The following is a 47,493-nucleotide window of genomic DNA, read 5'->3' as shown; positions in this document are numbered from 1 at the left end:
GTGGCCGCAGGCCATCGCGCAGCGACGCGACCGCAGGGAGCGCTCTTGACAGGACGCCCCGGCACGGGAAGACAGTTGAACTGACGGGCAGCCCCCGGAGCATCACCGACCCCGGACGCACGAAGCGAAACCCATGAGCGGCGCAGCCGCTCCCCGGCGCAGCCGCTCCCCGGCGCAGCCGCTCCCCGGCGCAGCCGGGCCCCCCTACCTCACCAGGACCCCGCCGCCCCCACCCCCGCCAGCAGGCTCGATACCTCGTCCGCGTCCAGGCGCAGGGTGGCGCCGATCGTGGTCAGGACCTCGCGTTCGGCCGGGATGTACGGGCCGTCCGCGAGGGCTACGCGCGCGGCCTGGAGCAGCAGCGAGGCGCGGCCCGGGCCGGCCAGGTGCGGGGCCAGGGGGTCCAGTACCTCGTGGAGCTCGATGGACAGGGCGGCCCCGCAGCACTCCGGGCCGTCGTAGAGGCCCAGGCGGCCCTCGTCGGTGGCCAGGGCCTCCACGAGGGACTCCAGCTGCTCCTCCGTGCAGTCCTGGAAGCCCGCGGCCCGTACGGCCGACACGGCGGCCTCCAGGGCGCTGCGCGAGGACGTGCCGCCCGCCGCCAGGACCGCGAGGGTGACCGTGTGGACGGCGTCCCGCAGCATCGCCGTGAAGCGGGTGGTGGTGGGGTGGTCGAGCACGTCGGTGTCGTAGCGGTCGCGGCAGGCGGCGCACTCGACCACCGGGCCGACGCTTCCGCGCGGCAGCAGCGGTACGCCGAGCACGGTGAGCCGCCGACGGCCCGTCCGCCGACGGTAGTTGCGGTCACCACCGCAGCCCGGGCAGAAGAAGTCCCCGTCGCCCACGGTGTTCCAGGTGGTACGGATGCCCCACGCCGACAGCTTCCGGCCGGTCCCGCCCCGAACTGGCAGCACGTTCGCACCTCCGTAACGGTCCGGCAACATCGCCGGGTTGGCGTGATGTTAGCCACATCGGTGAGCATGCGTCAGTCGTGTGACAAGACAACATCGGTCGAGTCCGCGAGTTGGCCGAAGTGCGCCCCCGCCACCGCGCCCGGAATACCCGTCGTTTTCCGCCCGAACCATCCCTCGTACGAGGGACGCGGCCACCCTGACGCAGCCGCGCCGGACCGCGCCGGGACGCGCGTGTCGGCGTACGCCGCGGCCCCGCCCTCGCGAACGAGGAGCGGGGCCGTGGCGCCGGATCTACGGCGGTGTTGCCGGACCGTGTACGGAAGCCGGAGCCGGCGCCGTCAGCGTCCCGCCCTGTTGACGGCCGAGATGACGGCCTTCAGGGAGGCGCGGGTGGTGTTCGCGTCGATGCCGATGCCCCACAGGACGCGGCCGTCGATGGCGCACTCGATGTACGAGGCGGCCTGGGCGGAGGCGCCCTCGCTCATCGTGTGCTCGGTGTAGTCCAGCAGGCGGGCGTCGATGCCGACGTCGGCCAGTGCGGCGAAGAAGGCCGAGATCGGACCGTTGCCGGTGCCTTCCAGTACGGTCTCGACTCCGTCGACGATCGCCTCGACGGTCAGCTTGTCGACGCCGTCCTTGTCGGTGGTCGTCTGGCCGGAGCGCAGCTGGATGCGGCCCCAGCGGGCGTCCGCGTTCTCCCGGTTGGGCAGGTACTCGTCCTCGAAGATGGACCAGATCGCCTTCGGCGTGACCTCGCCGCCCTCGGCGTCGGTCTTGGCCTGGATGATCCGCGAGAACTCGATCTGCATCCGGCGCGGCAGGTCCAGCTTGTGCTCGTTCTTCAGGACGTACGCGATTCCGCCCTTGCCGGACTGCGAGTTGACCCGGATGACCGCCTCGTAGGAGCGGCCGACGTCCTTCGGGTCGATCGGCAGGTAGGGCACCGCCCACTCGATGTCGTCGACGGTCTTGCCCCGGGCGGCCGCGTCGGCCTCCATGGCGTCGAAGCCCTTCTTGATGGCGTCCTGGTGGGAGCCGGAGAAGGAGGTGTAGACCAGGTCGCCCGCGTAGGGGTGGCGCGGGTGGACCTCCATCTGGTTGCAGTACTCGGAGGTGCGGCGGATCTCGTCGATCTGGGAGAAATCCAGTTCCGGGTCCACGCCCTGGGAGAACAGGTTCATGCCCAGCGTGACCAGGTCGACGTTGCCGGTGCGCTCGCCCTGCCCGAACAGGCAGCCCTCGACGCGGTCGGCGCCGGCCATGACGGCCAGTTCGGCGGCGGCGACGGCGGTGCCGCGGTCGTTGTGGGGGTGGACGGAGATGCAGACGAAGGGGCGGCGGGTCAGGTTGCGGGCCATCCACTCGAAGCGGTCCGCGTGGGTCGAGGGCGTGGAGCGCTCGATCGTCGCGGGCAGGTTCAGGATGATCTCGCGGCCCTCGCCCGGCTGCCACACGTCGCAGACGGCCTCGCAGACCTCCAGGGCGAAGTCCAGCTCCGTGTCCGTGAAGATCTCAGGGCTGTACTGGTAGCCGAAGACGGTCTCGTCGCCCAGGATCTTGTCGGCGTAGTCCATGACCAGGCGGGTGCCGTCGACGGCGATCTGCTTGATCTGCTCCTTGGAGCCGCGGAAGACGACCCGGCGGAAGGTCGGCGCGGTGGCGTTGTACAGGTGCACGGTGGCGCGCTTGGCGCCGACCAGCGATTCGACGGTCCGCTCGATCAGGTCCTCGCGGGCCTGGGTCAGTACGGAGATGGTCACGTCGTCCGGGATCGCGCCCTCTTCGATGATGGAGCGCACGAAGTTGAAGTCGGTGTCGCCGGAGGAGGGGAAGCCGACCTCGATCTCCTTGAAGCCCATGCGCACCAGCAGGTCGAACATCTCGCGCTTGCGGGCGGGGCTCATCGGGTCGATCAGGGCCTGGTTGCCGTCGCGCAGGTCGGTGGACAGCCAGCGGGGCGCCTTGGTGATGCGGGCGTCCGGCCACGTGCGGTCGGGGATGTCCACCTGCTCGTACGCGCCGTACTTGTGGATCGGCATGCCGGAGGGGCGCTGCGTGTGCGTGGCGTTGGTGAGGGGGGTGGGTCGTCCCGCAAAAGTGTGCTGAGTCATGGCGTAGGGCTCCTCGCGTGTCCACGTGATGTTCGCTGGGACGGCCGACAGGCAGTAAAACCGCAACACCGGACTCCGCGGGGAGGGGGTCGGCCTACGACTACAGGCCCTCGCCGCGGCAGCTAAGGAGAAGCAGCCCAAAACGCATGATGGCCGCACCTTAGCCCAGCCGCGCGGCTGCGCGGGGACCTGTTTCAGTATGCAAGACCATGCAGTCCGTTTTGTACCTCTTGTGAGTTAAGACTCCCTTGTCCGCGCGAGGTCCGGGCGATCCGTCAACCTCGCTCCCGCGGGTTTCAGACAGTCGAATGAATCATGGTTGCAGCTAGTGACACTGGCATGACCCAGTGCCACATTGCCGCCATGGATGCCACGCGTCACCACCCCGCTCACCACCCCGTCTTCTGCACGATCGTGCCGCCCCACGTTCTCGACCGGATCGCCCGCTCCGAGGACACCCGCCGCGCCGACCTCGCGCAGCGCACCCTCGAACACGACGCGCTCCAGCGCACCCGGCGCCGCCTCAACACCGTCCGCGGCATCGCCCCGGCCCTCGACGCCCCGGTCTCCGACACCCCGGCGCGCACGATCTACGACGCCGAGCACCACACCCGGCTGCCCGGCAGGAAGGTCCGCGCCGAAGGCGGGCCGCTGCACAAGGACGCCTCCGTCAACCGCGCCTACGCCGGGCTCGGCTCCACCTTCGAGCTGTACCTGAAGGCGTTCGGACGCCACTCGATCGACGGCTCGGGCCTGCCCCTGCACGCGAGCGTCCACTACGGCGAGGCCTACAACAACGCCTTCTGGGACGGCACCCAGATGGTCTTCGGGGACGGCGACGGCGACCTGTTCCTCGACTTCACCGTGTCGGTGGACGTCATCGGGCACGAGCTGACCCACGGCGTCACCCAGTACACGGCCAACCTGGAGTACTACGGCCAGTCCGGCGCCCTCAACGAGTCGATGTCGGACGTCTTCGGCTCGCTCATCAAGCAGTACTCCCTGGACCAGACGGCGCAGGACGCCGACTGGCTGATCGGCGCGGGGCTGCTCGGGCCGAACGTCAGCGGGGTCGCCCTGCGCTCCATGAAGGCTCCCGGCACCGCCTACGACGACGACGAGCTGGGCCGGGACCCGCAGCCCGCGACGATGGACGGCTACGTGAAGACGAGCGGGGACAACGGCGGCGTCCACATCAACTCCGGCATCCCGAACCACGCCTTCTACCTGGCCGCCACCGAACTCGGCGGCAAGGCCTGGGAGCGGGCCGGGCAGGTCTGGTACGACACCCTGACCGGCGGCGAACTGGCCAAGGACGCGAGTTTCGCGGACTTCGCGCGGCTGTCGGTGGCCGCGGCGGCCACCCGCTTCGGGTCCGGCGGCGCCGAGCACGAGGCGCTCGTGAAGGCGTGGTCCCAGGTGGGTGTGCCGACCTCCTAGAGCCGGTAGACAGGTCCCATGCGGATTCTTGTGGTGCGGACCGGCGGCTTCGCGGGCATCGAGCGCCGGGTGGAGATCGACACGTCGGGCCTGCCCGACGAGGCGGAATGGCAGGCCCTGGCCCAGCTCGCGCTGCGGCCGGGACCGCCGCGGCCGTCGAGCGACGGGGTGCGGGACGGATTCTCGTACCGGATCACGGTCGACGGGCGGACGGTGCAGTGCCGGGACCCGCACCTGTCCGACGCGCAGCGCCAGTTGATCATGCGGGTCCTCAAGGAAGGCGCCTGACGGTGGCCGAAAACAGCTCCTCGCCGCGGGCCGCCGAGAAAGCCCGCGGACTGCACGCCCATGCGGCGGAAGGAGCCGCGTAACCGGGCGGCTCTGGGGCGCTTTTGCCGAAGCGGCAACAAACGTTGGCCCGGGCGCGGGGGCGGGCGCAGCATCGGGAGGGCAGGCAGTCATCCCCCGGGCGCCCGGCGCCCGTACGGCAGGAAGAGGTCCCCATGCCCGAGCAGACGCACGCGCACGCCCCGGCACGGCCGCAGGACGGCCCGGCTCCCGGGACCGCCACGGGCGCGGAGTTCTGGGACGCCCGCTACCGGGAGAGCGAGCGGATCTGGTCCGGGAACGCGAACGCGGTCCTGGTCCGGGAGATCGAGGGCGTCACGCCGGGCCGCGCCCTGGACCTCGGCAGCGGCGAGGGCGGCGACGCCGTCTGGCTGGCCCGCCGGGGCTGGCGGGTCACCGCCACGGACATCTCCGCCGTCGCCCTGGAGCGGGCCGCCGCGCACGCCGCCGAGGCGGGCGTCGGCGACCGGATCGACTGGCAGCGCCACGACCTGGCGGAGTCGTTCCCGGCCGGGGAGTTCGACCTCGTCACGGCGAGCTTCCTGCACTCCTACGGCGACTTCCCGCGCGAGCGGATCCTGCGCACGGCCGCCGCTTCGGTCGCCCCCGGCGGCATCCTGCTGATCGTGGGCCACGCGGGCTGGGCCGACTGGCAGGAGAACACGCACCCCGAGGTCCGCTTCCCGACGCCGGAGCAGGTCGTGGCGGAACTGGAGCTGCCCGAGGGCGCCTGGGAGGTGCTCCTGGCCGAGGAGCACGAACGGGCCCAGGACCGGCCTGACGGCCGGCCCGGGACCCGGACGGACAACGCGGTGAAGGTGCGGCGGCTGCGGTAGCCCCCGGCGGACCGGAGCGCGGCGGCCGCGCCCGGCTCAGAAGCCGAGCTTGCGCAGCTGCTTCGGGTCGCGCTGCCAGTCCTTCGCGACCTTCACGTGCAGGTCGAGGAAGACCGGGGTGCCGAGCAGCGCCTCGATGTGCTTGCGCGACTTCATCCCGACCTCCTTCAGGCGGGAGCCCTTCGGGCCGATGATGATGCCCTTCTGGCTCGGCCGCTCGATGTAGACGTTCGCGTGGATGTCCAGCAGCGGGCGGTCGGCCGGACGGTTCTCGCGCGGGATCATCTCCTCGACGACCACGGCGATGGAGTGCGGCAGCTCGTCGCGCACGCCCTCCAGCGCGGCCTCGCGGATCAGCTCGGCCACCATGACCATCTCGGGCTCGTCGGTGAGGTCGCCCTCCGGGTACAGCGGCGGGCTCTCCGGGAGCAGCGGGGCGATCAGGTCGGCCAGCAGCTGGACCTGGCTGTCGCCCACCGCGGAGACGGGGACGATCTCGGCCCACTCGAAGCCCAGCTCGGCGCCGAGCTGGTGGAGGGCGAGCAGCTGCTCGGCGAGCGCCTTGGACTCGACCAGGTCGGTCTTCGTCACGATGGCGATCTTGGGGGTCTTCTTGATCCCCGCGAGTTCCTTGGCGATGAACTTGTCGCCGGGGCCGAGCTTCTGGTCGGCCGGGACGCAGAAGCCGATGACGTCTACCTCGGACCAGGTGGCCCGTACGACGTCGTTCAGCCGCTCACCCAGCAGGGTGCGCGGCTTGTGCAGACCGGGGGTGTCGACCAGGACGAGCTGCGCGTCCGGGCGGTGCACGATGCCCCGGACCGTGTGGCGGGTGGTCTGCGGCCGGTTGGAGGTGATCGCGACCTTGGTACCCACGAGTGCGTTGGTCAGGGTCGACTTGCCCGCGTTGGGACGGCCGACGAAGCATGCGAAGCCCGCGCGGTGCGGGGCGGTGGGCTCGGGGGAACGATCGCTCATACGGGCCATTCTCCCCGATGCGGCTCCCAGCGCCGACCAGGCCACGGCGAGCAGGGCGAGCGCACCCGCCGAGGGGGCCCCGAGCCGGGGGTGCGCGGCGTACCCGGGGCGCGCCCGCCTCTCACGACAGGGTCAGGGTCAGGACGGCCGTGTAGCCGCCCGGCCGGGTGTACGGCGGCACCCGGAGGGTGACGGTCGCGTCCACGGTGAACGTCCCGCCCCCCGCCGCGGCCGGGGCCCGGGCGAGGACCGCCCCCTCCGGCCCCACCACCCCGGCACTCCCCGCGACGCACGTGCCCCGGCTCCCGGGCGTCGTCACGCACACCGGCGTCCAGCTCAGCTCGGCCCCGGGGATCCGGACCCCGCCCGGTCCGGTGAAGTCGGTGACCGTGCCGGTCAGAGTCCAGCCCGCCGGGCCACCCCGCAGGTCCGTGACGGTGACCGTGCCGATCCGGCCGGGGGCCGCGCCCCCGCCGAACGGGATCGCGCCGAGCGCGATCGACGCGCCCGCCTGCGTCATCGACAGCGCCCCGGACTGCACCGTCGCCGTCACCTTCCGCACCCCGGCCGCCGGCGGGGCGGGCTCGATGGCCGTGTACGCGCCCGGGGCTCCGGACGCGCCGCCGGGGGCGCCGGCGCGCGGGTGCGCGGCTGGGAGCGGGCTCGCCGTGAGCCGTCCGGCGACCGTCGGGGGCTCCCCCGCGGCGGGCGCGCAGCGGGTGTCGAGGTCGAGCAGGTGCCGGGTGTGCAGGGTGTAGGCGCCGGGGGCGAAGGAGGTCTCGCCCGGAGCGGTGACGGTGAAGGTGCCGGTCATGGTGACGTCCGGGAGGGCGGCGCCCGCCGGGACGGGGTCGTTGCGCGCGGTTCCGGCCACGGTGACCGCGCCCTGCTGCGCCCCGGCCAGCAGGATCACGGCGGTGGGGGTGAGTACGTCGGCGGGCAGCTCGGTGGTCAGCGGGTTCGGGGCCGGGGTCGCGGCCACCCGGTAGGTGACGGTGACGGTGTCGCCGACCCGGGGCGCCGGGTCGTCCACGGTGAGCTCGGCGGTGGTGGGGCCGTCGGCGGGCGGCAGCCCGCTCTGTGGCGGCGGCACGCAGCGGGTGGGGAAGGCGACCCGGCCCGCCGGGGCCGGTTCCCCGTCCTCGGCGGCGGCGGGTGCGCCGGACGTGCCGCCCGCCGCGGCGGCGAGGACGGCCAGGCCGACGGCCGCCGACCGGCCCCGGTACCTGCTCCGCGTCCCTCTGCGCACCGCGACACCCCCGCTGTCCACCTCGGCAGGGGGCCATTCACGAGCGGTCGGCGGCAGATGTCAAGGTCGCGGCCGGACCTCATCTGATGGCCCATCAGGTACCGGCAGCGTCGCGCGGAAGGTCCGCCGGTACGCCGTCGGGCTCACCCCGAGCGCCGCCCGTACGTGCTTGCGCAGCGACTGGGCATGGCCGAACCCCGCCTCCCGGGCCACCTGTTCCATCGGCATCTCCGTGCGCTCCAGCAGCTGGCGGGCCCGTTCCACCCGCTGCATGAGGATCCACTGCCCGGGGCTGACCCCGGATTCCTCGCGGAAGCGGCGGGTGAAGGTCCGTACCGACATCGCCTCTTGGCGGGCCAGTTCGGTCAGCCGCACCGGCTCGTGCAGCCGGTCCATGACCCAGGCGCGGGCCGCCGCCGTGCTGGCGAGGTGCGGTCGCGGCACCGGCCGCTCGATGAACTGCGCCTGGCCGCCCTCCCGGTGGGGCGGCACGACCGTGCGCCGGGCCACGTCGTTGGCCACGGCCGCGCCGTGGTCGCAGCGCACGATGTGCAGGCACAGGTCGATCCCGGCGGCCACCCCGGCGGAGGTCAGCACGTCCCCGTCGTCCGTGTACAGCACCTCGGGGTCGACCAGGACGGCGGGGAAGAGCCGCTGGAAGTGCTCGGCGGAGGCCCAGTGCGTGGTGGCGCGGCGGCCGTCGAGGAATCCGGCCGCCGCCAGGACGTACCCGCCCGTGCAGATGGCGACGAGGCGGGTGCCGGGCCGCAGATGGGCGAGTGCCGCGCGGAGTTCGGGGGTGAGGCGCCCCTCGTCGTAGACCGGGCCCAGCTCGTAGGAGGCGGGCACGACCACCGTGTCGGCGGTGGCCAGCAGCTCCGGCCCGTGCGCGACGTCGATCGCGAAGTCGGCGTCGGTCTGGACCGGGCCGGGCGCGAGGGCGCAGGTGAGGATCTCGTACAGCGGCCGGCCCGCCGGGTCCTTGGCGCGGCCGAAGATCCGGTGCGGAATGCCCAGCTCGAAGGGCAGCAGCCCGGTCAGGGCGAGGACGACCACACGGTGGGGCCGCGCCGGCGGCGGGGCGGAGGTACGGGCCCGATCGGTCATGGCCCGATCGTAGCGACACGTGTCGTTCAGGCCACTGGATCACCGGTCCCCGGCGCCGGAGGCTGTCCCTGTGACCCAGACAGCACCGCTCCCCGGCGCCACCCCCGACGCCCCCTCTCCCGCTCCGGCCCCGCGCCCCGTCGGGCGCGTCCACCGCGCCTGGTCCGTCGCCGCCGTCACGTTCGTGACGATCATCGGCGCGGCCGCCTTCGCCTCCCTGCCCGGCCTGCTCCTCGACCCGCTGCACAAGGAGTTCGACTGGTCGCGCGGCACGATCGGCTTCGCCGTCTCCGTCAACCTCGCCCTGTACGGACTGACCGCGCCCTTCGCCGCCGCGCTGATGGACCGCTACGGCATCCGCCGGGTCGTCGTCGCCGCGCTCCTGGTGATCTCCGGCGGCACGGCGGCCACGGTGTGGATGACCGCGTCCTGGCAGCTGGTGCTCTTCTGGGGCGTGCTGGTGGGGCTGGGCAGCGGCTCGATGGCGCTGGCCTTCGCGGCGACCGTGACCAACCGCTGGTTCGCCGCCCGGCGCGGCCTGGTCACCGGCATCCTCACCGCGGCGGGCGCCTCGGGTCAGCTGGTCTTCCTGCCGCTGCTCGCCTGGCTGGTGGAGCACCACGGCTGGCGCCCGGCGGCGGTCACCGTCGCGCTGGCCGCGCTGGCCGTCGTACCGTTCGTCTGGCTGCTGCTGCGCGACCACCCGGCGGACGTGGGCCTCGCCCCGTACGGCGGCGAGTACGCCCCCAAGCCGGCCCCCGTGCCGGGCGCCGCCCGCCGGACGCTCACCGTGCTCTTCAAGGCTGCCCGCACCGGCCCCTTCTGGCTGCTCGCCGGGACCTTCGCGATCTGCGGCGCCTCCACCAACGGCCTGGTCAAGACGCACTTCGTGCCCGCGGCGCACGATCACGGGATGCCGGTGACGGCGGCGGCAGGGCTGCTGGCGGTGATCGGCGTGTTCGACGTGATCGGCACGGTGGCCTCCGGCTGGTTCACCGACCGCTTCGAGCCCCGCCGCCTGCTCGCGGTGTACTACGCGCTGCGCGGGGTCTCGCTGCTCTTCCTGCCGATGCTACTGGCGCCCTCGGTGCACCCGCCGATGGTCTTCTTCATCGTCTTCTACGGCCTGGACTGGGTCGCGACCGTCCCGCCGACGATCGCGTTGTGCCGGGAGCGGTACGGCGAGGACAGCGCGATCGTCTTCGGCTGGGTGCTGGCCTCGCACCAGGTGGGCGCGGCGCTGGTGGCGTTCCTGGCCGGCCTCTCCCGGGACGCCTTCGGCTCGTACGACCCCGTCTGGTACGCGTCGGGCGCGCTGTGCGCGGTGGCCGCGCTGATGGCGATGGTCATCCGGCGCCGCCGCGAACCGGTCGGCCCGGTCACGGCCGCGGCCGCCGCCTGACCGGTCCGGCGCGCGCCGGGCGGGCGGCCCCGGCTCAGCCCGCCGTGGTGGTGGAGCGCAGGGTGCCGTCGGGGGCGGCGAGCAGGACCGGCGTGGCGGGCCCGCCGAGGTCGCGGACGGCGGCGCGGTCGGCCTCGCTCACGCTGTCGGCCGCGCTGACCACGGCGGCGGCCTCCAGCGAGCCGGCCCCGCTGGCCACGGCCATCGCGACGGCGGTCCGCAGCGCGCTGAGCTTCAGCGACTCCAGCTCGACGGTCCCGGCGACGTAGGTGCGGCCCGTCTCGTCCCGCACCGCCGCGCCCTCGGACACCCCGTTGCGGGCCCGGGCGCTGCGCGCCAGCGTGATGATCTTGGTGTCCTCGGGGCCGAGCGCGGCGCCGGCGGTGTCGTGATCGCTGTCCGTCATGCCGGAAAGCATAGGAGCGCCTCGGCGGGGCCGTACAACGGCCCCGCCGAGGCGCTCTCCCCTCCATGCCCACCCCCGGCCCCCGGCACGGGGTCCCGGCCAGCAGGAACGGATCTTGCTTGGCGGATGCAAACCTAAACGTAAAGCGGGGAATCGCACCCGCCCGGAGACCGGGAAAATATGTGACCTTGATCCCAGGCCGCCCCGGCCTCAGGGCCGGTCGAGCCGCAGCCGCTCCGCCCGCGGCAGCCCCGCCACCACCAGGTCGTACGAGTCCTCGATCAGCTCCTTGACCATCGCGTCCGGGAGCCCGCCCACGGTCACCGTGTTCCAGTGCCGCTTGTTCATGTGCCAGCCCGGCTCGATCGCCCCGTACTCGGCACGCAACCGGACCGCGGCCTCCGGTTCGCACTTGAGATTCACCTTCAGCGGGTCCCCGTCGAGCGCCGAGAGCGCGAAGACCTTGCCCAGCACCTTGAAGACCGAGGTCTCCGGGTTGAAGGGGAACTCCTCCGCCACCGCGTTGAATTGAAGGCAGAAGGCGCGCAGCTCGGCGGGCGTCATACGGTCTCCCCCTCGGCGGCCGGCGCCGGCCGGACCGGCTCGACCAGTACGGTGACGATCTTGTTCCGGCGGCCCGCCGGGGATTCGGCGGTCAGCCGCAGCGAGCGGCCGTCGGGCAGGTCCTGGAGCGCGGACGCGCCCGCGATGGGCACCCGGCCCAGCGCCTTGGCGAGCAGTCCGCCGACCGTTTCCACGTCCTCGTCGTCGAAGTCCTCCACCCCGAACAGCTCGCCGAGGTCGGTGATGTCGAGACGGGCCGTCACCCGGTAGCGGTCGTCGCCGAGTTCCTCGACGGGCGGCAGCTCGCGGTCGTACTCGTCGGTGATCTCGCCGACGATCTCCTCCAGGATGTCCTCGATGGTGACGATCCCGGCCGTGCCGCCGTACTCGTCGATGACGACGGCGACGTGGTTGCGCACCTGCTGCATCTCGCGCAGCAGGTCGCCCGCGTTCTTCGTGTCGGGCACGAAGACCGCCGGACGCATGGCGGTGGTGACGAGTCCGGACTCGGCCTCGCGGCTGACGTGCGTCTTGCGGACCAGGTCCTTGAGGTAGACGATGCCGACGATGTCGTCCTCGTTCTCCCCCGTCACCGGGATCCGCGAGAACCCCGACCGCAGCGCGAGCGTGGTCGCCTGACGGATCGTCTTGTACCGCTCGATGCAGATCAGGTCGGTGCGCGGCACCATCACCTCGCGCACCAGGGTGTCGCCGAGTTCGAAGACCTGGTGCACCATCCGGCGCTCGTCGTCCTCGATCAGCGACTCCTTCTCCGCCAGGTCCACCATCGCGCGCAGCTCGGCCTCGGAGGCGAACGGCCCCTTGCGGAAGCCCTTCCCGGGGGTCAGCGCGTTGCCGATGAGGATGAGCAGCTGCGGAATGGGGCCCATCACCCGGGCCAGCGGCACCAGGACGTACGCCGCCGCGGTCGCGGTGTTCAGCGGGTGCTGGCGGCCGATCGTGCGGGGGGAGACGCCCACCGCGACGAAGGAGACCAGCACCATGACGGCGATGGCGGTGCCCAGCGCCCGCCAGTTGTCGCCGAGGGAGTCGAGGCACACGTAAGTGACCATGACGCCCGCCGCCATCTCGCAGGTGACCCGCACCAGCAGCGCCACGTTGAGGTAGCGGGTCGGGTCGCCGGCGACCTGGGCGAGCTTGGCGCTGCCGCGCCGTCCCGCCCGTACGGCCTGTTCGGCGCGGAAACTGGACATGCGGGCGATCCCGGACTCGGCGCAGGCCGCGAACCAGGCCACCACGACCAGCAGGACCGCCCCGGTGATCAGCTGGGGGGCGGTCACGAGACGGTGGGGGCGGGAGAGGCGCCGGTCATCCCGCGCTCGCCCCGCCAGCCGTCCACGATGGCCGCCTGGAGGCCGAACATCTCGGCCTTCTCGTCGGGCTCCTCGTGGTCGTAGCCGAGCAGGTGCAGCACCCCGTGGACGGTGAGGAGCTGGAGCTCCTCGTCCATGGAGTGCTGCGTCGGGGCTTCCTCGCCCTGCTTCTTGGCGACCTCGGGGCACAGCACGATGTCACCGAGGAGCCCCTGCGGGGGCTCCTCGTCGTCCTTCGACGGCGGACGCAGCTCGTCCATCGGGAAGGACATGACGTCGGTGGGTCCGGGCAGGTCCATCCACTGGATGTGCAACTGCTCCATCGCGGCCTCGTCGACCACGATGACGGACAGCTCGGACAGCGGGTGGATCCTCATCCGGGCGAGCGCGTAGCGGGCGATGTCGAGGATCGCCTGCTCGTCGACATCGGTTCCGGACTCGTTGTTGACGTCGATCGACATGGTGCTTCTGGGCTACTTCCCGTTGTGGCTGTCGTACTGCTCGTACGCGTCGACGATACGGCCGACGAGCTTGTGCCGGACGACATCCTCGGAGGTGAGCCGCGAGAAGTGGATGTCCGGGACCCCTTCGAGGATGTCCTGGACCTGACGCAGCCCGCTCTTGCTCCCGCCCGGGAGGTCGACCTGGGTCACGTCACCGGTGACGACGATCTTCGAATCGAACCCGAGCCGGGTCAGGAACATCTTCATCTGCTCGGGGGTGGTGTTCTGCGCCTCGTCGAGCACGACGAAAGCCTCATTGAGCGTCCTACCGCGCATGTAGGCCAGCGGTGCGACCTCGATCGTGCCCGCCGCCATCAGGCGCGGGATCGAGTCGGGGTCGATCATGTCGTGCAGCGCGTCGTAGAGCGGGCGCAGGTAGGGGTCGATCTTGTCGAAGAGGGTGCCCGGCAGGAAACCGAGGCGTTCGCCCGCCTCGACGGCGGGGCGGGTCAGGATGATCCGGCTGACCTGCTTGGACTGCAGGGCCTGGACCGCCTTGGCCATCGCCAGGTAGGTCTTGCCGGTACCGGCGGGGCCGATGCCGAAGACGATCGTGTTCTTGTCGATCGCGTCGACGTACCGCTTCTGGTTGAGGGTCTTGGGACGGATGGTGCGGCCACGGCTGGAGAGGATGTTCTGGGTCAGCACCTCGGCCGGGGTCTCCTCGCCGCCCTGGCCCTCGGGGCCCGCGCCATTGGCGCGGAGCATCGCGATCGACCGTTCCACTGCGTCCTCCGTCATCGGCAGTCCGGTGCGGAGCACCAGCATCATCTCGTCGAAAAGGCGCTGGACGAGGGCGACCTCCGCCGCGTCGCCGACCGCGCTTACCTGGTTGCCGCGGACGTGGATGTCCGTGGCGGGGAACGCCCGCTCGATCACGCGCAAGAGGGCGTCTCCCGATCCGAGCACCGTCACCATCGGGTGCGTGGCCGGAACGGTGAAGTGGGCTCGTGCCTGCCCCGGCAGTGCGGGGGTGCGGGCTGTCGGTGTCTGAGTCATGGGCCGGCTCTGAGGCCTGCACATACCTCCCGTCGAGGGGTCTCGCCGATCGACGACCCTCTGGATTACCAAGCGTACGACTTGCCGCCCGGTTGCCCGAAGGGATTTCCCCGCTCCGCCGCCCGCCGTGGCAGGTCACGGCCCGGCCGCTACGCGGAGTGGCGGAAGCCGATCGTGGGCACCGCGCGCCGCCGGACCCCGGCCCGCCGCGCTTCCGCGGCGGCCTCGGCGGCGTCCGCGGGCAGCAGGTCGTCCAGGAACCCGTAGTGCCGCAGCCCCTCGGGGACCCCGCCCGGGCGCGCCCGCAGCCCGTGCCACCAGTGGGCCACCTCCGTCCAGCCGGGCGCGGACAGGGAGCCGCCGAACTCCTGCACCGACAGGGCCGCGGTCAGGCCCGCGAAGGCCAGCCGGTCCGCGAGCGGCCAGCCGGCGAGGGTGCCGGTGACGAACCCCGCCACGTACACGTCTCCGGCGCCCGTGGGATCCAGGGCCTCCACCTCGATCGCCGGGACCTCGGCGCTCTCCCCGGTCCGCCCGTCCACCGCGTACGAGCCCTGCGCGCCCATGGTCACCACTGCGATCGGCACCCGCTCGGCCAGCGCCCGGGCCGCCACCCGGGGGCAGTCCGTACCGGTGTAGCGCACCGCCTCGGCAGCGTTCGGCAGGAAGGCCTCGCAGTGCTCCAGGTCGGCCAGGGCGGCCAGGTCCCAGCGCCCGCTCTCGTCCCAGCCGACGTCCGCGAAGACCCGGGCCCCGCGGCGGGCAGCCGCCGCGATCCACTCCTCGCGGCGCCCCGGGGCCAGCGAGGCGACCGCGGCCCTGGCCCGGGGCGGGCAGTCCGGGATGGGGTCGGAACCGGCTCCGGGGGGCGCCTCGTGGCCGTGCGAGACCATGGTGCGCTCGCCCTCGTAGGCCATCGAGACGGTGACCGGCGAATGCCAGCCGGGAATCCGGCGCGACATCGCCAGGTCGATGCCCTCGCCCTGCTCCAGCGCGTCCCAGCAGTACTCGCCGTAGTGGTCGTCGCCGAAGGCCGCGGCCAGCGAGGTGTGCAGCCCCAGCCGGGCCAGCGCGGTCGCCATGTTGGCGACTCCCCCGGGGCTCGAACCCATGCCGCGCGCCCAGGACTCCGTACCGCGCACGGGGGCCGAGTCGAGGCCGGTGAAGATGATGTCGAGGAAGACCGTGCCGGTCAGGAAGACGTCGCAGTCCGGGTCGCGGGGCGAGCGGAGCCCGCCGAGCGGGTCGATCTGTTCGCCGTCGGCTCTGTTCCGGCTCGGACGGCTGTTCCGACTGGTCACGGCGTGTTCCCCGTTTCGTGCGCGGCGTGGAGGATCCGGAAAGCCGCCGGCCCTGCCCGGGCCGGACCGGCGCACCACACAGTGTGTCCCAGATCACCGGAGGAACGCTCTTCTCCTCCCCGCGGTGCGGTTGCCGACGGTCGGCGGGGGCGGGTGCCGGTCTCCGGCGGCCTCCTATCCGCGCTTGGGCAGCGGGACCCGGACGAGGTCGGCGGCGATGGTCAGCTCGCCGTCGAAACCGGCGGCGCGGGCCTCGCGTTCGAAGTCGGCCGGGTCGGTGTAGCGCTGCGAGAAGTGCGTCAGGACGAGGTGGCGGACCCCGGCCGCGCGGGCGACGCGGGCGGCCTGGGCGGCCGTCAGGTGTCCGTGGTCCGTGGCGAGGCGTTCGTCGGCGTCCAGGAAGGTGGACTCGATGACCAGCATGTCGCAGCCCTCGGCGAGGGCCTCGACGCCGGGGCAGAGCCGGGTGTCCATGACGAAGGCGAAGCGCTGGCCCGGCTTGTGCTCGCTGACCTCGTCGAGGGTGACGCCGTTCAGCTCGCCGTCGCGGCGGAGCCGGCCGACGTCGGGGCCCTTGATGCCGTGGCGGGCCAGCAGCTCGGGGACCATGCGGCGTCCGTCGGGCTCGGCGATCCGGTACCCGAAGGATTCCACCGGGTGCGAGAGCAGCCGGGCCTCCAGGGTGTACGCCGGCCCGTTCGCCAGCACCCCGTCCGCGGCCACCGGGGCCTCGGTCAGCGCGACCGTCTCGCGGTAGGCGGTGGCGTACCGCAGGCGGTCGAAGAACTTCTGCCCGGAGGCCGGGTAGTGGGCGGTGACGGGGTGCGGGACCTGGTCGAGGTTGATCCGCTGGATCACGCCCGCGAGGCCGAGGCTGTGGTCGCCGTGGAAGTGGGTGACGCAGATCCGGTTGATGTCGTGGGCGGCGACCCCGGCCCGCAGCATCTGGCGCTGGGTGCCCTCGCCCGGGTCGAAGAGGATGCCCTCGCCGTCCCAGCGCAGGAGGTAGCCGTTGTGGTTGCGGTGGCGCGTGGGCACCTGACTGGCGGTGCCCAGCACCACGAACTCCCGTACGGACACGGCTATCCCGGGGGCCATTCGAGACCGCGGCCACCGAGCACGTGCGCGTGCGCGTGGAAGACGGTCTGGCCGGCGCCCGCGCCGGTGTTGAAGATGAGCCGGTAGCCGGAGTCGGCGACCTTCTCCTGCGCGGCGACCTCACCGGCGGCGCGCAGCACGTCCGCGGCGACGGCGGGCTCGGCGGCGGCGAGGGAGGCGGCGTCGGGGTGGTGGACCTTGGGGATGACGAGGACGTGCGTCGGGGCCTGGGGGTTTATGTCCCGGAAGGCGAGGGTCGTGTCGGTCTCGTAAACGACGGTCGCGGGGATCTCCCCCTTGACGATCTTGCAGAACAGGCAGTCAGCCTGCGGTTCCCCGCCCATAGCGGCGCCTCCATACCGTTGATCGACTCCCCGCATCGTAACGTTCCCCCGGCGGGGCGGACGCGCCCCGGCCAACTCCAGGCTGCCCGGCAGACGCAGCCCAGCCGACTCCAGCCCGCCCGGCGATTGAGGGCCCGCCGGAGGCACCGCGAGACGCGCGCCCGGCACCTGCCTCCGGCAGCGCCTCAAACGCCGGCGAGGCTGAGATTGCCCAGCGGGGCTGGAGGCGGCCTACGACCAGCGGCCCGTGCGGGACAGGAGGACGGCGGTGGCGGCGGTGCCGGCGGTGGAGGTGCGCAGCACGGACCGCCCCAGGCGGTACGGCTTCGCCCCCGCCTCCGCGAAGACGGCCAGCTCCTCCGGCGAGACCCCGCCCTCCGGCCCGACCACGAGCACGATCTCCCCCGCCCCCGGCAGCTCCGCCGTGGCCAGCGCCGCGGACCCGGCGTCCCGGTCCTCGTGCAGCACCATCGCCAGGTCCGCCCCGGCCAGCAGCGCGGCGACCTGCTTCGTCGACATGGCCTCGGCCACCTCCGGGAACCGCACCCGGCGGGACTGCTTCCCGGCCTCCCGCGCGGTGGCCCGCCACTTCCCCAGCGCCTTGGCCCCCCGCTCCCCGCGCCACTGCGTGATGCACCGGGACGCCTGCCACGGCACCACCGCGTCGACCCCGGTCTCGGTCATCGTCTCGACGGCCAGCTCGCCCCGGTCGCCCTTCGGCAGCGCCTGGACCACGGTGATCCGTACCGCCGGCTCCGGCTCCTCGTGGACCGCGTCCACCGCCACGACCAGCCGGTCCTTGCCCTCCGCCGCCTTGACCACGGCGTCGGCCCAGCGGCCCCGGCCGTCCGCGAGGACCACCGCCTCGCCGGGGTTCAGCCGCTTCACGGACACCGCGTGGCGGCCTTCGGGCCCGTCCAGGACGAACTCCGGCCCCGCGGGGACCTCTTCCACCACGAACACGGGGGCGGTCATGACGCACTCCTCAGTTTCAGCATCCGCAACGCGCGCTGCGCTTCGGCCAGTTCGGCCGCCAGTACTTCCACCAGCTGCCCGGCGGGCAGGGGTCTCGCCAGCCGGTGGCCCTGGCCCGCCCACAGCGCCATGCCCTGCGGGTCCCCGGCCGCCGCCGCGGCCTTGCGCAGGCCGGCGGTCAGGTGGTGGACCTGGGGGTAGGCGGCGGGCGCGTACGGCCCGTGCTCCCGCATGAACCGGTTGACCAGCCCCCGCGCGGGCCGCCCGGAGAAGGCCCGGGTGAGTTCGGTGTGCGGGAAGAGCGGGTCGGTCAGCGCCCTCTTGTGCAGCGGGTCGGCGCCCGACTCGGGGCAGGCCAGGAAGGCCGTGCCGAGCTGCGCCGCCTCCGCGCCGGCGGCGATCACGGCGGCGATCTGCGAGCCCCGCATGAGGCCGCCCGCGGCGGTGATCGGGAGCGCGACCGCTTCCCGTACCTGCCCGACCAGCGCCAGCAGGCCGACGCCCGCGGTGCCGTCGGTGTGCGGATCGTCGCGGTGCGTGCCCTGGTGGCCGCCCGCCTCGATGCCCTGGACGCAGATGCCGTCGGCGCCCGCGGCCTGCGCGGTACGGGCCTCCTCGACGGAGGTCACGGTGACCACGCTGCGGGTACCGGCCCGGCGCAGGGCGGTCAGCACCTCGGCCGGAGGGCAGCCGAAGGTGAAGGAGACCACGGGGACGGGGTCTTCGAGGAGGATCGCGAGTTTGGCTTCGTAGCCGTCGTCGTAGGTGCCGACGGTGTCCTCGGGGGCGATCGAGACGTCGTACCAGCTCGCCTCTCCGGCGAGCTGCCCCCGGTAGGCCTCGATGGCGGCGGGGTCGGCCGAGGCGGCCGAAGCCGTCTGCGGCACGAAGAGGTTGACGCCGAAGGGGCGGCGGGTCAGCCCGCGCGTCCGTTTGATCTCCTGGTACATGCCGTCGGCCGTTTTGTAGCCGCCGGCCAGGAAGCCCAGCCCGCCCGCCTCGCTCACGACGGCGGCCAGCGGCGGACAGGATCCGCCGCCCGCCATCGGGGCCTGCACGATCGGGTACTGGTGAAGACCGTTCGGTGCGGAGGACATGCCCAGCATCGTGCCATGTCCCCCGCACCAGACCGAATCACGCGAGACGCCCGGCGCAGTCCGGTTGCCCGGCCCGCAGGGCGCCCGCGCGGGGCGCCCTCAGGCGGGGTGGTCAGCGCCCGTTGAACGCGTCCTTCAGGCGGCTGAAGAGGCCCTGCTGCCCGGGCTGGAACTGGCCGGTGGGCCGTTCCTCGCCGCGCAGCTTGGCCAGCTGGCGCAGCAGGTCCTCCTGCTGCGCGTCCAGCTTGTTCGGGGTCATGACCTCGACGTGGACGATCAGGTCGCCCCGGCCGCCGCCGCGCAGGTGCGTGACGCCGCGGCCGTGGAGCGGGATGGACTGGCCCGACTGGGTGCCGGGGCGGACGTCCACCTCTTCCATGCCGTCCAGGGTCTCCAGCGGGCACTTCGTGCCCAGGGAGGCCGCCGTCATCGGGATGGTGACCGTGCAGTGCAGGTCGTCGCCGCGTCGCTGGAAGGTGCTGTGCGGCAGCTCGTGGATCTCGACGTAGAGGTCGCCGGCGGGGCCGCCGCCGGGGCCGACCTCGCCCTCGCCCGCGAGCTGGATGCGGGTGCCGTTCTCGACGCCGGCCGGGATCTTGACCGTGAGGGTGCGGCGGGAGCGGACCCGGCCGTCGCCCGCGCACTCGGGGCACGGGGTGGGGACCACGGTGCCGAAGCCCTGGCACTGCGGGCAGGGGCGCGAGGTCATGACCTGGCCCAGGAAGGACCGGGTGACCTGCGAGACCTCGCCGCGGCCGCGGCACATGTCGCACGTCTGCGCCGAGGTGCCGGGAGCGGCGCCCTCACCGGAGCAGGTGGTGCAGACGATGGCCGTGTCGACCTGGATGTCCTTGGTCGTCCCGAAGGCCGCCTCGTCGAGTTCCAGGTCGAGGCGGATCATGGCGTCCTGGCCGCGGCGGGTCCGCGAGCGCGGTCCGCGCTGCGAGGCCTGGCCGAAGAAGGCGTCCATGATGTCCGAGAAGTTGCCGAAGCCCCCGGCTCCGAACCCGCCCGCGCCGCCGCCGCCCGAGTTGGACAGCGGGTCGCCGCCGAGGTCGTAGACCTGCTTCTTCTGCGGGTCCGAGAGCACCTCGTAGGCCGCGTTGATCTCCTTGAAGCGCTCCTGCGTCTTCGGGTCCGGATTCACGTCCGGGTGGAGTTCACGCGCGAGGCGCCGGAAGGCCTTCTTGATCTCGTCCTGGGAAGCGTCGCGGCGCACGCCGAGTACGGCGTAGTAGTCCGTGGCCACTTACGACTCCGCCAGGATCTGTCCGACGTAACGTGCCACTGCGCGTACCGCTCCCATCGTTCCGGGGTAGTCCATGCGGGTCGGTCCGACCACGCCGAGTTTGGCGACTGCTTCGCCGCCCGAACCGTAACCGACCGAGACGACCGACGTGGAGTTCAGCCCCTCGTAGGCGTTCTCGTGCCCGATCCGTACGGCCATTCCCGACTCGTTGGCCTCGCCCAGCAGCTTGAGGAGCACGACCTGCTCCTCCAGCGCTTCGAGCACCGGCCTGATCGTCAGGGGGAAATCGTGGCCGAAGCGGGTGAGATTGGCGGTTCCGCCGATCATCAGCCGTTCTTCGGCGTCCTCCACGAGGCATTCGAGGAGGGTCGCGAGGACGGTGGAGACCGTCGCCCGGTCCTCGGTCTCGAAGGACTCGGGGAGGTCCTGCACCAGCGGCGGCACGTCGGTGAACCGGCGGCCGACGATCCGGCTGTTGAGCCGCGCCCGCAGGTCCGCGAGCGAGGTCTCCCCGAAGGGCGTCAGGCAGTCGACGAGCCGCTGCTCGACCCGGCCGGTGTCCGTGATCAGGACGAGCATCAGGCGGGCCGGGGCCAGCGAGAGGAGCTCGACGTGCCGGACGGTGGAGCGGGTCAGGCTCGGGTACTGGACGACGGCGACCTGCCGGGTGAGCTGCGCGAGCAGCCGCACCGTGCGGCCGACCACGTCGTCGAGGTCGACGGCGCCGTCGAGGAAGTTCTGGATGGCCCGCCGCTCGGGGCTGGACAGGGGTTTGACGCCCGCCAGCTTGTCGACGAAGAGGCGGTAGCCCTTGTCCGTGGGGATGCGCCCCGCGCTGGTGTGGGGCTGGGCGATGTAGCCCTCTTCCTCCAGCACGGCCATGTCGTTGCGCACGGTGGCGGGCGAGACGCCGAGCCGGTGCCGCTCGGTGAGCGCCTTGGAGCCGACCGGCTCCTCCGTCCCGACGTAGTCCTGGACGATGGCGCGCAGCACTTCGAGTCTGCGTTCGCTGAGCATCGCGCACACCTCCGTCTGTGATGCCTGTTGCCGTACTGCCCCTGCCCGGACGGGCTGGTCACCGGGTTCTCGTGGTGAGTGCCGCTGGCACTCGCGGACGGCGAGTGCCAGAGATCCCCCGGTCAGTGTACGGCGGGTACGTACGGCGATAGCAAGGGCCGCCCCTCGCGGCCCGCAAAGGTACCGCGCGGGGAGCGGCCGCTCGACTAGCGTCGCGGCATGGACATCGGTTGGGAAGACGCGGGGTGGGAACGGCTGACGGCGAGGTCCGGGCGGCTGCGGCTGCCGGTGTGGGACTGCACCGCGGGGCTGGTGGTGGGCGATGACGCGGTCCTGCTGATCGACCCGGGATCCTCGCTGCCGGAGGGGGCCGGGCTGCGGGCGGCGGCGGAGCGGATGACGGGCCGCCGGGTGACGCATCTCGCATTCACGCACGCCCATTTCGATCACGTGCTGGGCTCGGCGGCGTTCCCGGAGGCCGAGGTGTTCGGCGCGGTGGGGCTGGACGCGCTGCTGGACACGGGGCGCGAGGAGCTGTGCGAGGACGCGGTGCGCCAGGGGCTGGCGCGGGCCGAGGCCGTCGAGGCGGCGCGGGCGCTGCTGCTCCCGCGGCACCTGGTGTCGGGCGAGTGGACCCTGGAGCTGGGTGGGCTGCAGGTGCTGCTGGCCAACGTCGGGCCCGGGCACAGCGGGCACGATCTGGCGGTGTGCGTGCCGGGCGAGCGGGAGGTGGTCTTCTGCGGGGACCTGGTCGAGGAGTCCGGTGAACCCCAGGCCGGGCCCGACGCGGTGCCGGGGCAGTGGCCCGCGGCCCTGGACCGGCTGCTCTCGCTGGGTGGGGACGACGCGCTGTACGTACCCGGTCACGGCGCGGTGGTCGACGCGGGCTTCGTGCGTGCGCAACGCGACACACTGGCCCGGCGGTTCGGCGTGTCGCGTGCGTGAGGGCGCCGGGCCTCCTAGCGTCGGCCGGATGCGTGAGTACTCGCCCGACCTGACCCCCGCGTGGAAGCGCCCCCGCCCCGTCCCGGAGGTCCCCGCGGACCCGAACCTGGTGGTCGAAGAGGCCGGTACGGGCTTCTGCGGCGCCGTGGTCGGCTGCGAGGCGGGCACGGTGACCCTGGAGGACCGTTTCGGCAAGCGGCGGGTGTTCCCCATGGAACCGCGCGGCTTCCTGCTGGAGGGGGCCGTGGTGACCCTGGTGCGCCCTTCCCGGGCCCCGGCGGCCCCCGCGCGCACGGCGTCGGGGTCGATCGCGGTCCCGGGGGCGCGGGCGCGGGTGGCGCGGGCGGGCCGGATCTACGTCGAGGGGCGCCACGACGCCGAACTGGTCGAGCGGGTGTGGGGCGACGACCTGCGCATCGAGGGCGTGGTGGTGGAGTACCTGGAGGGCATCGACGACCTCCCGGCGATCGTGGCGGAGTTCGCCCCGGGGCCGGACGCCCGCCTCGGCGTCCTGGTCGACCACCTGGTGCCCGGCTCGAAGGAGTCGCGCATCGCGGCCGTGGTGACCTCGCCGGACGTCCTGGTCGCGGGCCACCCGTACGTCGACGTCTGGCAAGCGGTCAAACCGTCCGCCCTGTCCATCCCGGCCTGGCCGGTGGTCCCCCGGGGCCAGGACTGGAAGACGGGCATCTGCCGCGCCCTGGGCTGGCCCGAGAACACGGGCGCCGCCTGGCAGCACATCCTCTCCCGCGTCCACACCTACCAGGACCTGGAACCGGCCCTCCTGGGCCGCGTGGAAGAACTGATCGACTTCGTCACGGCCCCCTGACCCCGCGCGGCCCAGGTCACGGCCCGGCCCCGCCCGCCCATCCAGCTCGCTGACCTACCCCGCCCGCACGTCCAGCTCGCCGACGTGCCACGCCGCCCACTCCAGCCTCGCCGGCGTTTGAGGCGCCCCCGGAGGGCAGACGGAGCGGCACCTGCCCCGCGACGTGCGTTGGACGCCGGGTGCGGCTGAGCGGACCCTCCGGGGGCGCCTCAAACGCCGGCGGGGCTGGATTTGGCGGGCTAAGCGCCCCCAGGGATACGGGCGCCAGCCGGGCGAAGCCCGGAGGGACGCGGAGGGGCAGCAGGCCCGGCCCGCGACCCAGGCTGGACGCCGGGTACGGCTCGGGGACCCTCCGGGGGCGCCTCAAACACCGGCGAGGCTGGATTTGGCCGGGCTCAGCGCCACAGATGCGGGCGCGGATGGGGCGAAGCCCGGAGGGACGCCGAGAGGCCAACGGGCTGGCGGGCCAGGCCCGTGAGCCCGGGCCCGGGAGGCCGAGCCGGCCCGTCAGTCGACCAGGTCGCGGACCACCGCGTCGGCCAGGAGCCGCCCGCGGAGGGTGAGGACGGCCCGGCCCTCGCCGAAGGGCACGGGCTCCAGGAGCCCGTCCGCCAGCGCCCGCCCCGCCGCGGCGCGCCCGGCCGCGGCCAGCAGGGACAGCGGCACGCCCCCCACCAGCCGCAGCTCCAGCAGGATCCGCTCGACCCGCCGGTCCTCGTCGGAGAGCCGCTCCCGCCCCGCCCCGGGCGACCGCCCCGCGGCCAGCGCGGCCGCGTACGCCCCCGGATGCTTCACGTTCCACCACCGCACCCCGCCCACGTGCGAGTGCGCCCCCGGCCCCGCGCCCCACCAGTCGGCCCCGCGCCAGTACAGCTCGTTGTGCAGGCAGCGCCCGGCCTCGGTGGTGGCCCAGTTCGACACCTCGTACCAGTGGTAGCCGGCCTCCGCCATGACCGCGTCCGCGATCAGGTAGCGGTCGGCGTGCACGTCGTCGTCGGTCATCGGGACCTCGCCCCGGCGGATCCGGCGGGCCAGCTGCGTGCCCTCCTCGACGATCAGGGCGTAGGCGCTGATGTGGTCGGGACCGGCGCCGAGCGCGGCGGCGAGCGTGGCCCGCCAGTCGTCGTCGGACTCCCCGGGGGTGCCGTAGATCAGGTCGAGGTTGACGTGCTCGAAGCCCGCCGCCCGCGCCTCCGCGACGCACGCCTCGGGGCGCCCGGGGGTGTGCGTGCGGTCCAGCACCTTCAGGACGTGCTGCTTGGCGCTCTGCATGCCGAAGGAGACCCGGTTGAAGCCGCCGGCCCGCAGTTCGGCCAGGTACGCCGGATCGACCGAATCCGGATTGGCCTCGGTGGTGATCTCGGCGTCCTCGGCCAGGCCGAACTCGTCCCGGATCGCCGCGAGCATCCGGACCAGGTCGGCGGCCGGCAGGAGCGTGGGCGTACCGCCGCCGACGAAGACCGTGCGGACGGCCCGCGGGTCGTCGCCGAGCACCTTGCGGGCGAGGCGCACCTCGTCGATGAGGGTGTCGGCGTAGTTCTCGCGGGAGGCGAGGACCCCGCCGGTGCCGCGCAGCTCGGTGGCGGTGTAGGTGTTGAAGTCGCAGTAGCCGCAGCGCGTGGCGCAGTACGGGACGTGCAGGTAGAACCCGAGCGGCCGGTCCGCCGCACCCACCAGGGCGTGCGACGGCAGCGAGCCGTCTTCGGGCAGGGGTTCCCCGTCGGGGAGGGCGGAAGGCATGCCCCCATTGTCCCGCACGCCGCCCCGCACGCCCGCCGCGGTCGGCGCTGCGTGCGGGACGGCCCGGTCCGGGGCCCGTCAGGCCTCGTTCGCGCCCGCGTACATCTCGTCGATGAGAGCCTTGAACTCGCGCTCGACGACCGGCCGCTTCAGCTTGAGGCTGGGCGTGAGGTCGCCGTGCTCGACGTCGAGGTCGCGCGGCAGGAGCCGGAAGGTCTTGACCGTCTGCCAGCGCTGGAGGCCCTCGTTGAGGGTCTGTACGTACGTCTCCACCAGCCGGTTGGTCTCGGGCGCGGCGACGACTTCGGCGTACGTCTTGCCCTCCAGCCCGTTCTCGGCGGCCCAGCCGAGGATGGCGGGGCCGTCGAGGGCGATGAGCGCGGAGCAGAAGTTCCGGTCGGCGCCGTGGACGACGATGTTGGAGACGTAGGGGCAGATCGCCTTGAAGCGGCCCTCGACCTCGGCGGGAGCGACGTACTTGCCGCCCGAGGTCTTGATCAGGTCCTTCTTGCGGTCGGTGATGCGCAGATAGCCGTCCGCGGACAGCTCGCCGATGTCGCCGGTGTGCAGCCAGCCGTCCGCTTCGAGGACCTCGGCGGTCTTCTCGGGCTGGTTGTGGTAGCCCTCCATGATCCCGGGGCCGCGCAGTAGGATCTCGCCGTCGTCGGCGATGCGGACCTCGGTGCCGGGGAGCGGCTTGCCGACGGTGCCGGTGCGGTAGGCCTCGCCGGGGTTGACGAAGCTGGCCGCGCTGGACTCCGTCAGGCCGTAGCCCTCCAGGATGTTGATGCCGGCGCCGGAGAAGAAGTAGGCGATCTCGGGGGCGAGGGCCGCGGAGCCGGAGACGGCGGCGCGCAGGTGGCCGCCGAAGGCGTCGCGGAGCTTGGCGTAGACGAGCGCGTCGGCGACCCGGTGCTTGGCGGTGAGGGCGAGGGGGGCCTTGGCGTGGCCGGTGCGGCGGAAGTTGTCCTGGGTGACCTTGGCGTACTCGCGGGCCACGGCGACCGACCACTTGAAGATCTTGTACTTGGCACCGCCGCCTGCCCTGGCCTTGGCCGCGACCCCGTTGTACACCTTCTCGAAGATGCGGGGGACGGCCGCCATGTAGGTGGGCTGGACGATCGGCAGGTTCTCGATGATCTTGTCGATCCGGCCGTCGACGGCGGTGACGTGCCCGACCTCGATCTGGCCCGAGGTCAGCACCTTGCCGAAGACGTGCGCGAGCGGCAGCCACAGGTACTGGACGTCGTCCGCGGAGATCATGCCGGTGGCCACGGTGGCCTTGGCCATGTACGACCAGTTGTCGTGCGGCAGCCGCACGCCCTTGGGGCGGCCCGTGGTGCCCGAGGTGTAGATGAGGGTGGCGAGCTGGTCGGCGGTGATCGCCGCGATCCGCTCGCGGACGGCCTCGGGGTACTTGGCCAGGTGCTCGGCGCCGCGCGCTTCGAGGTCGGCGAGGGAGAGCACCCAGCCGTCCGGGTCCCCGTCGGCCGCGATCGCGTCGGCGGCGTTCAGCACGATGACGTGCGCCAGGCTCGGCAGGTCGGCACGGTGCGCGCGGGCCTTGGCGAGCTGGGCGGCGTCCTCGGCGATCAGCACCCGGCTGTCGGAGTCGGCCAGGATGAACGCCGACTCCTCGCCGTTGGTGCTGGGGTAGATGGTGGTGGTCGCGGCTCCGGCGCACATGACGCCGAGGTCGGCGAGGATCCACTCGACGCGGGTGCTGGAGGCGAGGGCGACGCGCTCCTCGGGCCGCACCCCGAGGGTGACGAGGCCCGCGGCGATGGCGAAGACCCGTTCGGCCGCCTGGCCCCAGCTGAGCGACTTCCACTCGTCCGGGCCCTGGCCGGGGGCGGCGATGACCGGGTAGCGGTAGGCCTCGCCGTTCGGAGTCGCGGCGACGCGCTCAAGGAAGAGGGCCGCCACGGTGGGCGGGCGGTTCTCGATCATGGTCTGTGTGTCGCTCACGACATCCTCCGGACCGGTCCACGCGGCTAGGGCGTGAAGACGTGGGGACTGGCGGGTTTCTTGTGACTGGCGAGTAACCAACGAGCAGTGATCAGAGTAGATGGCCGCCCCACCCACGCGTAAGGGTCGGCAGGCGGCCGGTTCATAACGAAACGGGCCCCCGCGCGTGTGCGCGGGGACCCGTTCCGGTGACGCGGGGCGGCGGGGGGCGGGGCCGCGTCCCGGCCCTCCCCCGGCGCGCCGCGGGGCACGCTCCGGCCTGCGGCTACTTCTTCTTGCCGCCGGACTCGTCGCTGGACAGCACGGCGATGAAGGCCTCCTGGGGGACCTCCACGGAGCCGACCATCTTCATCCGCTTCTTGCCTTCCTTCTGCTTCTCCAGCAGCTTCCGCTTACGGGAGATGTCACCGCCGTAGCACTTGGCGAGGACGTCCTTGCGGATGGCGCGAATCGTCTCGCGGGCGATGACCCGGGAACCGATGGCGGCCTGGATCGGGATCTCGAAGGCCTGCCGCGGGATGAGCTCGCGCAGCTTCGCCACCAGGCGCACGCCGTAGGCGTAGGCGGCGTCCTTGTGCGTGACGGCGGAGAAGGCGTCGACCTTGTCGCCGTGCAGCAGGATGTCGACCTTGACCAGGCCCGAGGCCTGCTCGCCGGTGGGCTCGTAGTCGAGGGAGGCGTAACCGCGCGTCTTGGACTTCAACTGGTCGAAGAAGTCGAAGACGATCTCCGCGAGGGGCAGCGTGTAGCGGATCTCGACGCGGTCCTCGGACAGGTAGTCCATCCCCAGGAGGGTGCCGCGGCGCTGCTGGCACAGCTCCATGATCGCGCCGATGAACTCGGAGGGCGCGAGCAGGGTGGCGCGGACGACCGGCTCGTACACGTCCGAGATCTTGCCCTCGGGGAACTCGCTCGGGTTGGTGACGGTGACTTCCTTGCCGTCCTCCATGACGACCCGGTAGACCACGTTCGGCGCGGTGGCGATCAGGTCCAGGCCGAACTCGCGCTCCAGGCGCTCGCGCACCACGTCGAGGTGGAGCAGGCCGAGGAAGCCGACGCGGAAGCCGAAGCCGAGGGCCGCCGAGGTCTCCGGCTCGTAGACCAGCGCGGCGTCGTTGAGCTGCAGCTTGTCGAGGGCCTCGCGCAGGTCCGGGTAGTCCGAACCGTCGAGCGGGTAGAGGCCGGAGAAGACCATCGGGCGCGGGTCCTTGTAGCCGCCCAGGGCCTCGGTCGCACCGTTGTGCAGGCTGGTGATGGTGTCACCGACCTTGGACTGACGGACGTCCTTCACGCCGGTGATGATGTAGCCCACCTCGCCGACGCCGATGCCGTCGGCCGGGGTCATCTCCGGGGACGAGACACCGATCTCCAGCAGCTCGTGGGTGGCGCCGGTGGACATCATCCGGATGCGCTCGCGCTTGTTGAGCTGTCCGTCGACCACACGGACGTACGTGACCACGCCGCGGTACGAGTCGTAGACCGAGTCGAAGATCATCGCGCGGGCCGGGGCGTCCTTGGGGCCGACGGGGGCCGGAACGGTGGCGACGATCTTGTCGAGCAGCACGTCCACGCCGAGACCGGTCTTCGCCGAGACGCGCAGGACGTCCTCGGGCTGGCAGCCGACCAGGTTCGCGAGCTCCTCGGCGAACTTCTCCGGCTGGGCGGCCGGCAGGTCGATCTTGTTCAGGACCGGGACGATCGCGAGGTCCTTCTCCATCGCCAGGTACAGGTTGGCGAGGGTCTGCGCCTCGATGCCCTGGGCGGCGTCCACGAGGAGGATCGTCCCCTCGCAGGCGGCCAGCGAGCGGGAGACCTCGTAGGTGAAGTCGACGTGGCCGGGGGTGTCGATCATGTTCAGGATGTGCGTGCTGCCCTGGTCGTCCCCCGTGGTGGGGGCCCAGGGCAGACGGACCGCCTGCGACTTGATCGTGATGCCGCGCTCACGCTCGATGTCCATGCGGTCGAGGTACTGGGCACGCATCTGCCGCGAGTCGACGACGCCGGTGAGCTGGAGCATCCTGTCGGCGAGGGTCGACTTGCCATGGTCGATGTGCGCGATGATGCAGAAATTGCGGATCAGCGCCGGGTCGGTACGGCTCGGCTCGGGCACGTGGCTGGGGATCGCGGGCACGCAGTGTCCTGATTCTCGGGTCGCAGTCGGAAGCGTGGTCGGGAGCGGAAGTCGGTTCTCGTCGCCTTCGTCGGCGCGATGTCGGATCCATACGCAGACTCCCATGGTCCCATGGCCGGGGCAGTGCGGCCGGTTTGGGCCGGTCGGAGCGCGGCTGGTAGCCTGGGCAGCTGTGTGTCGCATGCCCTCTCAGCAGACGGCACACAATCCGAAGATCAAACTCTGAACCTGAAAAGGCTCTTTCGTGGCGAACATCAAGTCCCAGATCAAGCGGAACAAGACCAACGAGAAGGCGCGCCTGCGTAACAAGGCCGTCAAGTCGTCGCTCAAGACCGCGATCCGCAAGGCCCGCGAGGCCGCCGCCGCCGGTGACGTCGAGAAGGCCACCGTGGCTTCTCGCGCCGCTTCGCGTGCGCTCGACAAGGCTGTCTCGAAGGGTGTCATCCACAAGAACGCCGCCGCCAACAAGAAGTCGGCGCTGGCTCTCAAGGTTGCCGCCCTGCAGGGCTGAGCTTTCTGATGTGAACGCCGGAACGGAACCAGCGGGCCCTCTCTCCCGCTCCTGACCGGCACCCCGCGCCGCACACGGCCTGCGTTCGCCACGCGGGTGCGGCGCACACCAGCAGTACGCAGTACCAGCACCACCCGAAGGCCCCGACCGCCCCCCTTCCCCAGGGGAGCGACCGGGGCCTTCGCACGTGCGGGCGGGCCTCCGACCCCAGCAGGGCGAACCCAGCCCGGCCGGGGCGGGCGAACTCAGCCCCACCGGACGAACCCAGCCCCGCCGGCGTTTGAGGCGCCGCCGGAGGCAGGGAGGGGCGAGGGCCACCCGCAGGGCACAGCGGCGGGGCCGAAGTGCGGGCCGGAGCCGGGCCAGGGGCAGCCCGGACCGATGGCAGCCCGGGACTAGGGCCACGGGCCGCAGGCGGGCCGCGCCCGGGGTCAGCGGGACAGGGGCGGCGCGCCCAGGGTCAGCGGGCCGGCTGGTGGGGGCGGGCGGCGCGGGCCACCGCTACGACCGCCTTCTCCAGCGCGTACGCCGCGTCATCGCCCCCGCCCTTCACACCCGCATCGGCCTGCGCCACAGCCCGCAGCGCCTCCGAGACGCCGTCCGCGGACCAGCCCCGCATCTGCTGCCGGACCCGGTCGATCTTCCACGGCGGCATGCCGAGGTCACGGGCCAGGTCGCCGGGCCGGGCCCCGCGGGGGGCCGACGCCAGTTTGCCGATGGCCCGCACCGCCTGGGCCAGGGCACTGGTGATCAGCACCGGCGCCACCCCCGTGGACAGGGACCAGCGGAGGGCTTCGAGCGCCTCGGCCGCACGGCCCTCGACCGCCCGGTCCGCGACGGTGAAGCTGGAGGCCTCCGCCCGGCCGGTGTAGTAGCGGCCGACCACGGCCTCGTCGATGGTGCCCTCGACATCCGCGCACAACTGGGCCGCCGCGCTCGCCAGCTCCCGCAGGTCGCTGCCGATGGCGTCGACCAGGGTCTGGCACGCCTCCGGCGTGGCCGACCGGCCCAGCGTCCGGAACTCGCCCCGCACGAAGGACAGCCGGTCCGCGGCCTTCGTCATCTTCGGGCAGGCGATCTCCCGGGCACCCGCCTTGCGGGCCGCGTCCAGCAGGCCCTTGCCCTTGGCGCCCCCCGCGTGGAGGAGGACGAGGGCGATGTCCTCGTAGGGCGCGTCGAGGTACGCCTTGACTTCCTTGATCGTGTCCGCGGACAGGTCCTGCGCGTTGCGCACGACCAGGACCTTGCGCTCGGAGAAGAGCGAGGGGCTGGTCAGCTCGGCCAGCGTGCCGGGCTGGAGCTGCTCGGACGCGAGGTCGCGCACGTCGGTGTCGGCGTCGGCGGCCCGGGCGGCCGCCACCACCTCCCGCACCACGCGGTCGAGGAGCAGGTCCTCCTGGCCCACCGCGAGGGTGAGCGGGGCGAGCGGATCGTCGGTTGAGTTCTTCCTGGTGGCCATCGCCTCCAGCATCCCACGCCGTACTGACAGCGCCCGGCCCCGCATACCGGAGAATGATCCGGTGAACGTGCGACATGTACTGGTCCTGCCCGACCGCGACGCCGCCGACGAGGTGGCCCGGGAGCTGGTCGACCGCTTCGGCCTGCCCGAGGAACCGCAGCTGGTCCGCGACGCCCTGGCCGGCGAGGACGACGCCGAGGACGCCCAGTGGCTCGTGGTCGTGGAGGACCCGAAGGAGCTCCTGGACACCGCCGCCCTGGACGACCTCGCCGCCGATCACGACGGCTGGCTGGAAGCCCCTTAGCCGCGCCCCCAGCCCGCGCCGCGGGGCTCCCGTGCTCCTGCGGTCCGTCAGGCCTTGTGGATGATCTGGACGTCCAGCGCGACCTCCACGCTCATGCCGACCGCCGCGATGCCGTGCGCCAGTATCGACTGCCAGTTCAGGGTGAAGTCCTCGCGGTGCAGCTCGGCCGTCGCCCGGCAGGCCGCCCGGGTCTCGCCCTCCATGCCCGTGCCCACGCCCAGGTACTGGGCGTCCAGGGTGACCGAGCGGCTGACGCCGTGCAGGGTCAGGGCTCCCGCGACGGCCCAGCGGCTGCCGCTGCGGTGGATGAACCGCTCGCTGTAGAACTCCACCGTCGGGTGGCGCTGCGCGTCCAGGAAGTCCGCGGAGCGCAGGTGGTCGTCGCGCAGCCGGACCCCGGTGTCGATGCTCGCCGCGTCCATGATCACGTGCATGGAGGAGTCCTCCATGCGGTCGGCTATCCGCACCGCCCCGGCGAAGGTGTTGAACCGGCCGTGGATCCTGGCCATCCCGATGTGCCGGGCCGTGAAGCCGATGGAGGAGTGGGAGGGGTCCAGCTCCCAGTGCCCGGGCTTCGGCAGCAGCGGCGGCTCGACCGCCGCGAGCACGATCTCCGCCCCGCCGTGCTGCGTGCCGTCCCCGATGGTCGTCGCCCCCAGGTAGGGCGCGTACCCCTCGGCCGTGACGGCCAGCCGGTACTCCCCCTCCGGCACCGCGGCGACGAATCCGCCGTAGGGGTCGGTCTCCCCGCTGACGATCCGTCGGCCGATCGGATCGGTGACCTCGAACCGGGCCTGGCGGACCGGCTGGTGGACGGCGTCGAGCACCCGGCAACTGAGCAGACCCGCCATCGGCGGCAGCATCAGCGTCGCGGATCCGGGCGGGCTGGAACCCGCACCCGTCTCCATACCCCGTCGGCGACTGAACATGGTTGATGCACCCCCGTGCGCTGTGTGAACTTGAGTGGTCGTGAATCGGTCTGGCGGAAACGCATTCGATCACGCTGTCGAGTTGGGAGCAAACAGAACGGTCACACCCCCTGCCGGCCCCGGGACGCCTCCGCCTCCCGCGCCGGCGACCGGCCGGAAATGCACGTAGCCCGGAGCCCGATCCCGCGACCGCCACCGCCCCGTCGGCATCGGTGCGCAGGACGGCCGCCCCCGCCGCCCGCAGCCGCGCGAGCGTCACCGGCGCCGGGTGACCGTAGCGGTTGTGCGCCCCGACCGGAACGATCGCGATGCGGGCGGCGATCCCCGCCTGCAGCGCGAAGTCCTGGTGCGCGGAGCCGTGGTGGGCCACTTTCAGGACGTCCACGGGCCCCCACCGGGGACGGTCCCTCAGCAACCGGCCCTGCGAGGCCGGTTCGAGGTCGCCGAGCAGGAGCAGCCGCAGCCCGCCGCTGTCGACCAGCAGGGCCACGCTCGCGTCGTTGGGGCCCTCGGGCGCCGGTCCCGCTCCCGGCCCGGCGGGCGGCGGCCAGAGCACCTCCCAGGCCAGCGGCCCGATCCGGCGCCGCTCCCCCGCGCGGGCCACCTCCACCGCGATGCCCGCGGCGGCCGCGGCCCGCCGGACGAACTCGGCCTGGCCCGGCGGCTGCGCCAGCGTGGTGGTCTGGATCAGGCCGACGGCCCGCCCGCGCAGTACTCCGGCCAGCCCGCCCACGTGGTCCGCGTGAAAGTGCGTCAGGAGCAGCAGCGGTACCCGCCGCACCCCCAGGGCCCGCAGGCACGCGTCCACCGGCCCCGGATCCGGACCGGTGTCCACGACCACCGCGGTGCCCGGCCCGGCGGCCAGCACGCCCGCGTCCCCCTGGCCCACCGCGCACTGCACGTACCGCCACCCCGGCGGCGGCCAGCCGGTGAGGGTCCGGGTGAGCTGCGGGGGCCGCAGCAGGGCGAGGAGCAGGAGCAGGGCCGTCGCCGCGCAGGCCCAGCGGTACCGGCCCAGGCGCGCCGCCAGCCCTACGGCGCCCAGGGTGACCAAGGCCAGCAACAGGCCCCCGCCGATCCCGCCGGGCCAGGACAGCTCCGCCCCGGGCAACCCCGCCCCCGTCCGGGCGACGGCGGCGATCCACCCGGCGGGCACCCCGGCGCACCAGGCCAGCACCCGCGCCCCGGCCGGCCACACCGGGGCCACGGCGAGCGCGCCGAAGCCCAGCACCGTCGCGGGACCGGCGGCCAGCTCGGCCAGCAGATTGCACGGGACCGCCACCAGGCTCACCCGGGCCGCGAGCACCGCCACCACCGGCGAACACACCGCCTGCGCGGCCGCGGCGGCGCCCAGCGCCTCGGCGAGCCGGAAGGGCACCCCGCGCCCGCGCAGGGCCTCGCTCCACCGGGGCGCCAGCGTCAGCAGGGCGCCCGTGGCCAGTACCGAGAGCAGGAAGCCGTAGCTCCGCGCCAGCCAGGGGTCGTACAGCACGAGCAGCACCACGGCCGCGGCCAGGGCGGGGATCAGGGATCTGCGCCGCCCGGTGGCCAGGGCCAGCAGGGTGACCGCCCCGCACGCCGCGGCCCGCAGCACGCTGGGCTCGGGTCGGCACACGACCACGAAGGCCAGGGTGAGCGCCGCCCCGCCCAGCGCCGTGCCGCGCAGCGAGAGCCCGAGCCGGGGAGCCAGCCCGCGCCGCTCGGCCTGTTGCGCGGTGCTCGCGGGGCCGATCAGCAGGAACAGGACGACGGTGAGGTTGGACCCGGACACCGCCAGCAGGTGCAGCAGGTCGGTGGCGCGGAAGGCGTCGTGCAGATCGGGCGCCACCCGCGAGGTGTCCCCCACCACCAGCCCCGGCAACAGCGCCCGCGGATCGGGCGCGAGCCCGTTGGTGGCCACGCGCAGCCCGGCCCGCAACCGCCCCGCGACCCGTTGCGCGAGATCCGGGCCCCCGATCAGGACGGGCGGGGCGTCCTCCACCGGGCGCAGCAGCGCCACCGCCCGCTCCCCCGCGCGCCCCGGAGCCAGCCGGACCACGGCCCGCACCCGGGTCGACGGCAGCAGCCCGGCCCAGCCGGGGTGTCCCGCCATGACCCGGACGGGGCTCTCCACCCGTGTCCGCCTCCCCTCGGAGTCCGTCACCCGGGTCACTTCGGCGTCCAGCATCAGCACGGGCGGTCCCGCCCCGGACGCGGCTCGCCGGGGGTCCGAAGCGACCGTCAGCTCCGCGGTGACCAGGGCGTGCTGCCGCGCGAGCCCGGTCACCGGACCGGAGCGGTCCCCGGCCCGCTCCAGGGCGGCCACGGCGGCTCCGGCGGCGGCGCACAGCAGGACCGCGGCGACGGCCACCCCCGCGGCCCACCGGGGTTCGCCCCGGCGGCACGCCACCAGCACGAACACCCCCGCACCCGCCACCGCCAGCCCCACCCCGCAGGCCGTCCACAGGGCCGGTGCCTCCAGCGCGAGCGCCGCCGCCCCCCACGCACCGAGGGCCGGCCCCACGAGCCGCAGGTCCACCACGGCCGGCCGGCGGCCCGGCGAACGGGCCACCGACCCGCCCGGGACCAGGCCCGACACCTCGCCCGGAGGCCCGTTCGCCCCGGTCACGGCCGGACCAAGGGGCGCAGATCGGCGAACCGTCGTTCCCCGATCCCGTTGACCTGGCGGAGTTCCTCCACGGAACGGAAGCCACCGCGCGCGGTGCGGTAGTCGACGATGTGCCGGGCCAGCACGGGCCCGACGCCGGGAAGTCCGTCCAGCTGCTCGACCGTGGCGGTGGCGAGGCTCACCGGAGCCGTCCCGGCACCGGCGGAACCGCCCCCGCCGCCCCCTCCCGGCGCGCCCCCGACCGGCGCGGGTGGCGCCGGGACACCGACCAGCACCTGTTCGCCGTCCACCAGGATCCGCGCCCGGTTCAGCCCGGAGAGGTCCGTACCCGGCCGCGCGCCCCCGGCGGCGGCCAGCGCGTCCTCGACCCGCGACCCGGCGGGCAGCCGCCGGATCCCCGGGTCCCGGACCTTTCCGCTGACGTCCACCACGATCCGCGGCCCGCTGGACGGAGCTGCGGGCACCGGCCCCACCACGACCCCGCCCGGGGAGGCGAACGCGGGAAACGGGGTGGACGCGGCCCCCGCCGGAGTCAGCGGCGGAGCGTCGACGGCGGGCGCGGTCACCGGCTTCGGCCCGGCCGACCAGTACTGCTGTCCGGCGAACCCCACGGCCGCCACCAGCACCACCGCGACGGCGCCGAGGGTCTTCGGCTCCAGCCCGCACCGCGTCTGCACCCACACCGGCATCCGCTCCCGCACCCCGAGCGCCCACCCGACCCGATCCGCTCGCGGCCCGACCGGACCCACACCCTCAGGACCACCAGCACCACCAGCACCACCAGAGTCGACACCGGAGCTGACCCCGGAGCCGCCCTCCACCCCGCCGTCCGGCGGGGCCTCCCGCGCACCCCCGGAGCCGTTCAGCAGGGCGTCCGCCCGGCGGCGCAGCGCCGGGGAGACGGGAGCGGCCCCCTGGCGGCGCGTACGGCCGTCAGAGGCACGGAACCGGCCGCCGGCAGTGCGGGACCGGCCGTCGGAGGAGTAGGGGCGGCCCGGGCCACTGGTGGCCCGGGAGGTCGGTGCGGTACGCGTACGAAGAGTCATGCGAACGACGGTAGGGACGAATGCGCCGCTCGGGGCGGAGCCCCCGATTCCGGTGGACGGCAGCCCCGTTGTGGACAACTCCGTCACCCGTGAGGGGGAAGCGGACCCCCGTGCGCGGGTCAGCGCGGTGAGACGACCGCCGCCAGCAGCCCCGGCCCGGTGTGTGCGCCGATCACCGCACCGACCTCGCTGACGTGCAGTTCCACCAAGCCGGGGACGCGCTCGCGGAGCCGTTCCGCCAGCTTCTGGGCGCGCTCCGGGGCCGAGAGGTGGTGCACCGCGATGTCCACGGCCCCCGAGCCGGCGCGCTCCACCGCCAGCTCTTCCAGGCGGGCGATGGCCTTGGACGCCGTACGCACCTTCTCCAGCATCTCGATGCGGCCGCCCTCCAGCGTGAGCAGCGGCTTGACGGCGAGCGCCGAGCCGAAGAGGGCCTGGGCCGCGCCGATGCGGCCGCCGCGGCGCAGGTAGTCCAGGGTGTCGACGTAGAAGTACGCCGACATGCCCGCCGCGCGCTTCTCCGCGGCGGCCACGATCTCGTCGGGGGAGCCGCCCGCGTCGGCGACCTCGGCGGCCGCGAGCGCGCAGAAGCCGAGGGCCATGGCGACCATGCCCGTGTCGACCACCCGCACGGGCACGGGCGCCGTCCGCGCCGCCACCACGGCGGCGTCGTAGGTCCCGGAGAACTCGGCGGAGAGGTGCAGGCTCACGATGGCGCTCGCACCGGCGTCCGCGGCCGCCTGGTAGGCCCGTACGAACTCTTCCGGGCCGGGCCGGGAGGTGGTGACCGACCGGCGCTTCTGGAGGGCCAGGGCGAGGCTGCGGGCCGAGATTTCCGTGCCCTCTTCGAGGGCCTCGTCACCGAGGACCACGGTGAGGGGCACGGCGGTGATTCCGTGCCGCGCCATCGCCTGTTGGGGCAGGTAGGCCGTGGAATCGGTGATGATCGCGACATGGCGGGACATGAGCCGGAGGGTACCGCCAGCGGGCCGCGTCCGGCAGCCCGGTCCGGCGGTGGCCCGCCCCGCCGCCTGTGCGGACCACCGGCCAAAGCCGTCCGGCGTCCGGCGCCCGCACGCGGCGCGGCACTGCCCCTACGAGCCCTGCGAGTCGGGCCGGTCGGGCCGGCCGCGCCTCGACCCGGGCACGAACCCCCGTCGAGCCCGTCTCAGGTGGTCGTCCGAAATGGTCGTCTCAGGTCGTCGTCTCAGGCCGCGCGGCCTTGTCCCACGGGTAGGCGGCCCGGCGCGCGGACTTCGGCAGCGCCGCCGCCGGCCCCTGCGCCCGCGGCGCGTCCGGGGCGGCGGAAGGCGAAGGGGCCGGCCCGGTGGGCGGCTCGGCCGCCCAGCCCGCGAGGTCGTCCACCGACGGGCGGGACCAGTCCCGCAGCGCTCCGGACTCGACCTCGATCTGCGCCGACAGCACGCTCAGGTCGTCCTCGGCGAACCGCCGGGCCCGGTCGCGCGCGGCCCAGCGCAGCGAATCCGATCCCTGGGTGACCTGGCCGACGCGTTCCCGCAGGTCCGGCAGGCGCTCGGCGATCCGCTTCTTGTCCGGTTCCTGTTCGAGCCGCTTCAGCTCGTCGTCCAGCTCGTGCCCGTGGGCGCTGAGCCGTTCGAACAGGGCGATCGACTCCTTCAGCGAGGCGTCCGTCTGCACGCCCTGGTAGAGGGCCTGCTGCGTGGACCTCATCGACATCCGCAGGTCCAGCCGCATCTGGGCGAGCGCCCCCGCCACCCCGACCTGGCCGAAGCTGCGCGCCTTCAGGCTGGTGTCCTCCACCGTCCGCCGCGCCTGCGTGATCGTCCGGTCGACGCCGCGCTTCGCCGCACCGACCACCTTCACGGTGACCCACACCCCCAGTCCCAGGGTGAACAGCACCATCAGGGCCATGATGATCAGCGCGGCCTCCATGAGGTTCCCTTTCCCCTGAAACGAGTGAAACGAACGGAACGAGTGAAACGAATGCGGCGGCCGGAGCCGGTACTTCTCCGCCCTCCCACCGTAAACGCCGCGGGCAGGCCAGGGGTTCCAATCGAACCCCCAACCTGCCCGTACGGGATGACCCCTAGACCGGGACCGCATGTTCCCGGTCTGCCAGCGGCCGACCTCAGATGACGATGTTCACCAGCTTCGGCGCCCGCACGATCACCTTACGGATCTCGGCCCCGCCCAGCGCCTCGACGACGCCCGCGTCGGTCACCGCCAGCTGCTCCAGGTCCGCGTCCGAGATCGTCGGCGGCACCTCCAGGCGGGCCTTGACCTTGCCCTTGACCTGCACGACGCAGGTCACGCTCTCGTCCACGACGTACGCCGGGTCCGCGACCGGGAAGTCCTGGTGGACCACCGAGTCCGAGTGGCCCAGCCGGTGCCACAGCTCCTCCGCGATGTGCGGGGCCAGCGGCGCGACCAGCAGCACCAGCCGCTCGGCGACCGAGCGCTCCAGCGGGCGGCCCGCCTTGGTCAGGGCGTTGTTCAGCTCGGTGATCTTCGCGATCGCCGTGTTGAACCGCAGCCCCGCCAGGTCGGCGCCCGCGCCGTCGATCGCCTTGTGCAGCACGCGCAGCGTGTCCTCGGCCGGCTCGGCGTCGACCACGGTGACCGCGCCCGTCTCCTCGTCGACGATGTTGCGCCACAGGCGCTGCAGCAGCCGGTACTGGCCGACCACCGCGCGGGTGTCCCAAGGACGCGAGACGTCCAGCGGGCCCATCGCCATCTCGTACAGGCGCAGCGTGTCCGCGCCGTACTCCTCGCAGATCTCGTCGGGCGTGACGGCGTTCTTCAGGGACTTGCCCATCTTGCCCAGCTCGCGCTTGACCGGCTCGCCCTCGAAGAAGAACTTGCCGTCGCGCTCCTCGACCTCGGTGGCGGAGACCGGGAAGCCGCGCGCGTCACGGTAGACGTACGCCTGGATCATGCCCTGGTTGTACAGCTTGTGGAACGGCTCGACCGAGGACACGTGGCCCAGGTCGAACAGCACCTTCGACCAGAAGCGCGCGTACAGCAGGTGCAGCACCGCGTGCTCGGCGCCGCCGACGTACAGGTCGACGCCGCCGTGCGGCTGGCCCTCGCGCGGGCCCATCCAGTACTGCTCGACGGCCGGGTCGACCAGGGCCTCGGAGTTGTCCGGGTCCAGGTAGCGCAGCTCGTACCAGCAGGAACCGGCCCAGTTCGGCATGGTGTTGGTCTCGCGGCGGTAGCGCCGGACGCCGTCGCCCCGGCCCAGGTCCAGCTCGACCTCGACCCAGTCCGCCTTGCGCGACAGCGGGGTCTCCGGCTTGCTGGTCGCGTCGTCCGCCTCGAAGGTGCGCGGCGAGTAGTCCTCGACCTCGGGCAGTTCCAGCGGCAGCATCGATTCGGGCAGCGCGTGCGCGACGCCGTCCTCGTCGTAGACGATCGGGAAGGGCTCGCCCCAGTAGCGCTGGCGGCTGAACAGCCAGTCGCGCAGCCGGAAGTTGACCGTGCCCTCGCCGATGCCGCGCTCGGCCAGCCAGTCGGTGATCTTCACCTTGGCGTCGACGACGCCCAGGCCGTCCAGGGACACGCCCTCGCCCGTGGAGTTCACCACGGCGGCGTCGTAGGAGACGAAGGCGTCGTCCCACTCCGCCGGGTCGGTGCCGCGTCCGTCCGAGGGCTGCACGACGCAGCGCATCGGCAGCTCGAAGGCGCGCGCGAAGGCGAAGTCGCGGCTGTCGTGCGCCGGGACGGCCATGATCGCGCCGGTGCCGTAGCCCATCAGCACGTAGTCGGCGATGAAGACCGGGACCTGGTCGCCGCTGACCGGGTTGACCGCGTAGGCGCCGGTGAAGACGCCGGTCTTCTCCTTGGCGTCCGCCTGCCGCTCGACGTCCGACTTGGACGCGGCCTGCTTGCGGTACGCGTTGACCGCCTCGGCGGGGGTGGCGTGGCCGCCGGTCCACACCGGGTGGGTGCCCTCGGGCCACGCGGCCGGGACGATGGAGCCGACCAGCTCGTGCTCGGGCGCCAGCACCATGTAGGTGGCGCCGAACAGGGTGTCGGGGCGGGTCGTGAAGACGGTGATCGCGCCGGCGCCGCCGACGGCGAAGTCGACCCGCGCGCCTTCGCTGCGGCCGATCCAGTTGCGCTGCTGGAGCTTGATGGCCTCGGGCCAGTCCAGCGCGTCCAGGTCGTCCAGCAGGCGGTCCGCGTAGGCGGTGATCCGCATGTTCCACTGGCTCAGCTTGGCCTTGAAGACGGGGAAGTTGCCGCGCTCGGACCGGCCGTCGGCGGTGACCTCCTCGTTGGCCAGGACGGTGCCCAGGCCCGGGCACCAGTTCACGGGCGCGTCCGAGGAGTACGCCAGGCGGTACTCGTTCAATACGTCGGCCCGCTCGCCGGCGGTCAGCGCGGCCCAGGAGCGGCCGCCCGGCACCTCGCGGGAGCCGTCCTCGAAGGCGGCGACCAGTTCGTCGATCGGGCGGGCCGTCTTCGCCTCGGTGTCGTACCAGGAGTTGTAGATCTGCAGGAAGATCCACTGGGTCCACTTGTAGTAGGCCGGGTCGATCGTGGCGAAGGAACGGCGCTTGTCGTGGCCCAGGCCGAGGCGGCGCAGCTGGACCTTCATGTTCTCGATGTTCGCCTCGGTCGACACGCGCGGGTGCGTGCCGGTCTGCACGGCGTACTGCTCGGCGGGCAGGCCGAAGGCGTCGAAGCCCAGCGTGTGCAGCACGTTGTGGCCGGTCATCCGCTGGTGGCGGGCGAAGACGTCGGTGGCGATGTACCCGAGCGGGTGGCCGACGTGCAGGCCCGCGCCGGAGGGGTACGGGAACATGTCCATGATGAACTTCTTGGGGCGCGCCACCACGGCCGGGTCCCCGGCGAGGTCACCGGTCGGGTTCGGGGCCTCGTAGGTCCCCTCCGCGTCCCATACGTCCTGCCAGCGTGCCTCGATGTCGGCGGCCATGGCAGCCGTGTAGCGGTGCGCCTCGGCCGCCTCGGGGGCCGTGGTGTTCGTCTCGCTCATGATTTCTGAAGCTCCATCGATCGTCTCTGCCGTCTCTGCCTGCCCAAACGAAAAAACCCCTCGCACAGGAGGGGGCGCCGCGCCGATGCCGACCGTCTCGCAGGTCGGCGCTCTTCAGCGCGGCTCGGTAAGCAGAAGGCGTACGGCACGCATGGCGTCAGGGTACCGCAGCGGCCCCGACGCCCGCTCGGCCGTCCGGCGGGCCGGGCACGACGAGAAGCGGGCCACCCGATCCGGGTGACCCGCTTCTCTTCACTGTGGAGCTATGGAGAATTGAACTCCAGACCTCCTGCATGCCATGCAGGCGCTCTACCAACTGAGCTATAGCCCCTCGATGCTGCTCTGTACTGCCCGTCGCCCCGGTGTTCCTCGCGGTTTCCCTTGGCGACGTCCCAAACATTACACGGTGATGGCCCTGGTCCAAAAATCGGTTTCGGCCGGGTTCCGGAGCCGCCCGGTCCGCCCGTCCAGGGCCTCGGTCCGCACCTGCGTCACACCCCCGTCACGCCTGCCCCGCGCCCGCGGGTCAGGCCCGCGCGAACTGGTAGAACCGCTTGAGCGTGCAGTGCTCGTCGAGCAGCCGGCCGTAGATCGGCTCCCCTTCGAGTTCCCGGTACGTCTCGATCGGGTCGCCCTTTATGATCAGCGCCCGCGCGCACTCTTCGCACCAGTACTGGTAGTCGGGGTTGACCGGGTCCATGTCCCGCACGATCGGCGTGCCGTTGTTGCACCAGTCGCACCGGCGCCGGTGTGCACCCATCCGTCAGCGACTCCCTCCCGCCCGGGGCCGCCCTCTCCCCTCCGGCCGTCCGATTCTGCCATGCCGTTGGCGGGCGGGGCAGCCGGGACAAAAGCAAGGATCCCGCCCCCTGTTGGGGACGGGATCCTGATTGTGGAGCTATGGAGAATTGAACTCCAGACCTCCTGCATGCCATGCAGGCGCTCTACCAACTGAGCTATAGCCCCGCTCTCCGCCGCGCTCCCCCCGTTTCCGGTGTTCCGCGCTGCGAACAAGAAGAACTCTAGCCTGCGACCCGCCCGAAAGTGAAATCCGGGTCTGCGGGCCGCCGGGAGCAACGTCAGACGTCGTCGCCGAGCACCGGTTCCGGCAGCGTGCCGGCGTTGTGCTCCAGCAGCCGCCAGCCCCGCGCGCCCTCACCGAGCACGGACCAGCAGCAGTTGGAGAGCCCGCCGAGGCCCTCCCAGTAGTGCGCTTCCAGACCGAGCAGACGGCCGATGGTGGTGCGGATCGTGCCGCCGTGGCTGACCACGACGAGCGTGCCGCCCTCGGAGAGCCGGTCCACGTGCTTGAGGACCACGGGAGCCGCCCGGTCGGCGACCTCCGTCTCCAGTTCGCCGCCGCCGCGCCGCACGGCCTCGCCGCGCTTCCACGCCGCGTACTGCTCGCCGTACTTCCCGAGGATCTCCTCGTGCGTCAGGCCCTGCCAGGCGCCGGCGTACGTCTCGCGCAGCGCGGCGTCGTGCTCGACGGACAGACCCGTGACGTCGGCCAGCTCCGCGGCGGTCGCGGCGGCCCGCTTGAGGTCGGAGGCGACGATGGCCTCGGGCCCCAGCGAGGCCAGCAGCCGGGCGGCGCGGCGCGCCTGCGCCACACCATCCTCGGTCAGCTCGATGTCCGTGGAGCCCTGGAAGCGGCGCTCCAGGTTCCAGGCGGTCTGGCCGTGGCGCCACAGGACGATCTTGCGGCCGGTCTTCTTGTCGCCGCCGGTGCCGGCGCCCGCGCCGGTGTCGATCGCGCTCAGAACAGATCACCGTCCAGGTCCTCGTCGCCCTGCGCGGCACGCAGTGCGGCGTGCTCCTCGGCCTTGCCCTTGGTGAGCTTGGCGTCCTCGGGCAGGTCGATCTCGGGGCAGTCCTTCCACAGGCGCTCCAGCGCGTAGAAGACGCGCTCCTCGCTGTGCTGCACGTGGACGACGATGTCGATGTAGTCGAGCAGGATCCAGCGGGCGTCGCGGTCGCCCTCGCGGCGCACCGGCTTGGCGCCCAGCTCCTTCTGGAGCTTCTCCTCGATCTCGTCGACGATCGACTTGACCTGGCGGTCGTTGGGCGCCGAAGCGAGCAGGAAGGCGTCGGTGATCGACAGCACATCGCTGACGTCGTACGCGATGATGTCGTGCGCGAGCCGGTCGGCCGCGGCCTGGGCGGCGGCGGTGATGAGCTCGATGGAGCGGTCCGTGGCGGTCACTGGCCATGCTTTCGGGTCGGCGGGCAGATCCTTACAAGGGTCTCATGTACCGCCGACACCGCCCGCGCCAAAGCCGTGGCGCGGGCGTAAATGCCGGTCAGGGGCGTGATCCGCGGCGCGATCGGGGTGCCGCCGCAGCCGATCAGGGGGCCTTGTAGTCCTTGCCCAGGGTGACCACGACGTCCGCGTTCACCGCGTTCTCGGCCTTCTTGACCACCGTTTCGGGCAGCCCCAGCGTCTTGGAGACGTCGATCGCCTTCGGCCGCTGGGCGTCGTCCTGGTAGGTGATCTGCGAGGTGCTCAGGGTCGCCGCGGCCTTGCCACCGTCCACGAAGCCGTAGCCGGCGTTCTGCAGCGCCGCCTTCGCCGCGAGCTGGGTCTTGTCGCTGCCGGTGGCGTCGCGCAGGCCCACCCGCGGGGCCGTGCCGGGTGCCGGGGCGGTCAGGGTGCCGCCGAGGACCTCCTTGACCACGGTCTTGTTGGCTTCGTCGGTCAGGGCGCCGTCGGCCTTCACCGGGAGCACGTCGGTGCGGTAGTCGCCGACCTTGGCGTGCTCGGCGAGCTTGGCCAGGGAGCTGCCGAGAGCCTTCTCGTTCAGCGAGGGGTCCAGGATCTGGGCGAGCGTCTCCACGGTGACCGTGGCGGCCGCCGGGTCGCTGGGGATCTTGCGCAGCACGGCGTAGAGGACCTTGCCGAAGCGCTCCAGCTGCTTGGCCTCCGGTTCGCCCTGCGCCCGGTAGGTGGCGTAGGCGACGGCCATGGGCCCGCTCAGGGTCTGCTTGGCGCCCTGGGCGACGGCCGGGGTCTTGGCCTTGTCGTCGGCGGGGACGGCGACGTCCGTGTCCACCTCGATCCCGCTCTCCAGCTCGACGAGCCGCTCCAGGAAGGGGGTGTCCAGCCGCCAGGTGCCGCCGATGCGGGTGCCGAGCATGGTGTCGAGGGCCTCTCGGGTGCCGCCGAGACCGTCCTCCTGCACGGAGGTGGCGAGGGGGGTGGAGGTGCCGTCGTCCTTGGGCACGACGAGCGTGTTGGGGAGCAGGACGGTGGCGCCGCGCTTGGTGGTGACGTTGTCGACCAGGAGGGCCGTGGAGGTGCCGCCCCGCTTGGTGTTGTGCAGGTGGACGACGATCATGTCGCGCTTCTGCGGCCCGGTGGCGGCCGCGGCGCCCTTCGCCTTCGACGACGCGTGCAGGAAGGGCAGCTCGTCCGCCCACCAGAGGTAGCCGAGGCCGCCCACGACGAACAGGGCGAGCACGACGATCAGCGCGACCACCCGGTTCTTGCCCCGGCGGCGGGCCTCCTCGCGGCGCTCGGTGCGGCTCTCGGTGAACTTGAGCCAGTCGATGACGTCCTCGGAGTCCTCGTCCGGCTGGTCGATGAAGGCGAACTGCGCGGTGTGGTAGCCGTCGGCGTCGGCCCGGCGCGGTTCGGGCACCTGCGCGGACCCGGGCGCCGCGGCCCGCTCGGGCTCCGGTTCGGGGGCCGGCTGCTGCGCGGGGGCGCTCTGCTGCGGGATCCACTGCTGGGTCTGCTGTTGTTGCTGCTGCGGCTGTTGTTGCTGCTGCTGCTGCGGGTAGTAGTACTGCTGTTGCTGCTGGTCGTAGCCCTGGTAGTCGTACGGCTGGACCGGCTGCTGGTACTGCTGCTGGTCGTACGCGGGCGGTTGCTGCTGCTGAGCGGGCACCGGGCCGTACACCGGCTGCCCGTACGCGTCGTAGCCGAGGAGCTGCTGCTCCTGGGCGGCGTACGGGTCGTACGGCTCCTGTCGGTCGTTCACCGCGGGGCCCCTCTCTGCGGAAGCGGAAGCTCAGGCTCCCCGGTACAGCTCACGCTTGTCGATATAGCGCACGACACCGTCCGGTACCAAGTACCAGACGGGGTCGCCCTGGACCACCCTCGCACGGCAGTCCGTGGACGAGATCGCCAGCGCGGGCACCTCGACCAGGGACACCCCGCCCTTGGGCAGGCCGTCGTCGGTGAGCACGTGCCCCGGCCGGGTCACGCCGATGAAGTGGGCGAGGGCGAACAGCTCCTCGGCGTCGCGCCAGGTGAGGATCTGCGCGAGGGCGTCGGCGCCCGTGATGAAGAAGAGGTCCGCGTCGTCGTTCAGCGCGCGCAGGTCCCGCAGGGTGTCGATCGTGTACGTCGGGCCGCCGCGGTCGATGTCGATGCGGCTCACCGAGAACTGCGGGTTCGACGCCGTAGCGATGACCGTCATCAGGTAGCGGTCCTCGGCGGCCGAGACGGCCCACTGGGACTTCTGCCACGGTTCGCCCGTCGGCACGAAGATCACCTCGTCGAGGTGGAAAAGGGCGGCCACCTCGCTGGCGGCCACCAGGTGTCCGTGGTGGATCGGGTCGAATGTGCCGCCCATCACCCCGAGCCGGCGCTTGACCGGGCCGGTAGGCATTTCCTGCTCTCCCATGAGCGCAGAGCCTACTGGCCCGGTGGCGCGACCAGGACCCCGGAATCGAGCACCTGCGCGACGGGCCGCGCGCGGGTCCCGGGGACCGGCTGGGGGGGGTCGGCTAGCGGTCGCGGTTCAGGCGCGTGGTCACCCAGAGCATCAGCAGCAGCAGGAAGAAGGCGCCGCCGCCGGTCAGGTAGGGGTTGAGGCTGTCGTGGCTGCCGCCGTGCTCACCGGCGCCCTCCGAGGCGAGGAGGACCAGGTCGTGGGCGGTGGACTGGAGGCTCATCAGGCTGGTTACCTATCGAGTCGGGGAGCGGGCGGAGACTTCCCTCACATCGTATGCGGGGCCCCGGGGCACGCTCACGCCGACTCAGGCGTTGGAGACGATGGACGCACGGCACAGAGCTGGACCGAGGGGGAAGCGCGATGACAGACGGCACGTCGTTCGAGAAGGCACCGGCCCGGGACCGCAGGAGGTTCCCCGGCATCTCGTCGCGGGCGTACGAGCACCCGGCGGACCGCTCGGCCCTCGTGGCCCTGCGCAGACTGAGCGGTTTCGACACCGTCTTCAAGGCCCTCAGCGGGCTCCTGCCGGAGCGCAGCCTGCGGCTGCTGTTCCTGTCGGACTCCGTGCGTGTGGGCGAGACCCAGTTCCCGCACCTGCACGCGATGCTGCTCGACGCCTGCTACGTCCTGGACCTGGAGAAGGTCCCGCAGATGTACGTCCAGCAGGACCCCAAGCCCAATGCCATGTGCATCGGGCTGGACGAGCCGATCATCGTGGTCACCACGGCCCTCGTCGAGCTGCTGGATGAGGAGGAGATGCGGGCCGTCGTGGGGCACGAGGTGGGTCACGCCCTGTCGGGGCACTCGGTGTACCGCACGATCCTGCTGTTCCTGACGAATCTGGCGCTGAAGGTGGCGTGGATCCCGCTGGGCAATGTGGCGGTCATGGCGATCGTCACGGCGCTGCGCGAGTGGTTCCGCAAGTCCGAGCTGTCGGCGGACCGGGCCGGGCTGCTGGTCGGGCAGGACGTCCAGGCCTCGATGCGCGGTCTGATGAAGATCGCGGGCGGCAACCACCTGCACGAGATGAACGTGGACGCCTTCCTCGCCCAGGCCGAGGAGTACGACGCGAGCGGGGACCTGCGCGACTCCGTCCTGAAGATCCTCAACGTCCTGCCGCGGACCCATCCCTTCACCACTGTGCGGGCCGCGGAGCTGAAGAAATGGGCCGAGAGCCGCGACTTCCAGCGGATCATGGCCGGTCACTACCCGCGCCGCGAGGAGGACAAGGACACCTCGGTGACGGACTCCTTCCGCCAGTCCGCGGCTCATTACGCCGACGCGGTGCGCACCAGCAAGGACCCGCTGATGAAGCTGGTCGGCGACATCGCGGGCGGTGCGGGCGACCTGGGCGGGATGCTGCGGGACAAGTTCACCGGCGCCGGCGCCGGCGCTCCTGGTCCGCGGGGTGACGGCGGGGACACCGGCGAGGGCGGCGCCCCGGGCAGGGGCGGGGCTACGGACCGGGGCTGACCGCGGGGCCGGCGGCCGGCGGCGGGGCCAGGACCCCGCAGAGGCCGGAGGTGCGTCGCGGCCTGCCCCCGGCGTACGGGTCGGTCGCGGCCGGGCCCACCGTGGTCGCGGCCGCCCCCGCGAGCAGCGGGCGGAATCCGGTGGCCGGGTCGGCGGAGCAGTCCTGTGGCCCGGCCATCACGTAGGCCGACAGCAGCTCCACCCGGTGGGCCACCAGGTCCTCGCGGTCGAAGCGCATCCGCAGTTCGCGCCGGACCGTGAAGAGGGAGGCGCTGTCGAGGCCGGGTCCGGCCTGGGCCGCGCGGACGGTGTAGGCGAAGGTGTGGTCGGTGGTGACCTCCAGGACGTCCGGCGTCACCTCCTCGAAGTGCAGGGTGCCGTTCACCCGGACGCGGGAGTCGGCGAGCACCGCGGTGGCCGGGTCGAAGCGGACCAGCCAGCCGGTGGCGGCGTGCTGTCCGTCCCCGCTGGGGGCGGTCATGCTGCGGTCGAACTGCGCCAGCAGGTCGGGGTCCAGCAGGACCCGCACCGGCCGGGAGGCGGCGCCGCCCAGCACGTCCGGGTCGAGCGAGGACTGGACGAGGTAGTCCTTGGCGGTGGCCAGGGCGGTCA

General features: G+C 72.8%; 42 protein-coding genes, 2 tRNA genes and 1 pseudogene (1 of these 45 cut by a window edge). 9 read left to right on the top strand and 36 right to left on the bottom strand.

All coding sequences use genetic code 11. The annotated features are described in order from the left end of the window. Positions 1 to 209: 209 nt before the first annotated feature. Together ABZY31_RS17135 and leuA are read right to left on the bottom strand one after the other, a co-directional pair. Positions 210 to 914, bottom strand: coding sequence for a TerB family tellurite resistance protein (locus ABZY31_RS17135; RefSeq protein ID WP_356410749.1), 705 nt, complete (start codon positions 912 to 914; stop codon positions 210 to 212). A 338-nt stretch (positions 915 to 1,252) separates the two neighbouring features. Next, on the bottom strand, positions 1,253 to 3,025 hold the full coding sequence (gene leuA / locus ABZY31_RS17130; protein ID WP_356410746.1) for a 2-isopropylmalate synthase: 1,773 nt from the start codon (positions 3,023 to 3,025) through the stop codon (positions 1,253 to 1,255). A gap of 363 nt (positions 3,026 to 3,388) precedes the next feature. On the opposite strand from leuA, the gene ABZY31_RS17125 reads away from it, so the two are divergent. The 3 genes from ABZY31_RS17125 to ABZY31_RS17115 all read left to right on the top strand — a co-directional run bounded on the left by ABZY31_RS17125 (position 3,389) and on the right by ABZY31_RS17115 (position 5,649). Further along, a complete protein-coding gene (locus ABZY31_RS17125; protein ID WP_356410743.1) occupies positions 3,389 to 4,465 on the top strand; it encodes a M4 family metallopeptidase in 1,077 nt (358 codons plus the stop codon). A gap of 18 nt (positions 4,466 to 4,483) precedes the next feature. Continuing rightward, a complete protein-coding gene (locus ABZY31_RS17120; RefSeq protein ID WP_356410740.1) occupies positions 4,484 to 4,753 on the top strand; it encodes a protealysin inhibitor emfourin in 270 nt (89 codons plus the stop codon). Between the two features lie 215 nt (positions 4,754 to 4,968). Continuing rightward, positions 4,969 to 5,649 (top strand): class I SAM-dependent methyltransferase, encoded by a 681-nt coding sequence (locus ABZY31_RS17115; protein WP_356410737.1) that lies wholly within the window; start codon positions 4,969 to 4,971, stop codon positions 5,647 to 5,649. Positions 5,650 to 5,685: 36 nt separating this feature from the next. Here ABZY31_RS17115 and era read toward each other — a convergent pair whose 3' ends face one another. The 3 genes from era to ABZY31_RS17100 all read right to left on the bottom strand — a co-directional run bounded on the left by era (position 5,686) and on the right by ABZY31_RS17100 (position 8,983). Beyond that, the gene (era, locus tag ABZY31_RS17110) at positions 5,686 to 6,627 is read right to left on the bottom strand and encodes a GTPase Era (protein ID WP_356410734.1); all 942 of its coding nucleotides are present in this window, start codon (positions 6,625 to 6,627) and stop codon (positions 5,686 to 5,688) included. Between the two features lie 121 nt (positions 6,628 to 6,748). After that, positions 6,749 to 7,876 (bottom strand): beta-xylosidase, encoded by a 1,128-nt coding sequence (locus ABZY31_RS17105; RefSeq protein WP_356410731.1) that lies wholly within the window; start codon positions 7,874 to 7,876, stop codon positions 6,749 to 6,751. A gap of 60 nt (positions 7,877 to 7,936) precedes the next feature. Next, positions 7,937 to 8,983 (bottom strand): helix-turn-helix domain-containing protein, encoded by a 1,047-nt coding sequence (locus tag ABZY31_RS17100; RefSeq protein WP_356410728.1) that lies wholly within the window; start codon positions 8,981 to 8,983, stop codon positions 7,937 to 7,939. 70 nt (positions 8,984 to 9,053) lie between these two features. Here ABZY31_RS17100 and ABZY31_RS17095 point away from each other — a divergent pair, with 70 nt between their 5' ends. After that, positions 9,054 to 10,385: an MFS transporter gene (locus ABZY31_RS17095; RefSeq protein ID WP_356410725.1), complete on the top strand. Its 1,332-nt coding sequence runs from the start codon at positions 9,054 to 9,056 to the stop codon at positions 10,383 to 10,385. A 34-nt stretch (positions 10,386 to 10,419) separates the two neighbouring features. On the opposite strand, the gene ABZY31_RS17090 is transcribed toward ABZY31_RS17095, so the two are convergent. From ABZY31_RS17090 to hrcA, 12 genes are all read right to left on the bottom strand, one after another. Next, on the bottom strand, positions 10,420 to 10,791 hold the full coding sequence (locus ABZY31_RS17090; RefSeq protein WP_356410722.1) for a cytidine deaminase: 372 nt from the start codon (positions 10,789 to 10,791) through the stop codon (positions 10,420 to 10,422). Between the two features lie 210 nt (positions 10,792 to 11,001). Then, a complete protein-coding gene (locus tag ABZY31_RS17085; RefSeq protein WP_356410719.1) occupies positions 11,002 to 11,355 on the bottom strand; it encodes an MmcQ/YjbR family DNA-binding protein in 354 nt (117 codons plus the stop codon). Beyond that, positions 11,352 to 12,656: a hemolysin family protein gene (locus ABZY31_RS17080; protein ID WP_356410716.1), complete on the bottom strand. Its 1,305-nt coding sequence runs from the start codon at positions 12,654 to 12,656 to the stop codon at positions 11,352 to 11,354. The genes ABZY31_RS17085 and ABZY31_RS17080 overlap by 4 nt, the downstream gene beginning before the upstream one ends. Beyond that, entirely contained in the window at positions 12,653 to 13,150 is a 498-nt protein-coding gene (gene ybeY, locus ABZY31_RS17075) for an rRNA maturation RNase YbeY (RefSeq protein WP_356410713.1), read from the bottom strand. Before ybeY ends, ABZY31_RS17080 begins: the two co-directional genes overlap by 4 nt. A 12-nt stretch (positions 13,151 to 13,162) precedes the next feature. Further along, complete coding sequence (locus ABZY31_RS17070; protein WP_356410710.1) at positions 13,163 to 14,191, bottom strand: PhoH family protein; 1,029 nt, start codon at positions 14,189 to 14,191, stop codon at positions 13,163 to 13,165. A 149-nt stretch (positions 14,192 to 14,340) separates the two neighbouring features. Further along, entirely contained in the window at positions 14,341 to 15,492 is a 1,152-nt protein-coding gene (locus tag ABZY31_RS17065; protein ID WP_356410708.1) for a PfkB family carbohydrate kinase, read from the bottom strand. 174 nt (positions 15,493 to 15,666) lie between these two features. Then, a complete protein-coding gene (locus tag ABZY31_RS17060; RefSeq protein ID WP_356410705.1) occupies positions 15,667 to 16,572 on the bottom strand; it encodes a ribonuclease Z in 906 nt (301 codons plus the stop codon). Positions 16,573 to 16,574: 2 nt separating this feature from the next. Beyond that, positions 16,575 to 16,934 (bottom strand): histidine triad nucleotide-binding protein, encoded by a 360-nt coding sequence (locus ABZY31_RS17055; protein WP_356410702.1) that lies wholly within the window; start codon positions 16,932 to 16,934, stop codon positions 16,575 to 16,577. Between the two features lie 231 nt (positions 16,935 to 17,165). Further along, positions 17,166 to 17,909, bottom strand: coding sequence for a 16S rRNA (uracil(1498)-N(3))-methyltransferase (locus tag ABZY31_RS17050; RefSeq protein ID WP_356410699.1), 744 nt, complete (start codon positions 17,907 to 17,909; stop codon positions 17,166 to 17,168). Further along, the gene (locus ABZY31_RS17045) at positions 17,906 to 19,006 is read right to left on the bottom strand and encodes a nitronate monooxygenase (protein WP_356410697.1); all 1,101 of its coding nucleotides are present in this window, start codon (positions 19,004 to 19,006) and stop codon (positions 17,906 to 17,908) included. Before ABZY31_RS17045 ends, ABZY31_RS17050 begins: the two co-directional genes overlap by 4 nt. Before the next feature lie 112 nt (positions 19,007 to 19,118). Next, on the bottom strand, positions 19,119 to 20,255 hold the full coding sequence (gene dnaJ, locus ABZY31_RS17040; protein WP_356410694.1) for a molecular chaperone DnaJ: 1,137 nt from the start codon (positions 20,253 to 20,255) through the stop codon (positions 19,119 to 19,121). Beyond that, complete coding sequence (gene hrcA, locus ABZY31_RS17035) at positions 20,256 to 21,272, bottom strand: heat-inducible transcriptional repressor HrcA (protein ID WP_356410691.1); 1,017 nt, start codon at positions 21,270 to 21,272, stop codon at positions 20,256 to 20,258. It lies immediately after the preceding gene. A 219-nt stretch (positions 21,273 to 21,491) separates the two neighbouring features. Here hrcA and ABZY31_RS17030 point away from each other — a divergent pair, with 219 nt between their 5' ends. Together ABZY31_RS17030 and ABZY31_RS17025 are read left to right on the top strand one after the other, a co-directional pair. Continuing rightward, positions 21,492 to 22,217 (top strand): MBL fold metallo-hydrolase, encoded by a 726-nt coding sequence (locus ABZY31_RS17030; protein WP_356410689.1) that lies wholly within the window; start codon positions 21,492 to 21,494, stop codon positions 22,215 to 22,217. Between the two features lie 28 nt (positions 22,218 to 22,245). Next, positions 22,246 to 23,046, top strand: a complete 801-nt coding sequence (locus tag ABZY31_RS17025; protein ID WP_356410686.1) for a DUF3097 domain-containing protein — start codon at positions 22,246 to 22,248, stop codon at positions 23,044 to 23,046. A 507-nt stretch (positions 23,047 to 23,553) separates the two neighbouring features. On the opposite strand, the gene hemW is transcribed toward ABZY31_RS17025, so the two are convergent. From hemW to lepA, 3 genes are all read right to left on the bottom strand, one after another. Beyond that, positions 23,554 to 24,786: a radical SAM family heme chaperone HemW gene (gene hemW, locus ABZY31_RS17020; RefSeq protein ID WP_356410683.1), complete on the bottom strand. Its 1,233-nt coding sequence runs from the start codon at positions 24,784 to 24,786 to the stop codon at positions 23,554 to 23,556. Between the two features lie 78 nt (positions 24,787 to 24,864). After that, entirely contained in the window at positions 24,865 to 26,754 is a 1,890-nt protein-coding gene (locus ABZY31_RS17015; RefSeq protein WP_356410680.1) for an AMP-binding protein, read from the bottom strand. Positions 26,755 to 27,019: 265 nt separating this feature from the next. Next, the gene (lepA, locus tag ABZY31_RS17010; protein WP_356410677.1) at positions 27,020 to 28,885 is read right to left on the bottom strand and encodes a translation elongation factor 4; all 1,866 of its coding nucleotides are present in this window, start codon (positions 28,883 to 28,885) and stop codon (positions 27,020 to 27,022) included. Between the two features lie 244 nt (positions 28,886 to 29,129). Here lepA and rpsT point away from each other — a divergent pair, with 244 nt between their 5' ends. Continuing rightward, on the top strand, positions 29,130 to 29,396 hold the full coding sequence (rpsT, locus tag ABZY31_RS17005) for a 30S ribosomal protein S20 (RefSeq protein WP_356410674.1): 267 nt from the start codon (positions 29,130 to 29,132) through the stop codon (positions 29,394 to 29,396). 460 nt (positions 29,397 to 29,856) lie between these two features. Here the strand turns inward: rpsT and holA are convergent, their stop codons facing one another. Next, complete coding sequence (gene holA / locus ABZY31_RS17000) at positions 29,857 to 30,855, bottom strand: DNA polymerase III subunit delta (protein ID WP_356410671.1); 999 nt, start codon at positions 30,853 to 30,855, stop codon at positions 29,857 to 29,859. 61 nt (positions 30,856 to 30,916) lie between these two features. Here holA and ABZY31_RS16995 point away from each other — a divergent pair, with 61 nt between their 5' ends. Further along, positions 30,917 to 31,159, top strand: a complete 243-nt coding sequence (locus ABZY31_RS16995) for a hypothetical protein (protein WP_356410669.1) — start codon at positions 30,917 to 30,919, stop codon at positions 31,157 to 31,159. A gap of 47 nt (positions 31,160 to 31,206) precedes the next feature. On the opposite strand, the gene ABZY31_RS16990 is transcribed toward ABZY31_RS16995, so the two are convergent. The 14 genes and pseudogenes from ABZY31_RS16990 to ABZY31_RS16925 all read right to left on the bottom strand — a co-directional run bounded on the left by ABZY31_RS16990 (position 31,207) and on the right by ABZY31_RS16925 (position 45,628). Then, positions 31,207 to 32,067 carry a YceI family protein gene (locus tag ABZY31_RS16990; protein WP_356410764.1) on the bottom strand — a complete coding sequence of 287 codons (861 nt, stop codon included), beginning with the start codon at positions 32,065 to 32,067 and terminating at the stop codon, positions 31,207 to 31,209. Positions 32,068 to 32,248: 181 nt separating this feature from the next. Further along, a pseudogene (locus tag ABZY31_RS16985) lies at positions 32,249 to 34,639 on the bottom strand (ComEC/Rec2 family competence protein); the annotation flags it as partial. A gap of 53 nt (positions 34,640 to 34,692) precedes the next feature. Beyond that, a complete protein-coding gene (locus ABZY31_RS16980) occupies positions 34,693 to 35,742 on the bottom strand; it encodes a ComEA family DNA-binding protein (protein WP_356410666.1) in 1,050 nt (349 codons plus the stop codon). A gap of 119 nt (positions 35,743 to 35,861) precedes the next feature. Beyond that, positions 35,862 to 36,707: a DegV family protein gene (locus ABZY31_RS16975; RefSeq protein WP_356410663.1), complete on the bottom strand. Its 846-nt coding sequence runs from the start codon at positions 36,705 to 36,707 to the stop codon at positions 35,862 to 35,864. A 229-nt stretch (positions 36,708 to 36,936) separates the two neighbouring features. Beyond that, positions 36,937 to 37,656, bottom strand: coding sequence for a hypothetical protein (locus ABZY31_RS16970; RefSeq protein ID WP_356410660.1), 720 nt, complete (start codon positions 37,654 to 37,656; stop codon positions 36,937 to 36,939). Positions 37,657 to 37,852: 196 nt separating this feature from the next. Continuing rightward, on the bottom strand, positions 37,853 to 40,726 hold the full coding sequence (leuS, locus tag ABZY31_RS16965; RefSeq protein WP_356410657.1) for a leucine--tRNA ligase: 2,874 nt from the start codon (positions 40,724 to 40,726) through the stop codon (positions 37,853 to 37,855). 258 nt (positions 40,727 to 40,984) lie between these two features. After that, positions 40,985 to 41,057 (bottom strand) — tRNA-Ala (locus ABZY31_RS16960). A 195-nt stretch (positions 41,058 to 41,252) separates the two neighbouring features. Then, positions 41,253 to 41,486: a hypothetical protein gene (locus ABZY31_RS16955; protein ID WP_008738908.1), complete on the bottom strand. Its 234-nt coding sequence runs from the start codon at positions 41,484 to 41,486 to the stop codon at positions 41,253 to 41,255. Positions 41,487 to 41,619: 133 nt separating this feature from the next. Then, positions 41,620 to 41,692: transfer RNA gene (locus tag ABZY31_RS16950), tRNA-Ala, on the bottom strand. Between the two features lie 113 nt (positions 41,693 to 41,805). Beyond that, a complete protein-coding gene (locus tag ABZY31_RS16945; protein ID WP_356410761.1) occupies positions 41,806 to 42,489 on the bottom strand; it encodes a histidine phosphatase family protein in 684 nt (227 codons plus the stop codon). Further along, the gene (gene rsfS, locus ABZY31_RS16940; RefSeq protein WP_356410654.1) at positions 42,486 to 42,932 is read right to left on the bottom strand and encodes a ribosome silencing factor; all 447 of its coding nucleotides are present in this window, start codon (positions 42,930 to 42,932) and stop codon (positions 42,486 to 42,488) included. The genes ABZY31_RS16945 and rsfS overlap by 4 nt, the downstream gene beginning before the upstream one ends. A 142-nt stretch (positions 42,933 to 43,074) precedes the next feature. Next, positions 43,075 to 44,709, bottom strand: coding sequence for an LCP family protein (locus ABZY31_RS16935; RefSeq protein WP_356410651.1), 1,635 nt, complete (start codon positions 44,707 to 44,709; stop codon positions 43,075 to 43,077). A 30-nt stretch (positions 44,710 to 44,739) separates the two neighbouring features. Next, positions 44,740 to 45,357, bottom strand: coding sequence for a nicotinate-nucleotide adenylyltransferase (nadD, locus tag ABZY31_RS16930; protein WP_356410648.1), 618 nt, complete (start codon positions 45,355 to 45,357; stop codon positions 44,740 to 44,742). Positions 45,358 to 45,460: 103 nt separating this feature from the next. Then, positions 45,461 to 45,628, bottom strand: a complete 168-nt coding sequence (locus ABZY31_RS16925) for a hypothetical protein (RefSeq protein WP_356410646.1) — start codon at positions 45,626 to 45,628, stop codon at positions 45,461 to 45,463. A 140-nt stretch (positions 45,629 to 45,768) separates the two neighbouring features. On the opposite strand from ABZY31_RS16925, the gene ABZY31_RS16920 reads away from it, so the two are divergent. Next, on the top strand, positions 45,769 to 46,881 hold the full coding sequence (locus ABZY31_RS16920; RefSeq protein ID WP_356410643.1) for a M48 family metallopeptidase: 1,113 nt from the start codon (positions 45,769 to 45,771) through the stop codon (positions 46,879 to 46,881). Here the strand turns inward: ABZY31_RS16920 and ABZY31_RS16915 are convergent. Beyond that, positions 46,865 to 47,493, bottom strand: partial view of a hypothetical protein gene (locus tag ABZY31_RS16915; protein ID WP_356410640.1) — the 3' portion only. It continues 511 nt past the right edge of the window; the window shows 629 of its 1,140 coding nt (coding positions 512-1,140); its start codon lies off the right edge, out of view; it ends in the stop codon at positions 46,865 to 46,867. The two genes, ABZY31_RS16920 and ABZY31_RS16915, sit on opposite strands and share 17 nt — an antisense overlap.

This window comes from Streptomyces sp. NPDC006529, assembly GCF_040611795.1.
In the GTDB taxonomy this organism is placed as follows: Bacteria; Actinomycetota; Actinomycetes; order Streptomycetales; family Streptomycetaceae; genus Streptomyces.
The sequence above is the reverse complement of the archived record's forward strand: the minus strand, read 5'-3'. Positions and strand labels throughout refer to the sequence as shown.

What these genes read in the sequence shown, in the direction of transcription:
- leuA (WP_356410746.1), bottom strand. Translation starts at nt 3,025, where the DNA reads ATGACTCAGCACACTTTTGCGGGACGACCCACCCCCCTCACCAACGCC.
- ABZY31_RS17125 (WP_356410743.1), top strand. Translation starts at nt 3,389, where the DNA reads ATGGATGCCACGCGTCACCACCCCGCTCACCACCCCGTCTTCTGCACG.
- ABZY31_RS17120 (WP_356410740.1), top strand. Translation starts at nt 4,484, where the DNA reads ATGCGGATTCTTGTGGTGCGGACCGGCGGCTTCGCGGGCATCGAGCGC.
- ABZY31_RS17115 (WP_356410737.1), top strand. Translation starts at nt 4,969, where the DNA reads ATGCCCGAGCAGACGCACGCGCACGCCCCGGCACGGCCGCAGGACGGC.
- era (WP_356410734.1), bottom strand. Translation starts at nt 6,627, where the DNA reads ATGAGCGATCGTTCCCCCGAGCCCACCGCCCCGCACCGCGCGGGCTTC.
- ABZY31_RS17100 (WP_356410728.1), bottom strand. Translation starts at nt 8,983, where the DNA reads ATGACCGATCGGGCCCGTACCTCCGCCCCGCCGCCGGCGCGGCCCCAC.
- ABZY31_RS17090 (WP_356410722.1), bottom strand. Translation starts at nt 10,791, where the DNA reads ATGACGGACAGCGATCACGACACCGCCGGCGCCGCGCTCGGCCCCGAG.
- ABZY31_RS17085 (WP_356410719.1), bottom strand. Translation starts at nt 11,355, where the DNA reads ATGACGCCCGCCGAGCTGCGCGCCTTCTGCCTTCAATTCAACGCGGTG.
- ybeY (WP_356410713.1), bottom strand. Translation starts at nt 13,150, where the DNA reads ATGTCGATCGACGTCAACAACGAGTCCGGAACCGATGTCGACGAGCAG.
- ABZY31_RS17070 (WP_356410710.1), bottom strand. Translation starts at nt 14,191, where the DNA reads ATGACTCAGACACCGACAGCCCGCACCCCCGCACTGCCGGGGCAGGCA.
- ABZY31_RS17055 (WP_356410702.1), bottom strand. Translation starts at nt 16,934, where the DNA reads ATGGGCGGGGAACCGCAGGCTGACTGCCTGTTCTGCAAGATCGTCAAG.
- ABZY31_RS17050 (WP_356410699.1), bottom strand. Translation starts at nt 17,909, where the DNA reads ATGACCGCCCCCGTGTTCGTGGTGGAAGAGGTCCCCGCGGGGCCGGAG.
- ABZY31_RS17045 (WP_356410697.1), bottom strand. Translation starts at nt 19,006, where the DNA reads ATGTCCTCCGCACCGAACGGTCTTCACCAGTACCCGATCGTGCAGGCC.
- hrcA (WP_356410691.1), bottom strand. Translation starts at nt 21,272, where the DNA reads ATGCTCAGCGAACGCAGACTCGAAGTGCTGCGCGCCATCGTCCAGGAC.
- ABZY31_RS17030 (WP_356410689.1), top strand. Translation starts at nt 21,492, where the DNA reads ATGGACATCGGTTGGGAAGACGCGGGGTGGGAACGGCTGACGGCGAGG.
- ABZY31_RS17025 (WP_356410686.1), top strand. Translation starts at nt 22,246, where the DNA reads ATGCGTGAGTACTCGCCCGACCTGACCCCCGCGTGGAAGCGCCCCCGC.
- hemW (WP_356410683.1), bottom strand. Translation starts at nt 24,786, where the DNA reads ATGCCTTCCGCCCTCCCCGACGGGGAACCCCTGCCCGAAGACGGCTCG.
- holA (WP_356410671.1), bottom strand. Translation starts at nt 30,855, where the DNA reads ATGGCCACCAGGAAGAACTCAACCGACGATCCGCTCGCCCCGCTCACC.
- ABZY31_RS16990 (WP_356410764.1), bottom strand. Translation starts at nt 32,067, where the DNA reads ATGGAGACGGGTGCGGGTTCCAGCCCGCCCGGATCCGCGACGCTGATG.
- ABZY31_RS16980 (WP_356410666.1), bottom strand. Translation starts at nt 35,742, where the DNA reads ATGACTCTTCGTACGCGTACCGCACCGACCTCCCGGGCCACCAGTGGC.
- ABZY31_RS16975 (WP_356410663.1), bottom strand. Translation starts at nt 36,707, where the DNA reads ATGTCCCGCCATGTCGCGATCATCACCGATTCCACGGCCTACCTGCCC.
- ABZY31_RS16970 (WP_356410660.1), bottom strand. Translation starts at nt 37,656, where the DNA reads ATGGAGGCCGCGCTGATCATCATGGCCCTGATGGTGCTGTTCACCCTG.
- leuS (WP_356410657.1), bottom strand. Translation starts at nt 40,726, where the DNA reads ATGAGCGAGACGAACACCACGGCCCCCGAGGCGGCCGAGGCGCACCGC.
- ABZY31_RS16955 (WP_008738908.1), bottom strand. Translation starts at nt 41,486, where the DNA reads ATGGGTGCACACCGGCGCCGGTGCGACTGGTGCAACAACGGCACGCCG.
- nadD (WP_356410648.1), bottom strand. Translation starts at nt 45,357, where the DNA reads ATGGGAGAGCAGGAAATGCCTACCGGCCCGGTCAAGCGCCGGCTCGGG.
- ABZY31_RS16925 (WP_356410646.1), bottom strand. Translation starts at nt 45,628, where the DNA reads ATGAGCCTCCAGTCCACCGCCCACGACCTGGTCCTCCTCGCCTCGGAG.
- ABZY31_RS16920 (WP_356410643.1), top strand. Translation starts at nt 45,769, where the DNA reads ATGACAGACGGCACGTCGTTCGAGAAGGCACCGGCCCGGGACCGCAGG.